Genomic DNA, 57,671 nt, shown 5'->3' with positions numbered 1-57,671 from the left:
AGTCAATGGTGACAAGATTGCCGAGCTGCTACTACCATTAGCGGGTGCGGATATCTATGCACAGACGCCAGCACACCTACGTGCAGACAAGACCATTGCTACAATTTTAACCATGCGTGATCGAATCTATAGCTTGACCAAATTACCGCGCACATTAAGTGAAACAGGTAAGATTTCTGAAGCACAGCTGGATGAAGTTACTGAAAAAGCATTAAATGATGGTTCCATCATTTACAACCCGAAAGAAGCCAGTTTGGAAGATCTGAAATCTATCTTAAAAAAGGCTTGGTAATTACTGAAAAATAAGCCAATATAGCGAAAAATTTAAGCCTGATGTTTTTTTAGACATCGGGCTTTTATCTTGCAGGAAATCGCTGTTTTTTGCTTCGAATGGCACATTTCGTGCAGGCCTAAATTCAAAAAATAGCTAGTAAAAGCCGTAATTTTAAAGTAGATTGGCGCGCTTTTATAGAAAATTGTAGGGGGGATCGTTCGTCTCAAACGATCCTTATTAAATATGACTGATCCTTGATCAACGATTAAGAGGATAACGCCGTTGACAAATTTCTCTGGGACTCAATCGGCAGCTAAACTGCAAAAAACGCTAGGGCTCTGGCACATCATTATTATTGGTTTAGCTTACATTCAACCAATGACCTTATTTGATACTTTTGGTTTGGTATCTGAAGAAAGTCATTTGCATGTTCCTACTTCTTACATCATTGCCCTGATTGCAATTTTGTTTACATCGATCAGCTATGGTCACATGATTCGCCGTTACCCTTCTTCGGGTTCGGCTTATACCTATGCCCAAAAATCGATTCATCCGAATATTGGCTTTATGGTGGGCTGGTCTTCTTGGCTGGATTATCTGTTATCCCCAATGGTGAACATCATCCTGGCAGTGATCTATCTTGAAGCACTGTTTCCTGATGTGAACCATTGGGTCTGGGTAATCGTACTGACTGCCTTTATGACCGGGGTAAACCTGCGTGGTGCACGCTTCGTGGCGAACTTTAACAGTTTGATCGTACTGGTACAGTTATTGGTGATCGGTATCTTTACCTGGATGGTATTTACCAAACTGCAGGCCGGTTTCAATGCTGATGGTCCGATTACAGCTGAACAGCGTTACCAGCTTTGGAGTCTTGAACCGTTCTGGAATGAACTGACTTCAGTTGGCGCCTTGATTACTGGTGCGACCTTACTGTGCTTCTCATTCACTGGTTTTGACTCTTTAAGTTCTCTGGCAGAAGAAACCAAAGATACTGAAAACACCTTGCCTAAAGCGATTTTCTTGACTGCTTTAATCGCTGGTGTGATTTTCATTATCAGTACTTACTTCATGCAGTTGTACTTCCCTTCTACACCGGGTTCTTACTTCAAGAATATTGCTGAAACTCAGCCAGAAATCCTACTTCTTGTCGGTGGCTCACTGTTCCAGTCTTATGTGCTGACTTTTGCGATCATTACCGTAATGGCGTCTGGTATTTCTGCTCACGCAGGTGTATCACGTCTAATGTATGTCATGGGTCGTGATGGCGTGATCAACAAGAAAATCTTTGGTCATATCAGTCCGAAAAGCTATACGCCAAACTACAACATTCTGATTGTAGGTGCAGTGGCCTTAACTGCTGGCTTCATGGATCTGGATATCGTGATTTCAATGATTAGTTTCGGTGCCTTGACTGCGTTTACATTCGTAAACCTGTCAGTGATTTCACGTTATGCACTGCGTGATGGTCGTACTAAAACCGCAAAAGACATTTTTAGCTTTGTGGTCATCCCGATGCTTGGTTTTATCAGTATCTTTGCGATGTGGCTGGAAATTGAAGAAACTGCACTGAAATACGGTTTATGGTGGGCGATGTTCGGTATTTTGTACCTGGGTTATAAAACCAAGGGCTTTAAGCACCCTGCTCCACAACATAACGAGTTTGAATAATCGATATTGTTCATACTTAAAAAGGCGCTTTATGCGCCTTTTTTTATTTTCTTGGATAATGGACTGGGCTTATTGTAGGCGACAGTCAAAACCCATCTGGGTATTGACCCGGTTATTTTGAAAGCCCAATTTTTCAATAAACAGATCATGATTGGATAATAGTTTCTGATCTTCCGGACTGAGTCGAGCCTTGTTCTTTACCGCCATTTGATACATTTCATTCACCACGCCCTGAAAAATATCACAAACTTCCTGACGTTTGGCTGGTTTCATCTGACGTCCACGCCAAGTCCACTCGAAATCATCACGGCTAAGGATTTTGCCCCATTGCTCAATGCGGCTATTTAAGCGCCGTTGCATCGCTGCCAGCCCTTGGCGGATTTATTCCTGAGTAATGGGCTGAGCTGTATCTTGTGATGATACTGATTGCTGTGGCGCTTCTTGAGCCTGTGTCATCATGCTGGCCAGCAATAACGTACTACAGCTTGCTAAAAACCATCCTTTTTTCTACATTCTCAACAGCTTATCTACAAGATTACCTGAAAGACCAAAGTAAGCATCCGGCTAACACAGCCTTACCAAGCGATCCTATAAGCCTTAATTTAGTTCCCACCTAAAAACAAGTGGGGACTTAATCCATGAACATGGATATATATTCAGCAACACCTCCTGTTGCTAAAAAACGCCGAAAATACAGCAAAGAATTCAAACTCAGTATTGTCAATGCCTGCAAAAATCCTAATACCTCGATCGCTTCGGTCGCACTGCAACATAGTATTAATGCCAACCTTGTCAGTCGTTGGATCAGGATCTTCAGCCATCATGAGGGTGCCGTGCAGGATCCTACTCATGTGAATCCAGCATTTATTGCTTTGCCTTACACTGCTGCAATCAGCCAACCTATTGATGAGAGGATCACGTTGTGTATCACCGTGCCTCATACGAATAATGATATTCAGCTAAAATGGCAGACATCAGAAATACCTGCCTTGGCAGAATTACTCAAGGCACTTGCAACATGATCCGCATTGATGAAATCTGGTTGTCTACTCAGCCCATGGACATGCGTGCAGGTATGGATACGACCATGGCTCAGGTGGTGAGAGCCTTTGGCTACATCAAACCGCATTGTGCTTACCTGTTCTGTAATAAACGTGGCCATCGCATGAAAGTGCTGGTACATGATGGATTGGGCATCTGGCTGTGTGCCCGGCGGCTGGAACAGGGCAAATTTCACTGGGCTCAAGTTCACCAAGGTGAAACCGTGGCCCTCAGCCCGGAACAGTTACAGGCACTGATCCAAGGTTTGCCCTGGCAGCGCATTGGACGACAGCAGGTGGTGACGATGCTTTAAACCAGGCTCGACCATTCTGCTATTCTCCAAACGTTCTATTTCATTCTTCTCATGACCTCAGGCATACTGCGGTCATGAATACGCTGCCTGACTTAAGCCAACTGACCCATGAACAACTGCTGGAATTCACCAGGCAGTTGGCGCTGCAGCATCAGTCTCTAGCACAATCAAACCAACAATTGGATGCCAAAGTTCAACATCTTTCTATTCTCAATCAAAAATACGAGCATGAACTGGCGCTGTTTAAAAAGCACAAATTCGCCCAAAAGAATGAACACTTAACGGCAAAACAAATCCATCTCTGGGATGAAGCGGTTGAAGAAGATATTGCCGCGGTTGATCTAGAACTGGAACGGCTAAATGCAGATAAAACCAATGCAGCGACACAGAAAGCCAAAACCAATAAACCTAAACGTCGACCACTGCCAGATCATCTACACACCATCCGTATTGAGCATGAACCTGCATCAACCCAATGTGCTTGTGGCTGCCAACTCCGTCGTATCGGCGAAGATGTCAGTGAAAAACTGCATTTCAGACCGGCACAGTTCTATAAGGAACAGCATGTGCGTGGTAAATGGGTCTGTGATCAGTGTGACACTCTAACTCAGCAAGCGATGCCCGCCTATGTGATTGATAAAGGCATTGCTTCACCTGAATTGCTCAGCCATGTGCTGGTATCGAAGTATGCCGATCATTTGCCGCTGTACCGTCAGCGCCTGATCTATCAGCGGGCTGGCATTGATCTGTCCAGATCCACTTTATCTGATTGGATAGGTCGCTGCGGTGTAGAACTGGAACCTCTGGCCAATGCCTTAAAAGAGGTGGTGCTGCAACAGCGGGTGCTGCATGCAGATGAAACACCGGTCACCATCATGCGGATGGGTGAGAATAATAAAAAACCGAAGAAAGGTTATGTCTGGGCCTATGCCACCACACAGTATAATCCAGTTCAGGCGGTGATCTATGACTTTCAGGATAGTCGTTCAGGCCAGCATGCTGAAGAGTTCTTGAAAGGCTGGCAGGGCTATCTAGTCTGTGATGATTACAGTGGTTATAAAGCACGTTTTAAATCAGGCCAGGTGATTGAGGTGGGGTGCATGGCCCATGCACGTCGTAAATTCCATGAACTGCATGTAACTGGGAAAAGTCAGGTTGCTGAACAGGCCTTAGTGCTGATTCAGAAACTGTATGCGATAGAAGCAGAACTCAGGAAAAAGACCGATGGTACAGCGGAAGACCGCCGCGAATACCGACAACAGCATAGTCAACCAGTGATGCAACAACTATATGAATGGCTCAACCAACATCATCTGACAGTGCCATCGAGTTCTCCCACCGCCAAGGCTATCAATTACACTCTGAAGCGTTGGCCAGCCTTAAGCCGCTATCTGGATGATGGCAATCTACCGATATGCAACAATTGGGTAGAGAATCAGATGCGTCCCTGGGCGTTGGGACGCAAGAACTGGCTGTTTGCAGGTTCGCTGCGCAGTGGTCAGCGAGCGGCAAACATCATGACTTTAATCCAGTCAGCAAAGCTGAATGGCTTGGATCCGTATGCCTATTTAAGTGATGTGCTGAAAAGGTTACCGACACACAAAGTGACCCAAATTGAAGAATTGCTGCCGCACTGCTGGAAACCTAAATCGAATTAAAAAATAGGTATGGGATTCAGCGGACGCTTACAGACCAAACATGTACCTGTATCTGTTACATAAAATAAAAAAGCTGCCTTTAGGCAGCTGTTTAAATCGGTACGATGAACTTAAAGCGGTTTAAAACCCTGTTGACGCCAAGCTTCATAGACAATCACAGCTGTTGCATTGGACAGATTCAAGCTGCGTGAATTCTCGGCCATTGGCAGACGAATCCAGTGCTCTTTTGGGAACATCATACGTACATGCTCTGGCAAGCCACGAGTTTCTGATCCCATCAACAAGGCTACAGAACGATTTAGATCTGAGGTATGCGGGGTTTCAAAACCTTTGGTGGTCAGCGGATAAACCGCATCCACACCTACGCCCTTAGTAGCCAGATCGGCCAGACACTCTTCAATATTTTCCCAAATCTGCATATTGGCATATTCATGATAATCGAGACCGGCACGTCTTAGTTTTTTATCATCCAGTTCAAAGCCAAGGGGCTTGACCAAATGTAACTGTGCTCCCGTATTTGCGCATAGGCGAATAATATTACCTGTATTGGCAGGAATTTCAGGTTCATATAAAACAACATGGATCACAGCTTTTCTCTACTTTTGGGAGTTTAGTGGCCATTTAGGACCACTTCAATTTTTCACGTAAACGCACCACTTCACCAATAATGGTCAAGGTTGGTGCCTGAATATGGTGCTCATTCACTTTCGATGCAATATCTTGGAGCGTTCCCACCACCACTTTTTGCTCTGGTGTGGTGCCTTTTGAGACCAAGGCCACTGGCATATCTGGACGCTGACCATGCTCAATCAATTGTGCACAGATTTTTTCCAGTCCCACCAGTCCCATATAAAGTACCAGTGTCTGGTTTTCATAAACCAGTTCATTCCAAGGCAGTTCAGGAGAACCTTCTTTTAAATGACCTGTCAGGAAACGCACGCTTTGTGCATAATCACGATGAGTGAGCGGAATACCAGCATAAGCTGAACAGCCTGAAGCTGCGGTAATGCCAGGCACGACCTGAAAGGCCACGCCAGCAGCAAACAGCTCTTCAATCTCTTCACCGCCACGACCAAAGATAAACGGATCACCGCCTTTTAGACGACAGACTCGCTTGCCTTCGCTGGCATATTTCACCAGTAAGGCATTAATCCCTTCTTGTGGCACCGCATGATTGGACCTCGCCTTACCGACATAGATCTTTTCTGCATCACGGCGACAGAGATCCATAATCGGTGCAGAGACCAAACGGTCATAGATCACCACATCGGCCTGCTGCATCAAGCGTAAGGCTTTTAGCGTCAATAACTCCGGATCACCCGGTCCGGCACCGACCAGATAAACCTCACCTTTTGGCTTTTGCCATTCATTTAAGGCTTGTTCAATCAAACGGTCGGCTTCAGCCAGATTTTCATTAAATACCTGTTCTTTCAAAGGACTGGCATATAAATCTTCCCAGAAGATACGGCGTTCATCGGGATTAGTGATCTTGGCTTTAACTGCACTACGCCACTTACCAGAGAACTCAGCCAGTTTACCCATACCATGCGGAATGGTAGCTTCAAGCTGAGTGCGGATCTGACGAGACAATACTGGTGAAGTACCGTTACTCGCGACTGAAATAACCAGTGGTGAGCGGTCGATAATTGCTGGCACCATGAAACGGCAATGTGGTGGATCATCAACACTGTTGACCAGCACATTTTCAGCTTCACAGTCTTCAAACACCTGACGGTTGACTCCAGCATCATTGGTCGCTGCAATCACCAGACGGTAGGAACGTAGAGGAATTTCAGAATTGAAAGGTGCCTGAACATATTGACCGGCGGTCGCTTGAACAATCTCAAGCAGACTCGCTTCGATCTCAGGTGCAACCACCGAAATGACTGCCCCTGCTTTCTGTAGCAATACCGCTTTACGGTATGCAATATGTCCACCACCGACAATCAGACAAGGTTGCTGTTGCAACTTTAACGAGATTGGAAAGATATCCACAAAATACCTCAAAAAGTTTTAAATCTGACTGTCTAAGCAATTTTCATGCACATTTTGGTGCATACACCGACATTTAGTCGATGTAAGTTGCACCACCCATATACGGACGCAGTACTTCAGGGATCTCAATTGAACCATCAGCACGTTGATAGTTTTCCATGACCGCCAGTAAAGTACGACCTACAGCCAGACCTGAACCATTCAGCGTATGTACGAATTCAGTTTTTTTCTGGTCAGCACGGTAACGCGCTTTCATACGGCGTGCCTGGAAATCCCACATATTTGAGCAAGATGAAATCTCACGATACGTATTTTGACTTGGCACCCAGACTTCAAGGTCATAAGTTTTGCATGCACCAAAGCCCATATCACCGCCACACAGAATGATTTTACGGTATGGCAGACCTAATGCTTGCAAAATACCTTCTGCATGACCAGTTAACTCTTCCAGTGCCTGCATAGAGTCTTCAGGTTTTACAATCTGAACCATCTCAACTTTGTCGAACTGGTGTTGACGGATCAGACCACGGGTATCACGGCCATATGAACCGGCTTCACTACGGAAACATGGGGTATGTGCTGCATATTTCAGTGGCAGACGGTCGGCATCGATGATTTCATCACGCACGAAGTTGGTTACAGGTACTTCAGCCGTAGGGATCAGGTAGAATTCTTTCTCACCTTGCAGCTTGAACAGGTCTTCTTCAAATTTCGGTAACTGACCTGTACCACGTAAAGAATCTGCATTCACCAAATAAGGTACATAGGCTTCGGTATAGCCATTTTTAGTGGTATGCGTATCCAGCATGAACTGAGTGATGGCACGTTGCAGACGCGCTAAAGGACCTTTCAGAACGCTAAACCGTGAACCAGTCAATTTGGTCGCAGTTTCAAATTCCAGACCACCCATCATTTCGCCCAGGTCAGTATGGTCTTTGATTTCAAAGTCAAATTCGCGTGGTGTACCCCATTTCAGGACTTCCACATTGTCATTTTCATCTTTACCTTCAGGTACAGATTCATCTGGCAGGTTTGGAATAGACAGTGATTTTTCTTCTAGTTCAGCTTGCAGCTCAGCCAGTGCAGCTTCAGCAGCCTTGATTTCATCACCAATTGAAGACATGCGTGCCATGATTTCAGAGGCATCGCCACCTGCTTTTTTGATCTGACCCACTTGCTTGGCACCGGCATTACGCTCAGCTTGCAAGGATTCAGTTTTGGATTGAATCTCTTTACGTCGAGCTTCTAATGATGCCCACTCCTCAACATTCAGTTGAACACCACGTTTTGCCAAGGCTAAATTTACAGCCTCAATATTATTTCTAAGTAATTTCGGGTCGATCATAGCCAATCTTTGGATAAGAAAAAAACTGGCTATAGTGTAAGCTCTTAACGTCAAAAAATACAGTGACTGACCTACCGGCTGGAGTTTATTAGCGCAATATTTAAAGGCTTGTTTGAGGCAAAAGCGATAAATATTCAGGCCGGATGATCTCTCTTAATGCTGTATAAGGTACTTTTAATTCTGCCATATCACTGATTGTCTTGTTCAACTCGCCTGCCGGATAAACCAGTACCAAGCCCTGACTGTCAAAATAATAATTATCACTCAGTGCTAGTTTCTGCTGGGTGATTTGATAACGATCCAGCCAGTCTTTATTTGCTTGATATAGAGTCTGTTTCAGTTTTTCATCTGTATTACCGCACATAACCTGATGAAGAGCTAGACGTTTCTTTTGTTTTAGATCCAGATTGACATATTCAGTATGAGATTGGGGCTGTGCTGCACGTTCAGGCTGATGGGCAGTTTTAAATATAAAAGTGGCCAGATGCGCATGCTGATTCAGGTAATTCACCTGAATGGAACGTTGATCAATAAATTTTGGCTGATCCTTTGCTTTAATTTTATTACTGGTCACTTTGCTAAAAGCGACCGGCTCAGTACGCTGAATACGCTCCATGAAGTATTGATCAATCCAACTCATATTGGTATCTACAGTCTGCAAATCAAAGCGCACACAACCTTCGATTTCACACACGACCTGATTGGCATCTTTAACTGGAACTATTTTGGATTGGATTTCTCCTGTGTCTTCTGATTGCGCGGATGTAGTGACTGAAGAGGTTTGAGGCTGACAGGCAAATAGCCCGAGATTCAGACACAAGATACAACCGATCCAGCCTATTTTACATGAAGTCATTTTCATCCTGAGCTCCTAAAATTTTGCAATTTCATTGACTCAACTTTTGTTTATTCTAAAACACCCGAACTTCTAGATATACGCCAACCTTGTAATGACTCCAGATCCATCTCGATCAGGAACAAAAAAAAGCAACCCGAAGATCACTGCTGTCCCATAGTTTGCTTTAAATAAAAAAACCTGAGTCCTAACAGTTAAAATATGAGTGCAAACAAACACTTTAACGACCAGGATTCAGGTTTTGTCACATCAGAATACCGTATTTCATGAGCTAATTAAACCTGTTGTGCGACAGGATTTTGAACAACTTGCTAAAGTACACCATGTTGGACAGAAATTTAGAGCGGCTTCCCGGTGGGATCAGTTTATTGCCATATTGATGTCTCAATTCTCTTGTAGGCAAAGTCTGAGAGATATTCAATCCAATTTGGAGTGCCAACAGGAAAAGCTAAGTCATCTCGGAGCAAAGTCTATTCCCCGAAGCACGCTGGCACGAATCAATGAGCAGCAGCCTGCTGCCTTGTATCAACAGCTATTTTACAAGTTGCTTAAATACTATGAACACTCAAAAGTAGCTCATAAATTTCGCTTTAAGAATCCCTTGTATTCCTTGGATGCCAGTCATATTGACCTGTCGCTTTCCTTATGTGAATGGGCCAAAGTTCACGACTCAAAAGCCAGCATGAAACTCAGTATAGGATTGAATCACAGCAATGATATTCCTGAGTTTGTTGCAGTTGAAAATGGCAAAGAAAATGACATGGTACAAGGCCGCAAATTCCAGTTTCCTGCTGGCAGCATTGTAGTTTTTGATAAAGGCTATGTCGATTACCAATGGTATGCAAATCTGACTGCTCAAAACATTGGATTTGTCACACGTTTTAGGCCTAAATCTGTGTATCAGGTGATCCAGCAACATCCAGTGCTTGAATCCAAAGGTATTCTAAAAGATGAAACCATTCAGCTGAATAGCGCACATGCCCTAAAAAGAAAAGCCCCAGTGTTAAGAAGAATTGAATATAGAGATCAGCAAAGTGGCAAGCACTTTAGCTTTCTCAGCAATAACTTTCATTTAGCCGCCTCTACCATTGCGGCGATTTATAAAGATCGTTGGAAAGTTGAGCTGTTCTTTAAGGCGATTAAGCAGAATCTCAAATTAAAAGCGTTTCTAGGCCGCAGCAGGAACGCAATTCAGACACAAATCTGGATTGCGATGATCGCCTATTTATTGGTGAGTTTCGCTCAACATTTAGGAAAAACAGGTTGGACAGTTCAACGTTTACTCAGAATAATTCAAGTGAATTTGTTTGAAAGAAGAACTTTAAAAGCTTTATTTTCACCCGATAAAATACCCATAAAACAAGAGGAAGCTCAAATGAGCTTCCTCTTGTGAAAAATTGTGGGACAGCAATGACCCGAAGATTGCTTTTTTGTTGAGTTGATCTTGATGTTTATTGATCAATAATGTCTGTGCCTTTTGGCGGGGTAAAGTTAAATGTAGATGCCGGAATCGTGGTATTCAGTTTGACATTACTGAATTTAATATTGGTAGTCTGGCCTAATGAATCTTGCAAAATCATCAAGCTAGGCGCTTTGTTCGCACCAAAACTGATAGTCAGGCTTTCAAAAACCCCATCGGTATTTTTCGGATAAAGCGTGTAATAGGTTTTAGCTTTATTCGGCTGAGTTACGCGATAAGATTGCATAATCTGGCTAGTATTGCCGGACAATAATAATGCCGGTGTATTTGCCACTTGATCGTCTAGACTCTGACGCACTGCTTGCTGCAAGTCTGGATCATAGATCCATACGGTTTTACCAGTAGTAGCAATAGTCTGTTTCGACGGGCTTGAAGTTTCCCAGTAGAATTTACCCGGACGCGCCACTTTCATCACACCTTTAAAGGTCTGGTTCATGTGCTGCGCAGTCAAGCCTTTTTTCTGGGTCGCTTTCGGATTCGTGACTTTAGTCGTTTGTTCAAAATTTGCAGTTAAGCTACGGATATTGCTGAGCTGTTTCACCAGATTCGCAGTAGCTTGCTGCTCCGTCGCTGCAGTTGCGGCAAATACAGTCGTGCTCATGACAGGTGCCAGTGTCGCCGTACCGATTGTTATGGCACATACAGTTTTACGAAGCATACTCATAATCTCACCTTTTTGTATTTGCATATCGCTATTTATCTAATGACTCATCTTAAACCAATTTCTCAAACTAAGATGATAGAAAATAAGAAGTTTTGTATTGTTATTAATGCAGAATTCCTGTTTTTATTCATCATGATGAAGATTCAATAGTGATATTTACATTCGCTGTCACAGCTTTATAAGCCGATAAATCTTCATGCATAAAAAAACCCACAGAAACTGTGGGTCTTTTTTCTATTTCAGCAAATTATGCTTCAACAGATACGTAGCGACGGCCAAATTGACCTTTCACTTCGAATTTTACTACGCCATCAGCAGTAGCAAATAATGTATGGTCACGGCCCATACCTACGTTTTGACCAGCGTGGAATTCAGTACCACGTTGACGAACGATGATGTTACCTGCAGTTACAGTTTGGCCACCGTAAACTTTAACACCTAACATCTTAGGATTCGAATCACGACCGTTCTTAGTCGAACCACCGGCTTTTTTAGTTGCCATGTCTATTTACTCCTAGTAATTAGCCTGAGATACCAGTAATTTTCAACTCAGTGAACCATTGACGGTGACCTTGTTGTTTACGGTAGTGCTTACGACGACGCATTTTGATGATGCGGATTTTGTCGTGACGACCATGGCTAACTACTTCTGCAGTTACTTTAGCGCCAGCTACAACTGGAGCACCGATTTGAATGCTATCACCGTTTACAAGCATAAGTACGTCATCAAACGTAATTGTTGAACCAGTTTCAGCTTTCAATAATTCAACTTTAAGGGTTTCACCCTCAACTACACGGTGCTGTTTACCACCGCTTTGGATTACTGCGTACATAATGTACTCCAAACATGCCCGTGTCGACGTGCCGATAAAGGAATATATCGATCTTAAAACGCGCGCCACTGGGGGTTATACAAGGGCAAAGATTTTAAGGGATATTATAAGAAACAACAAGCCATTTTAAGGAAATAATCATGAACTCCATTACAAAGCCTATAAATCATTAAATTATTCATTCAAAATCAAATATTAATACCGGATATACTGACTAAAAAACGCTGCTCAATTCCGAGTTTTCCGACTACCTGAGAAGGTTTAGAAAAAAACTTTAGCGGAAAGATATTGTTCATTTTTTAAATGTCAAAATTTAGGCTAAACTCGAATAAGTGCTATAAAAAGCTGATTTTTAGTGGAGTTTGTGCTTTTCTTAGCTTTCACTCATGTTATAAATTGTTAAACTACCCGCTGCGATTTACCAAACTAGAGGTTTTCTTTCACATGGCCATCGACTTTAAGCAAGATATTCTCGCTCCTGTTGCTAACGACTTTGCTGCGATGGACACATTCATTAACGAAGGAATTACCTCAAAAGTGGCACTGGTGATGGCGGTCAGCAAGCATGTCGTTGAAGCTGGCGGCAAGCGTATGCGCCCCATCATGTGCCTGTTGGCAGCGAAAGCCTGTGGTGCCGTGGAACTGGAACAGCATCGCAAACTGGCCGCCATTATCGAAATGTTGCATACGGCAACTTTAGTTCATGATGATGTCGTCGATGAATCAGGTTTGCGTCGTGGTCGCCCGACTGCAAATGCTACCTGGAATAACCAAACTGCGGTTTTAGTGGGTGATTTCCTGATTTCGCGTGCCTTTGATTTGCTGGTCGATCTTAACAATATGACCCTGCTCAAAGACTTCTCTACGGGTACCTGCGAAATTGCCGAAGGCGAAGTTCTGCAACTACAATCGCAACATCAGCCAGAAACCTCAGAAGAAACCTATTTAAGTATTATTCATGGCAAGACTTCTCGCCTGTTTGAACTGGCGACCGAAGGCGCAGCTATTCTTTCCGACAAGACTGAGTTCCGTGAACCGTTACGTAAATTCGCTGGTCACTTCGGTAATGCTTTCCAGATTATTGATGACATTCTGGACTATACATCTGATGCTGAAACCTTAGGAAAAAACATCGGTGATGACCTGATGGAAGGTAAACCGACCCTGCCATTGATTGCTGCCATGAAAAATACTACAGGTGAATCACATGAAATTATTCGTCGCAGTATTGCAACGGGCGGAACAGATCATTTGGCAGAAGTGATCAAGATCGTAAATGATTCTGGCGCCTTGGATTATTGCCGCCAGCGTGCAACTGAAGAAACAGAAATTGCAATTCAAGCCTTGAATGCATTACCCGATTCAGAGTATCGTCAGGCCCTCGTTAATCTGGCCAAACTGGCTCTTCACCGGATTCAATAGCCGCTTATCTCGCCTATGCATATTAATTTTCTTGATATTTTTCAAAGCATGCAGCATCAGCTTGAACAACCACAAGCGGTGCTGGATGAGAATCTGCTCATCCAACTTGTAGAACGTATACGCCCAGAAGACAGCAGAAATACCGAAGAGATCGAAGCGAAATTCAATGCATTTATCCGGGCTTTATTACTCACCCCGAATGCGGTTGCCACGCTTCAAACCTTTACCCTGCGGATCATTAACCGCTATAAACAAACCGGTCTGTTTTCCGATACCGGTATTTTGTCTCTGGATGGGTTCTGGAACCAGCTGAATCAGCGCCTTGGCGCGCATGTCTTACCGCTGATTCCCGACCATCAGCAACTCCAGGAATTATTCCGCAAGGTTTTTTATCAACGTACTGATAAATACTGGCTAGACTATTTTGATGAAGATGACTGGCAACGTTTATTTGCAGTCCTGAATCAGGGACATTCCAATCAGCCTGAAAAAACCCGAATCAAAGATCAACTGATCAAGGCACTGACCATTTTGTCTTACCGGATCAGTGGTATTGGTCTGCACCCTGAATTTATTAATGCCCAGCCTGAACTGATGGAATATGAATCTCCCTTTCTGGTACAGAATCGTGAGATTAACGAGTTTATTCAGGAATATAAAAAACGTTACAACACAGTCACCCTAGTCGATTCGATTACCCCACCGGATGCCTCACAAGCACTGGTGATGCTGGAACAATGTCATGATGTCGTGGCCAAGATTCGCCGTTCTACCAAGCGGACTGGTGTCAGTGTCAGCCTGACCTATATGCTGGCACTGCTGGAACAGTGTCTGGAACGGATTGAAATCCTGCTGAATATGGTCATGGATGACGATGATCTGCGTTATCAATCCATTGGCCTGTTTATGGCGGACATTACTGAAGCAATTTATAGTGAACGCAGTGTGCGGGCCCTGCTGGCCACCAATAGTGAACTTTTGGCTTTACAAGTGACTGAAAATGCCAGCAAGACCGGTGAACATTATGTAAGTACCGACAAGCAAGGCTTTCTGGCCATGTACAAATCGGCTGCAGGTGCTGGTGCCATCATCGCGACAATGGCCACCTTAAAAGTTCTGATGACACGCCTCACCATGGCCCCTTTGATGCAGGCCTTTAGCTATAGCATGAACTATTCGCTGGGCTTTATGCTGATTCATGTGCTGCATTTTACCGTGGCAACCAAACAGCCGGCGATGACTGCCGCTGCACTGGCGGCTACCGTACAGCAGCGTAAAGGCTCGAAAATGGCTCAGATTGCCGAGCTGGCTGCGCTGATTGTAAATATCATCCGCACCCAGTTTGTCGCCATTTTGGGCAATATTTCTATTGCAATTCCCGTAGCAGCATTGATTACCCTGCTGTGGGATTTTGCGCTGCATGAACCTTTAATGAATCATGCCAAGGCGGCCAAAACCCTGCATGACCTGAATCCGTTTACTTCATTGGCGATTCCACATGCAGCGATTGCCGGAGTATGTTTATTCCTGTCCGGATTATTGGCCGGTTATTTTGACAATATGGCCGTTTATCGCAAAGTCGGCCCGCGACTGAAAGCCCATGTGCATTTATCGCAGCTGATGGGGCAAGAGCGTCTTTACCGTTTTGCTGACTATATCGAACGTAATCTGGGTGCACTGGCGGGTAATTTTATTTTCGGGATCATGCTCGGCAGTATGGGCACCATTGGTTTTATTCTCGGTCTGCCACTGGATATTCGCCATATCGCCTTTGCCTCTGCCAACTTTATTCAGGGTCTAATTACGATCAATGGTCCCGATATCGGCTTGATCGTAGTGTCTTTTCTGGGTGTGTTACTCATTGGCCTGACCAACTTGTTTGTCAGTTTCACTCTGACGATTATTGTAGCCTTACGCGCACGCCGGGTGCGTTTTGAACAGTGGAAACCTTTGGCAAAACTGGTCATGACGCACTTCCTGACCCGACCTAGTGATTTCTTCTGGCCACCCAAGCAAAGCATTGAAATTGACGAAAATCATACATCGACAAAAACCCAAAACTGAGATAATTACAGTATATTTAGCAACAAATTCCTTACGAAAAAAATGTAATTCGCATAAAATACGCACACTTGAAAAAAAGTGTACTGACAAGTACACTTTGCTTTAGACAATTGGCCGATCTGCGAACGGTTAAAAGGACAAGGATTTTTGGCATGCATTACTTGTTACTTTTTGTCGGTATTTTATTTTTAATTTTCAGTGTGTTCATCCTGAATATTCCCGCTTTAAACGAGCTCGACTTGCAAGCTGTGGAATGGATGAGTCTGTATCGCACCGAGTTTTGGAATCAAATTACTCAGTCCTTATCCTTAATAGGTGGCATGCCATTTGTATTATTTTTATCCACGCTATTGTGTATTGCATCGCTGTGGTATAAAAAGTATACAAACGCAATTTTTATATGTATCGGAATTATCGGAGGAATTCTCCTAGCTTGGCTGTTGAAATTTGCAATTGCCCGACCCCGACCACCAGAATCCTTGCATCTGGTTGAAAGCTTTGGAAGTTCCTTTCCAAGTGCCCATAGTCTATATGCGGCTTGTCTGGCTTGTTTGGCAATTTACATCCATCGGCAACATTCCCGTTATACCCTCATCGTGATCGGTGCAGTGGTATGGATGCTGATGATGGGGATCTCAAGAGTTTATCTGGGCGTACATTTTCCTTCAGATGTCATATCCGGCTGGAGTATCAGTTTTATTTGGATTTCGTTGTGGTATATGGTCTGGATCAGATATTGCGCGGCTCACAAATAAGAAAATTTAGATATAAATCTAATTAGAGGTGGAACAATGATTTCTGCAAAGCTTTGGGCACCTGCCCTGACTGCTTGCGCATTGGCAACAAGTCTTGCACTTGTTGGTTGTAGCAAAGATCCTAAAGAGGGCCAGCAAGCTGGTGCTCAACAACAAATGCCACCGACTGAAGTCGGTGTTCTTGTTGCACAACCGCAAAGTGTAGAGCAGTCTGTAGAGCTCTCAGGTCGTACAACAGCATTTGAAATTTCAGACGTACGTCCACAAGCCAGTGGCGTGGTGCTTAAACGCTTGTTCACGGAAGGCAGCTATGTGCGTGAAGGTCAGGCCTTGTATGAAATCGATTCAAGTACCAACCGCACTACAGTAGACAATGCCCGTGCAGCGATTGCCCGTGCTGAAGCCAATCTGGGCGTATTGCGTGTGAAGGAAGGCCGTTACCGTCAACTGGTCGGTACCAATGCCATTTCCAAACAGGAATATGATGACATCGCGGCACAGGTCAAACTGGCTGAAGCTGATTTGAATGCCAATCGCGCAACTTTGCGTAATGCAGAAATCAACCTAGGCTATTCGACTGTACGTGCTCCGATTTCGGGCCAGACCAACCGTTCGTCTGTGACAGCGGGTGCCTTGGTGACAGCGAATCAGCCAGAGCCATTGGTAACGATTCAGCGTCTAGATCCAATCTATGTAGATATCAACCAGTCAAGTGCCGAGCTTTTACGTTTACGTCAACAGCTTAATCAAGGCAGCTTGAACAGCTCTAACAATACCAAAGTCAAGTTGAAGCTTGAAGATGGCAGTATCTACCCGGTTGAAGGCCGTCTTGCATTCTCTGATGCTAGCGTGAACCCGGAAACAGGTACCGTGACTTTACGTGCGGTATTCCCGAACAAAAATCACCTGCTTCTTCCAGGTATGTTTGCCACTGCGCAAATCGTACAGGGTGAAGTACCGAATGCTTTCCTGATTCCGCAAGCAGCTTTGACCCGTACCCCAACAGGTCAGGCGATGGCGATGCTGGTCGGTGCTGACAATAAAGTGACGCCACGTCCAGTGACCACCGTTGGTTCCCAAGGCAGCAACTGGATTGTGACCGAAGGTCTGAATCCAGGCGATAAAGTAATTGTAGATGGTATTGCGAAAGTAAAACCTGAACAGCAAGTTGTACCAAAACCTTATCAACCTCAAGCTGCTGCGCCACAAGGTGCTGCACAACCTGCTGCCCAACAACCTGGTGCAGCGCAAAAAGCGGATGATGCAAAAGAACAATCTGAACAAAAACCTGCTGCCAAAGCATAAGGAGTAAGGTTTATGGCTCAATTTTTTATTCATCGTCCTATCTTTGCCTGGGTGATTGCACTGGTCATCATGCTGGCAGGTATTTTGACCCTGACCAAAATGCCGATTGCCCAGTATCCGACCATTGCTCCGCCTACAGTCACGATTTCTGCGACTTATCCAGGGGCATCTGCTGAAACGGTCGAAAATACAGTAACGCAGATCATCGAGCAGCAAATGAATGGTCTGGATGGTCTGCGTTATATCTCATCTAACAGTGCGGGTAACGGTTCTTCATCTATTTCCTTGAACTTTGAACAGGGTGTCGATCCTGATATCGCACAGGTTCAGGTTCAAAACAAATTACAGTCTGCGACTGCACTTCTTCCTGAAGATGTACAGCGTCAGGGTGTGCGTGTTACCAAATCAGGTGCCAGCTTCCTGCAGGTATTGGCTTTCTATTCACCTGATGGCAGCATGACCGCCGATGACATCAAAGACTATGTGAATTCGAACATTTCTGAACCTTTAAGCCGTGTGGCTGGGGTGGGTGAAGTTCAGGTCTTTGGTGGTTCTTATGCTATGCGAATCTGGCTTGATCCAGCCAAAATGGCGAGCCTGCAAGTCACGCCAAGTGATATTGCGACTGCCATTCGTACCCAAAATGCTCAGGTCGCTGTGGGTCAGCTCGGTGGTGCACCAGCTGTTGAAGGACAAGTCCTGAATGCGACTGTCACCGCACAAAGCCTGCTGCAAACTCCAGAACAGTTCAGCAATATCTTCCTGAAAAATGCCACTTCGGGCGCGCAAGTCCGTCTGGGTGATGTTGCACGGGTTGAACTCGGTGCAGATAACTATCAGTTTGATTCGAAGTTTAACGGTAAACCGGCTGGTGGTGTGGCAATTAAACTTGCCACTGGTGCTAACGCACTTGATACAGCCCAAGCAGTAGAAGAACGCTTAGAGCAGTTACGTCCGAACTATCCGCAAGGCATGGTCGACCAACTGGCTTTTGACACCACGCCATTTATTGAACTGTCGATCAAGAGTGTAGTTAAAACCCTGATCGAAGCAATTATTCTAGTGTTCCTGGTCATGTTCCTGTTCCTGCAGAACTGGCGTGCTACCATTATTCCAACCATGGCAGTTCCAGTCGTGGTATTGGGTACCTTTGCCGTGATTAATGTCTTCGGCTTCTCGATTAATACCCTAACCATGTTTGCCATGGTACTGGCGATTGGTCTTCTGGTCGATGACGCGATTGTTGTGGTCGAGAACGTCGAACGGGTCATGGTGGAAGAGCATCTGGATCCGGTTTCTGCAACTGAAAAGTCGATGAAACAGATTTCTGGTGCACTGATTGGTATTACCTCGGTGCTATCGGCAGTATTCGTTCCAATGGCTTTCTTCGGTGGAACCACCGGGGTTATTTATCGTCAGTTCTCGATTACGCTGGTCACAGCAATGGTCTTGTCGCTGATAGTGGCATTAACCTTTACCCCTGCCCTATGTGCGACCCTGCTGAAACAGCATGATCCGAACAAGCCGCAAAGTAATGGTATATTTGCGCGTTTCTTCCGCTGGTTTAATAGCAGTTTTGACAAGGTTTCTGTGAAATATCAGGGCGGCGTCAACCGTATGACTCACAGCAAGATTTTCTCAGGCGTGGTGTATGCCGTGGTACTGGGTATTATTGTGCTGTTATTCCAGAAACTGCCTTCTTCGTTCTTACCGGATGAAGACCAAGGTGTCGTTATGACGCTGGTTCAGTTACCACCAAATGCAACACTGGAACGTACTGACAACGTGGTTAACACCATGACGAATTATTTCTTGGAAAACGAGAAAGAGCATGTCGAGTCCGTGTTTAGTGTGGCAGGTTTCTCCTTTACCGGTGTGGGTCAAAACGCAGGCCTAGCGTTTATTAAACTGAAAGACTGGTCAGAGCGTAACAGTCCGGAAGCTCAAGTCGGTGCCATTATTCAACGTGGTATGGCGTTGAACATGATTGTCAGAGATGCATCTTATATCATGCCATTGCAGCTTCCTGCGATGCCTGAACTTGGTGTATCGGCTGGCTTTAACTTACAGCTCAAAGCTGCAAGTGGTCAAAGTCATGAGCAACTTCTGGCAGCACGTAATACGATCCTCGGTCTAGCAGCACAAGACTCGCGTCTCGCTGGTGTGCGTCCGAATGGTCAGGAAGATACTCCACAGTACCGTGTCATTGTCGATCATGCACAAGCCGGTGCATTGGGCGTGAGTGTTGCTGAAATTAACAGCACCATGGGTATTGCTTGGGGCGGTTCGTATATCAATGACTTCATTGATCGCGGTCGTGTCAAGAAAGTCTATGTTCAGGGTGAAGCTGGCTCGCGGATGATGCCGGAAGATCTGGACCAATGGTATGTGCGTAATAACCGCGGTGAAATGGTGCCATTCTCGGCGTTTGCCACAGGCGAATGGACCTACGGTTCACCACGTCTTGAGCGTTATAACGGCGTATCGTCCATGAACATTCAGGGTACACCTGCTCCGGGTATCAGCTCGGGCGATGCAATGGTGGCCATGGAAGAAATCGTGGCGAAATTACCAGAAATGGGCTTGCAAGGTTTCGACTATGAATGGACTGGTCTGTCTCTGGAAGAACGTGAGTCTGGCGCACAAGCACCATTCTTGTACGCGCTTTCACTGTTGATCGTGTTCCTGTGTCTGGCAGCCCTGTATGAAAGCTGGTCGATTCCGTTCTCGGTTCTACTGGTGGTGCCATTGGGTATTGTGGGTGCATTATTACTCACCTTTGGTGGAATGGTGCTGCTGCAAAACCCGAACCTGTCGAATAACATCTACTTCCAGGTAGCGATTATCGCCGTAATTGGTCTTTCTGCGAAAAACGCAATCTTGATTGTGGAATTCGCCAAAGAGCTGCAGGAACAAGGCGAAGAGTTGTTTGATGCAACCTTGCATGCGGCAAAAATGCGTTTACGTCCAATTATCATGACCACCCTTGCCTTCGGTTTTGGTGTACTTCCACTAGCACTTGCTTCAGGTGCCGGTGCAGGTAGCCAGCACTCTGTCGGTTACGGTGTCCTCGGGGGTGTAATCAGTTCGACGCTTTTAGGTATCTTCTTTATTCCTGTATTCTACGTGTGGATTCGAAGTATCTTTAAATACAAACCAAAACAACAAAATCAGGAGTACTAGTCGTAATGCAAAATATATGGTCTATTACAGGTCGTAGCATTGCGGTATCTGCCCTCGCGCTTGCTTTGACTGCATGTCAAAGCATGCGTGGCCCAGAGCCCGTTGCAGAGGCAAATATCCCAAGCAGTTATACCAATGCTTCAGGTACTTCTGTAGCAGAACAGGGTTATAAAGAATTCTTTGCTGACCAGCGCCTGTTACAGGTACTAGACTTGGCATTGACCAATAACCGTGATTTGCGTACTGCCGCATTAAACATTCAGCGTGCCCAACAGGCTTATCAGATTTCTGAAAATGACCGCCTGCCAACCATTGGTGCGAGCGGCAGCGTGTTACGTCAGGATACTGGCAGTAACAACCCGCAAAGCCGTGGCGCTGTAACGACTTATAATGTCGGTCTAGGCGTAACTGCATTTGAGCTGGATTTCTGGGGTCGTGTGCGCAGCTTGCGTGACAATGCACTGGATACTTATCTGGCGACTCAAAGTGCGCGTGATGCGACTCAGATTTCTCTGATCGGTCAGGTGGCCCAAGCATGGCTGAGTTACTCATTTGCCAATGCCAATCTGGCGCTGGCTGAGCAAACGCTGAAAGCCCAGCTTGAATCTTACAACCTGAACAAGAAACGTTTTGATGTGGGGATCGATAGCGAACTTCCAGTACGTCAGGCACAGATTTCTGTTGAAACTGCACGTAATGATGTTGCCAACTATCGCACCCAGGTGGCTCAGGCACAAAACCTGCTAAATCTACTTGTAGGTCAACCCGTACCGGCCAACCTGTTACCGGCACAACGTGTTACCCGCATTACCTCTAATGCAGCGCTAGGTGCAGGTTTACCAAGTGACCTGCTGATTAACCGTCCGGATGTACGTGCAGCTGAATACCGTCTGTCTGCGGCAGGTGCCAATATTGGGGCTGCCCGTGCACGTCTGTACCCAACCATCAGTCTGACGGGTTCTGCAGGTTTTGCATCTGCGGATCTGGGTGATCTGTTCAAATCTGGCAGTTTTGCGTGGTCTGTAGGCCCAAGTCTGGATATTCCAATTTTCGATTGGGGTACACGTCAGGCCAATATTCGTATTTCTGAAACAGATCAGCAAATTGCGCTGTCAGATTATGAAAAATCAATTCAGACTGCATTCCGTGAAGTGAATGATGCCCTAGCGGTACGTCAGAACATTGGTGACCGTATTGCTGCTCAACGCCGTCTGGTCGATGCAACTAATACCACTTACCGTCTGTCTCTAGCACGTTTCCGTGCCGGTATTGACAGTTATCTGACTGTACTGGATGCACAACGTGCTTCATATGCAGCAGAACAAGGTTTGTTATTACTTGAACAGGCGAATCTGAACAGCCAGGTTGAACTGTACAAGAGTCTTGGTGGTGGTTTGAAAGTTAACACCTCAGACACCATACCGTATCGCCCGTCTGTGACCGAACAGCGTCGTGCAGAACAGGCAAAATAAACTCAACCTCTTTTTTCAGAAAAGCTCACTTCGGTGGGCTTTTTTATTGCTTTTTCAAAGGAGATTTTCTATCTTCATGATTATACGATTGATTAAGAAGATATCTGCATGTTATTGAGCAATCTGGAATCTGTACCGGGACATACCATTCGCCAGCAAATCGATGTAGTCTATGGCAGTACCGTGCGCAGTAAGCATGTTGGACGTGATTTGCTGGCCGGCCTGAAAAATATTGTCGGCGGCGAGTTGACCGCTTATACCGAATTACTGGAAGAATCCCGTCAGGAAGCCATGAACCGGATGATTGAAAAAGCTCGCAGTATGGGTGCCAATGCGATTGTGGGTATTCGTTTTTCTACCTCAAATATTGCCCAAGGTGCTTCTGAACTGTTTGTTTATGGCACAGCAGTCATCGCTGATCCAGTCATGCCTAAACTGCCTGATCCATTTCCACAGGCGAACTAATGCATGGACGGATTGATTATACAGATTGTCATTTTTGCCATTCTGTTCAGCGTGGGTTTCGGTTTTGGTCGCTATAACGAGCGCAAGCATCTGCAATATCTGGATGAGCAGGAACAGCGTTTAGCTTATATCCGGGTCAATAATAGCCGTTTTAACGAATCTACATTCCCCGGTCATATGATCAGCAGCAATGTGGTCATTTCACATGATTACTTTAAATATGCGATTGCTAATGTGCAAAACATGTTAGGTGGTCGTTTGACCAGTTATGAGAGTGTCGTTGAACGGGCACGACGTGAAGCTATAGTACGATTAAAACTGGAAGCAGAAAAAATGGGTGCTGACCAGATTATGGGAATCCGTCTCAGTACGACTGAACTTGGCATGCAAGGTGGTATGGTTGAAGTCTTCGCTTATGGCACCGCAATTCAAGCCAAGTAATTATGCTTCTGCAAGCTTCTCTACAAATAGACTTCCATTCAAGTGATCAATTTCGTGCTGTACAATTCGTGCCGGAAAGCCTTTGAACGACTGAACTATTTCCCTTCCCTCTAAGGTAAAATAACGTACCTGAATCTCTTCTGCTCAAGCTACTCTCCCTCTTTGTTCAGGCACACTTAAACAGCCTTCCTCACCCAATACTTGCGTAGCTGAAGCACTGATAATCTCCGGATTGATCATGGTCACGGCTTCCATATACGGCGCATCCGGATAACGTAAATTGGGCCGTGATGCGACAATAATAATGCGTTTAGAGACATAAACCTGCGGTGCTGCAATGCCCACGCCCTGACGGTGCTGCATGGTTTCCATCAAGGTGCTGTTAAATTGCCGCAACCAGTCACTGTCAAATTCAGCCTGTGTGACCGGACTGGCAATTAGGGTTAAAACGGCCTCACCTTGCTGTGCCACTGCTAAGGTATTTGTCATCACGCTATCCTGTAATTTTTTCATCTAACTCTATCTTAGAAGGAAAATTACAGAATGAACATCATACTAAAATGAATAAATACGTCTAAAAAAGATAAGCTGTATTTTCAGTAATGTTTCGGACTCCAGCTTATTTTGCCTTAAAAATTTCACCTGAAAGGAAGATAATTAATCAAAACATTCCAAATAATTTTATTCATTTAAATTTTAATAAATTTTAGTTTAGATTAAACAAAGAAAGATTGATTATTCAAGAAAATAACCCTTCTTTAAAATCAGCAATCAAGTCATGGATATTAAATAATGGAACGAGCACATGAATGCACAACCCTATCTGAGCCCTGCTGATAAACGCACCCTCGGACTATCGTCCCTAGGTGGCGCACTGGAATTCTATGATTTTGTCATTTATGTGTTCTACGCCAAATTGATCTCTGAACTGTTCTTTCCAAGTACCCTAAGTCCGTTCTGGGCCATGCTGAATACCTATGGCATCTTTGCTGCAGGCTATTTCTTTCGCCCACTCGGCGGTGTGGTGATGGCGCATTTTGGGGATCTGATCGGTCGTAAAAGACTATTCAGTTTATCCATCTTGCTGATGGCGCTACCGACCCTCATGATTGGGATCATGCCAACCTTTGAAAGTATTGGTTATGCTGCACCATTACTGCTGCTATTGATGCGTGTTGTTCAAGGTATTGCGATTGGTGGTGAAATTCCGGCTGCCTGGACCTTTGTGTCTGAGCATGTGCCTGAAGGCCGAATTGGGATTGCCAATGGTTTGCTGACCGCTGGCCTATAACTCGGAATTCTACTCGGTGCCCTAATGTCACTGTTTATTTCCTTACAGTTCACTGAAGCGGAAATCAAAGACTGGGCTTGGCGCGTTCCCTTCATTCTGGGTGGAATTTTCGGTTTTATCGCTCTTTACCTGCGCAGTTATTTGAAAGAAACTCCAGTTTTTAAAGCCATGCAGGCGAAAAAAGAACTGGCGAAAGAATTACCGGTCAAGCAAGTGCTGTTAAGCCACAAAACTGCTGTAGGCATCGGGATGTTATTTACCTGGTTCCTGACCGGCTGTGTGGTGGTCTTGATTCTGGCGATGCCAAATTTACTGGTGGCCAGTTTTGGCTTCGAACGTGCTGATGCATTCAAGATGCAAAGTGCTGCAATCCTAATGCAAATGCTCGGCTGCATTATCGCTGGTGTACTGGCTGACCGTTTCGGTGCAGGCAAGGTCATTTTACTTGGCTCTATTTTTGTCGCGGCAATGGCTGGGATTTTTTATCACAGTCTGGGTCATGTTGAAGCGTCAACGGTGTTCATGCTTTACATGTTGCTCGGTCTAAGCTCAGGAACCGTGGGCATGGTGTCTTATAGCATGGTGAAAATGTTCCCGGCACAAATCCGTTTCAGCGGAATTTCATTTTCCTATAATCTGGCCTATGCGATTGCAGGTGGAATCACCTTGCCACTGGTGCAATGGTTGAGCCTATATAGCAATATTGGTGCCCTGTACTATATCTGGACTGTGTGTCTAGTGACCCTATTCACTGCCCTGCTTTACCGCAGCAAATTTGAAAAAAACAGCCTAAAATAAAAAAGAGCCTGACTCACAGGCTCTTTTTCTAAGCGTGAAAATACGAGCTTAAGCTTTCAGATTCTTGCGTAGCTCATCTTCTACAATGCTGATCTCGATCTCACTGAATTTACGGATTTCACCTTCGGCATGTTTTTCCAGCATGCCACCGACCAAAGGCACTTTCACATTCACCGTCCAGTTCAACTGGAACTGGATCTGCTGTTCATCACCTGTAACGGCACGCTGACATTTAGCTTCAATCGGCAGATTGGCACCTAGTTCCACGACTGAAGTCATTTCTTCTAGATTGCTAACATCGGTACGCTGCAAGCGAAACGCATCTTTCAGCAGTTTTCTTGCAATATCCGGGATTTTGACATCCAGATTGTAGGCACGTTTCAGGGTATACAGATGTCCTTGCTTTTCTGAAACCAGAATTTCCATATTTTGAGCAGGGATTCGATGACAAACCGCTTCATGCAAACTGATGTCATTTGCCAGACGTTTAAACTCATCAATCGAAACACCGCGAATAATTGCATTTACGGTAAACTGGTGGGCCATATCTATTTTCCTTATTTTTATTAGGGGTTATGGACTCAAATTAAGTCAAATGAATCATCTGACAGAGAAGATAAGCTATTTAAGTCAATTTTACATCGGCTGTCATTATTTTTTTATTGAGAAAAATTGGCATTGAGGTCAATGTTTCCAGGCAATTTTTGCAGATATACAGGGTCCACAGCTGAGTAAAAGCTGAACTTCACGATACTCAATGACCGCATGAAATTCTTCTGCACCATCATCCAGACCTGAAGCATACCAGACCGTGCCCGCAGGAAATTTCTTTAACCAGCTGGCCTTATAAAAATCAGAAACAGAATCAAACTGTAAATAGTGTTCCGGTTCGGCTTCAACCTGAGTCGCTAAAGCCATAAATTTCTGTAATTGTGCCTGATGAAAATCAATCAGCATGAGGCAGCCCTTCCTTTTGTATGAGGAGATTACATGCCATATAGGTAAGCATAGATGTCATTTACGACTCATGAGTTTTGACATCATGGCTTAGATCAGATTAAAAATAATATAGATTCACCTCCCCTGATTCAATCCACGTATAAGGATATCCAGTATGCAACAAGGAAAAGTTCAGGTCGAAACCGTGCAGTTTCTGGCAGAAGATGGCTATACCTTAACCGGCAAGCTTTACCGCAGTGAATATGCCAAAGCCAATATTGTCATCGCCTGTGCGACAGGTGTTCCCCAAGCTTTTTACCGGCGTTTTGCCGATTATGCAGCACGAGCAGGTTTTCAGGTACTGACTTTTGATTATCGTGGGGTGGCTGATTCTGCACCCAAACGTTTAAAGAATTTTAAAATGTCCTATTTAGACTGGGGAAAATATGATCTCAGCGCTGCGATTGATTATCTCAGCCGAACCGGTCTGGATATTTATATGATTGGCCACTCCTATGGCGGGCAGGCTTTGGGATTAAGTAAATATCATGATCGCATTGAAGCAATGTACTGCTTTGGCACTGGTGCTGGCTGGCATGGTTATATGCCTTTAACTGAAAGAATCAAGGTTCAGGTAATCTGGAATATTGTTTTTCCACCGATGGTAGCGGTGACAGGCTATTTGCCATGGAGTCGTTTAAATATGGGCACCGACTTACCGCGTGATGTCTATCGTCAGTGGCGCAAATGGTGCAAAAATCCAACCTATTTCTTTGCCGATCCTGAACTGAAAGACCTACATGCCCATTATGCCGCGGTAAAAACACCTATTTATGCCGTAGCCGCACTCGATGATGCCTGGGCCTTACCTAAATCCAGACAAGCCTTTATACAACATTACCGTCAGGCCTCGTTGCATTATATTGATATTCAGGCGACCGATTATGGACTCAAACACATTGGACATATGGGTTATTTCCGTCAGGGCGCAGAAAAGCTCTGGGATGAAGTGCTCGCCAAGTTCAGTGAATTACATCAACTCAAAAATGCAGCTTGATTTTTAGTCTCTAGAGTATTTAAGCATTTACCTGCTTAAGCATAATGTGCCTGTTGAATATCGGTTCTGATTTCCTGACGGTGTTCCTCGCCGAAACGGTCGACATGGGCATAAAATACCCCATAACGGCCGACATAATATTCCAGTGACTGGTCATAAAAATTCCAGAAAATTGACCATTCGCCTAAATCCATCTGACGGATTTGTGTACCGGTATGCATCGGCATCTTACGGAGCAGTTCCTGCTGTAACTGCTCTGCTTCATTGCGATCCTGAATCTGAACCTGATGTTGGAAAAATAATTGCGCCACATCATCAAACAGTTCCAGCTCATAGGCATCGACCACATGCAATGTTTCCTGAGACTCAGGTTGACTCTCTTCAGTACTGCTGGAAATCGGATCCTCTTTTTCGACACGTTTAGTCTTTACATAGCGCTGGGTTTTATAGATTTTCATGCCGATAAACCAGGTCGCATACAGTATCAGGGCTAGACATGAAAAAATCAGGAATTTAAGAATCATTGATCATCTCGTGTAGTTAATTTTATTTTTATCACGGTCTGCCAATTCTTGATTTGGCGATCTTCTTCCAAATTAACACAAGTCTATTTTTTGTACAGCAAACTTGAGGATTTTTTTAGATCTTCTTGGATTTTTTTCTTCGGTTGATCCTTATTTCCCAGTATTCAATTTGAAATAAGGATCTAAAATCTTGTTAAAAATTAGAATGAATCCAGAAAGCCAATATTGATCAGGATAAATAAATCAGACAAATCACTACAGAATCGATCATCAACTCTGGATTCTTTAGCAAATGCACTCAAAAAGCTACACGATTGGTATTTGTTTTTTTGAGCATTTTCCTTCAAATAAAAGGTCCCTCTTTATGGTCGAGTAAATGAATAAAATTATGATTCGTGAAGGGAAGATTCAAGATATACCTCAAATAATTCAGGTCATCCACAACAGTATTCAATCCTGTATTTTGGATCATCAACGTGAAGACAGCGTGATCCAACGCTGGCTGGAGCAGTTTAATCACGCCCAGCTGATTGTGGAAATGCTTTATAACGACTGCTGGGTGTATATTTTAAATGATCAGATTGTCGGCTTTTTGCTGGTCAGTGACACTGGAGAAATCCTGATGCACTATGTGGCTGCACGTTTCCAGCGACTCGGGTTTGGCACCCAGCTTTTTGATCAGATGCACAAATCCTTAGTGCGTAAAAATATCCATAAAATTAAAGTCCAATCGACTCAAACAGCTTTAAGTTATTATCAAAAAAATGGATTTTTCTCACCGAATCATCAATCGGAAAATGAAGAAAATTATCATTTATATAAATACGCTTTTTAAAATTAAAAATTTTTCATGCCATTTTAAGTTGATCTCGCCCTGCCTGCTTAGCCGCGTATAACTGCACATCTGCCGCTTTCATCAGTGCATGAATATCTGGATAGGGATGTGTTTGATCCATCCAGGAAATACCCATGCTGACCGTGACATAAGATTTATCATCTGTTCGATTTAAGTGTTCAAATTGCTGTTCGCGAATCTTGTGCAAGACTTTTTCCAGAAACTCTAAGGCTGCCTGAACAGGTACATCAGTAAGTAGAATCGCAAATTCTTCTCCACCATAACGGGCTAAATACGCGGATTCAGGGAGTACCGTCTGAATGACCTTGACCAGATTCTGTAAAATTTCATCTCCTTTTAAGTGCCCATAATAGTCATTGTAATTTTTAAAATAGTCGACATCGAGCATGGCAAAAATCAGTGTACTGTGTGGATGTTGCTGACAGTATAAAAACTGCTGCTGGATTTGGTCATTTAAAGCACGACGGTTAAAGGCACCCGTCAAAGCATCAATATTCACCTGATGTTTGAGTTTGGCATTCAGTTCACGTAATTGCTCGGTACGTGCTTTGACTTTCTGATCCAGTGAACTATTCAAGATCATTAATTTATTATTCAGTCGCTCGGTATGGTAGGTTTGATGGGCATAATTACGAGATTGTTGAAACATAATGATCAAGACATACAGGCTGGTCGAAATAAATGACAGATGCACGCTCTCAATTACATTCAGTAATACCAGATAATCATTAAGAAAGGTCACACACAGAAAGATGATGGCAAACAGGTTAGTGAACGAATATTCATCTCCTTGAGAAAGTGTCACATAAAACCCGTAAATAAAATTACCCAGTATCACCAGACCATAGATAACGCTATACAAAGCTAGACGCTCAAAAACTTCTGGTGTGTTAAACAAGGTTACTGCGATATTAAAAATCAGTAATCCCGCACCTACGTAATAAATTGAACGTCGGATATAACGTGGCTTAAACAGGTACATGTAGCTCAGGAAGAATAAGATTGCCAGAAAAGTGAACAGATATTCTAGACGAGCGCCCCATAACCAACTGATTTTACTTACAATGGCGTATGGATGTGGCGCAGAAAACAGATTATGCAGTGCCAAAAAAATAATAAATAAGCCAAAAATAAATACACTGCGGCTATTTCGCTCCACAGATCCGCGAAACAGGGAAAATAAAATGGTAAATAGTCCTACACCCAGCACTGTGCCACAGACCAAAGCAATACTCAGCATTTGCAACATAAACTGTCGGTTAATGGTCGCAGAGGGGCCAATTTTCAGAGGCTTTTCTAGTCCGCCATGTAAATTAGTATAGTTGGAAACCTGAATACTTAAGGTAAAATATTCATTCTGTGGCACAAAAGATGCGATCTTAGGTGCCTTTTCAGTCACCTGTCCTGTCGGGGTTTTACTGATTTTACCAAGACGCAGCAAGATATCCCCATTTAAATAAATGCTATAAGCACCATACTGACTCGGAATCTGAATCGCTAAACGTTGTCCGATAAATTTTTTGGGAATTTTAAAATGGCTAATAAAAGTGCCATAAGTGGCATTGGTTCCGGTGAGACTCTTGAATGAAGCTGGGAGTTCAACTACTTGTGATTCGAGTTCAGGATCTGGTTGCTCAATGAACTGACGTGGATAGAACTGCCATTTGCCTTGCAACAAGGTGGTACTATCTTCATCAAATTTTAGTTCGGTGACCTCATTCTGATGAGCTAGGAAATAAGATTCTGGAGCAGCATCATATTGAGCCCACACGATCCGTGTAGTCCCCATCAAAAATATCAGCATCAACCACGATGCCAATATCAGCATAATCCCCCTAAACCTGAGCAAAAAGGCCATCCTGTAGCTACTGTTATTAATTCTAATGTACGTGGAATGTTGGATATTGCCAATGATTTTTCATATAAAAAAGCAGGATAACCGACGAGCTATCCTGCTGCTGAATTCCTGACATATTGTACTGTTCAGAAAGTCACATAATATCAGTCACGTGTTTTAACGTCGTACAGTTCGATTTCAAAAATCAGGTTGGAATTTGCCGGGATAATGTTCCCCATTTTACGTTCACCATAAGCCAGATGAGCAGGTACGATCAGCTTACGTTTGCCCCCCACTTTCATGCCGATGATACCTTGATCCCAGCCTTTAATCACACGACCAGTGCCGATGACCGTCTCAAAATAATTACCACGATCCAGCGATGAATCAAACTTGGTTCCATCTTCCAGCCAGCCAGTGTAATGCGTGGTAATCAGTGCACCTTTTACCGCTTCTTTACCTTCACCCACCACCAGGTCAATAATTTCTAGTTCTTTGGTCATCGTCAATATCCTTCATTTTGCAAATAGCCCTAGTATAAACACGATTGAGCCAAATTCCTCAGACTTTAGCTCCAATGGATCAAAAGCTGAGTTCCTGAATCTTCTTATCCTGTAATAAATACTGGGTTAATTTCTGGTGATTTTTAGCCGAACCCATCAGGATCCAGCGGCCTGTGATGCGCCGGTCGATTTTTTGCTGGCTGGAATGGATGACTTTTAATTTGTATTGTTTAAACAGTTTTTCATAATGATCTGGTTCATGCTGTTCAAAAGGACAGACAATTTCGTAGTTACGTTCCTGATTCAGAGATTCAATGCCGCGCTGTACATACATCAGCAAAACCAGCACCGTCATGACAATAAAGGTCGCCCAAATACTTAACAGCTCATAGCCTGCACCGACTGCCATGCCCAGTGCCGCTGTCATCCAGATCGTGGTTGCAGTGGTAATCCCAGAAATCCGGTTATCATCTTTTAAAATCACTCCGGCTCCCAGAAAACCCAGGCCAGTTAAGACATTGGCTGCCAGACGGTCGGGGTTGGCGACGCCGATTTTTAAGGAAATAATAGTAAATAGACAGGAACTCAGACTGACCATGATCATGGTGCGCAGTCCGGCAGATTTACTATGATATTCCCGTTCCGCTCCAATAACCGCACCAATCACGACTGCTAACAGCAAATCATAAAGTTCATGATACATGCTTCGTCCCTGGAACTTATTATTCTCTCCAGATATACGAAATATTGGGGCGAGGACACAAGTCGAAACTTGCATCCTTGTGAGTTGTTATTGTAACTGTTCCCATTCAATTACAGCTTGGGCCTGATCACCGATCAGGGTCCATTCACCATCCATGATATTTAGTTGCAGCTGCATGGTACGTTCACATAACTGTTTTACCGCTTCAGTGCTGGCGGTTGAAATTTTCCAGACCTCAACATTTGACAGCGTTTTTAACTTGGAATTACGTTTATACCATTCATCAACTGAAGAACCATAAGCGACTACTGCGACCTGTTTGCAACGTGCGCTGGCTTTCTTGACTTTATCTTCGTCAGGACAACCCACTTCGATCCATTTCAATAATTGGCCAGTCAGGTCTTTTTCCCACAACGCTGGCTCATCAGTCTCAAACAGGTCTTTGGTAAATTCAAGCGCCTCGCCAGCAAAACGTGCATAAGCCAAAACACGCACCATTAGACGTTCAATAGTTTCCGAAGGATGCAATGCCATCGTTAACTGATAGTCTTCATAACGATGGTTATCCATATCGGCAATATTCAGGTCAGCCTTGTAAATCGTTGCTTTAAGCGCCATAACACAATCCTCAAATTTGGCGCCTAGCATATAAGATTTATTGATTTTTTGCTGGACAGATTTCGTCTTATCTAGCTATTTTCTATACACAGATTCGAAGCTATTTTTCCTGCTCAATCCGGCATTGCATTAAAGCAGTTTCAAATTCCAGCCAGTCACGTGAGGTCTGGTAAATCACTTCTACCCGGTTATCAATACCTTCTTCGGCAGACTGATAATTAAACTGTTCAGGATTGAAATTAAAGCTTTTCCAGCCCTGATTGGTATTGAAAATCCCTTTGATTCTGAGCCAGTCCTGCTGCTCACAAAGCAAATCCAGCAGATTATAAAAATCAAACTGCCAGCGTTTCGGCAATTTCCAACCTGCCACCTGATAGCCTTGTGCACTTTCAACATAATGATAAGGCAACTGATGTACGACAGCCAGCACCTCTCCAGATATTTGGCACTGTTGCTTGAGCAGTGGCTGGATCTGCCGTGGAATACCCTGATAATCCTGTTTGATTTGCTCAATATCCAGCTTTCCGTTTTCTATCATCAGCCAGTGCTGGGCATATGGCTGATACTCAGACTTGAGTTCAGTTAAAGCAGCATGATCAGTTTCAGTCATCAAATCAGCATGGGAAATGACCACAATATTGGCAACTTTCAGCTGATCCGCATACAGGTTCTGATGCGTCCAGTCCCGATCATGTAAACGTGAGCCATCCACCACGGTAACCAAAGATTGCATCTTTAAATGACTCTGCCAATGTGGTTCAGTGAGCTGTTCCAGCAGTTGTCCGGGATGTCCGAGTCCTGTAGGTTCAATAAATAGCCGGTCCGGTTTGGTTTCTGACAATAGCCGGGATAAAGCAATCTGCATCGGCAACTGACTGCTACAACATAAACAGCCACCCAGCAATTCTTTCACTGCATAGCCCTGATCCTGAGGTAGTAATTGCTGGTCGACGCCAATCTGACCAAATTCATTCATCAGCACAGCCCAGACTTCCTGCTCCGGTTTCTGGCTCAGTAAATATTTTAATAAAGTGGTTTTACCGGCACCTAAAAATCCGGAAATGATGTGTACAGGAATAGGCTGCTGAGCGGCAAGAACTTTCAAAATTGATTCTCAAAGATAGAATTAGAAGTAGTAAACCTGACTATTATAGAGCACTGGACTCTTGCAAAAGTGTTCATTTTTTGGATGAGTAAATACTATTTATCTCAGTGCAAATAAAAATAACAGTTTGTAGTAAGTACTTTTTAGCCCTTAACTGGTGCACTTAAACGCTATATTTGAAATATTTACACACATTTCCAGCTAAAAATTTCCTATACATTTAACAGAAGAAAACAAATTTCCAATGATTGTATTTGCTTGGTTAACAGCTTCGTGCGGCTTTTGTTAATTACTTTGCTCCGTAAAATTTTCATGCTTAGGATGAATTCCTGCCGGATTGATGTGATGGTCATTCGGCAGTTTATAAATGTAATAAAAAGGATGCTCAACATGAAATATGCACAAATCTTACTTGCAACAACGCTTACTGCAGCCGCAACTACAAGTTTTGCAGCAAACAATACCACTGACACGAAGACCACTGAGGAACAGAAAGTCACTGTAACAACTCAGGAACTTCCTGCAACGAATAACCCAAATCCGAATGTAACCACGGCTGGACCTGCTGACCAGCCTGCTGCGTCTGAAGCTGCTACAGAAGACAAAGATGGTAAAAAAACGACTAAGTCGACATCGACTCGTTAATCAGGTTTAAAGCAACATCTCGTGCAGTAAATCTCCAGTAGGTTCGATCTATGCTGCCGGATGTAGACTGAGGCTGAATCATGCAACTGCGTGATTCAGCTTTTTTATATGTTATAGGCTGTTCACTATAGCCAAAAATGATCATAGGATTCATTCATCTTATGAATAGATTTAAATATTATCATTTATTATCAATAATTTATTAAAATTAAAATCTTTTCAACCAAATCTTTTTGATAGACATGACCTACTATGGACTAGCTTGTTTAGCGCTATTGATTGTTCCTTAATAGTCTCAATCCTGAATGGATTGAATGGACATTCGCTATGAGCAATACAAATTACACCACTGAAGTGGCGATTTTGGGTGCTGGCCCGGTAGGCTTAACGATTGCAAACTACCTGAGCAAACAGGGCGTACAGGTCACTGTAGTTGAACAGCTAGATAGTCTGATCGATTATCCGCATGCCATCGGCATTGATGATGAATCCTTGCGTACTATTCAATCTTTGGGACTGGTTGATCAGGTCTTGCCGCATACCACACCTAATCATGCCATGCGCTTCCTGACACCCAAAGGCCGTTGCTTCGTAGACATTCAGCCACTGACTCGTGAATTTGGTTTCTCCCGCCGTAATGCTTTCATTCAGCCACAAGTAGATAATGTTCTGCTGCAAGGCCTCAAACAATATAAAAAAACTGAAGTACTTTTCTCGCGTCATTTGACTCATTTCAGCCAGGATGCTGAGGGTGCAACTTTAAAGGTTCTAACTAAAGACGGTGGCGAAGAAGTTATACATGCTCAGTACCTGATTGCTTGTGATGGTGGAAACTCTTATGTACGTCGTACCCTCAATATTCCATTTGAAGGTGAAACTGCACCGAACCAGTGGATCGTGATTGATATCGATAATGACCCATTGGCAACCCCACATATTTATCTATGCTGTGACCCGGTACGTCCGTATGTATCGGCTATCCTGCCGCATGGCATTCGCCGCTTCGAGTTCATGGTCATGCCAGGCGAAACTCAGGAAGACCTCAGCAAACCGGAAAATATTGCCAAACTACTATCTAAAGTTTTACCAAATACCGATGGAATCGAAGTGATTCGTCAACGTGTCTATACCCACAATGCACGTATTGCAGATAAGTTCCGTGCTGACCGTATTCTGCTTGCTGGTGATGCTGCACACATCATGCCGGTATGGCAAAGCCAAGGCTATAACAGCGGTATGCGTGATGCCTTTAACCTGGCCTGGAAAGTTGCATTGGTGATCCAGAGTAAAGCAAGTCATGAATTACTGGACTTTTACCAAGTAGAACGTAAGGATCATGCCAAAGCGATGATCGATCTTTCAGTGATGGCAGGCCACGTTCTTGCGCCACCAAAAAAATGGCAAGGCTTTGTTCGTGACGGTATTGCTTACGCATTGAACTATATCAAGCCAATCAAACAGTACCTGCTGGAAATGCGCTTTAAGCCAATGCCGAAGTATCATGATGGTGCCCTGCTGGCCAATACTCAGAAAGACTCTCCAGTCGGCAAGATGTTTATTCAGCCGCAGGTGAAACTGGAGTCTGGTGAAAATATATTACTCGATGAAGTGATTGGCAATGACTTCGCCATCATTGCCTAGGGTGTAAATCCGAAATGGGGTTTAAGCAAGCAAACGATACAACAGTGGAAAAAACTTGGCGTAAGATTTATCCAAGTCATTTCTGCAGTTCAATTGTCTAATCAACATCGTAAGCAATATGAAGATGTGATCACCATTGGTGATATCGGTACGGACATTCGTACCTGGTTCGGTAAGACCAAAGACTCTATCGTCATCCTGCGTCCAGACCGCTTCGTGGCTGCCCTAGCAATTCCTCAATCTATGGAAAGCACAAGTCAGGCGCTATTTAACAAGCTCCATGTCAAATAATTGACCTCAGTCAAAAAACCACGTTACGGCGTGGTTTCCTATTTATAGATGAACATAGAAGCTAAGTTCGGTATTGCTCAAACCATGAAATATCTTTGAGAGAATCACGACGCGCCATCTGCTGTAGGAAAGGTTTAAATTCTTCCAACGGCGGCAAAATTTTTGTACTAATTGCGAAGATCAGACAATAGGCCACATATAAATCTGCAGCAGAAACTTTTTTACCTAAAAGATAAGGCTTGGCCTGCGACAAGCCTCGTTGAAGAAAATCAAATACCGCGGCTTCGTTACCAAAACTTAAACTGGTTCGGACCTTTTCAATCTGTTCTTGGGGTACTAGTAAATTTTTTACATCGATATATTCAGTGAGTGGCCCATGACAGAAAAAGATCCATTTTAAGTAAGCACCACGTTTGGGATCATCTAAAGCGGGTGCCAATCCTTTGTCCTGATACTTATCTGCCAGATAGATGATAATAGCCGCCATTTCTGAAATTACGACGCCTTGATCAACCAGACACGGAACTTTACCCATCGGATTGATCTGAAGATATTCAGGTTGATGCATATCTTTAAAAGGAACTTCCACCTGCTCAAGCTGATCTTCAATCTGCAGTTCTTTAAGTATGGGCAGCAAGGTCATGCCGCGTGACTGAGGGTTGTTATAGAGCTTCATCATTCTGCTTCAACCGATTTCTTATTTTTTGAATTTCAGTATAAAGCGACTTTCTTTTGCAATTAAAAAGCATGTGCTACAGATCATTTCTGTAGCACATTTCATTTATGGAAGATCAATAATTTACTTAAAGAGATCTACACAAAACTTTTCTTTGAGCACTTTCAGAATCAGCTCAATCGCAGGATGCTGGTTATTTTTACGGTAACTGACATAGAGAGCAATCATCGGTAAAGGTTCCAGCGTTTTCTTCACCACAATATTATCGCCGAGTAAAGGAATCACATAAGCGGGTACCAGACTCCAGCCAACCCCCATGCCCACCAGATTGACATTCAGCAGAATATTGGTGGAATACTGCACCACATTCACGTTCAGTTTCGCCTGCCTAAAGAAATCATCAATAATCTTATGCAGCTGTGGTGAGGCCTGTTCATCACTAATCACAAAGTCCTGATTTTCAAACTTCTTGATGCTGACATAAGGCATCTCTGCGACCGGAGAATTTTTCGGCACAATCAGCGTCAGTGGCTCATCAAAAATCTGAACGGATTCAAACTCACCCGACTGATCCCTATAACAGGTAAAGGCAATATCAATACTACCCTGTCTCAGCGCGTTAAACTGTTCTGCATCAGTCAGGCTATGAAACAGTGCTTTCAGTTCAGGAAAATGTGCACGGATATTCGGCATGATATAAGGAAAAATTTTCATTTCCGCGACCGGCACAAAGCCAATATTCAGCTGACCCTTATGTACATGTGCGATCTGACGGGCTGCCTGCACGGCACGTTCTGCATGTTCTAAGCTCAACAGAGCTTCCTTTAAAAAAGCCTTTCCAGCCTCGGTCAGCTCAACCTTGCGGTTATTCCGCTCCAGCAATTGCGCATCCACTTCCCGCTCCAAATCCTTAATCTGCTGACTGAGTGAAGGCTGAACAGTATTCAGTTTTTCAGCTGCCCGGGTGAAATTCAGCTCTTCAGCCACTGTAACAAAATAGCGTAAATGTCTTAATTCCATTTTATTCTTCCAGTAAAGATGCTGAAATCGAAGGTCGCTTCCTGGCCACATATTGACGGTAGATTAATAAAGTGAAAATCACCATCACTGCACAGAACATATAGGTTTTTTCAAAACCGTATTGTGCAATGATCATACCCATCACTACTGAACCCACTGCCAGTCCAATATCAAACAGGCTAAAAAAGGTAGAAATTACATGGCCCATACGCTGTTTTTCGACAGATTGAAATCGCTAGCGTTTGTAAACATGGAAATAATGAACCCTAACCAATTCCAATAAATACTGCAGACAGCCACATAGTCCACTGACCGGACATGACACTGACGATCATCATGCCAATTGCAAAGAAAATAAAAGAAGGATAGATAACTGCACTTGGCCCTTTACGGTCGTAAATTTTGCCCACCCAAGGCCGTACTAACAACATTGAGGCAGCAAAAACAATAAAGAAGATGCCGGTATAAGCTAGTAGTTGCTTGGTTTCACTAAAGGGCGTGATAAAACTCATAATGCTGGAGTAAGCAAAAGCAGTGAGTAGAGCCACAAAACTGACCGCCAGCACTTTGACTTCAATAATGTCATGCAGGCTGAATTTTGATTTTTCAGCTATTTTGATCTGAGGTTTTGCTAATTCGGTAATTTTCAGCATGAAGGAAAAGATCAAGCCGATAGAGATAATCACAGCAAGCAAGCCAAACAGCACTTTAAAGCTGGTGAACTGAACCACGGTTAAGGCCAGTAATGGACCAAATACCACGCCCAGATTGGTGGACATGACAAAATAGCCCATGCCCTCACCTTTACGAGATTCCGGAATAAACTCATTCGCGACAGGAACGGTGACCATCGTTAGAATACTGAACCAAATTCCATGTAAGAAACGTACTGCCAATAATGACCACATGCTATCGACCAGCAGATAACTAAAGGCAAACAAGGCAAAAATAACTCCGGCTCCACGCATTGCCAATTTCTTGCCGAGTTTCTCGATAATCATGCCAGAAAAAGTCGAACAGCGATGGAGGAAACTAAGAACAGGGTCAAAGCCAAACCTGCTTCTTTGACTGATCCGCCCAGATCTTTCATGATATAAACCGGCAGAATGGTCAGTAAGGCAAAGTAATAGATAAACAGGAACAGATTGTTCAATAAACACAGAACAAAGGAGCGATTCCATAAGCGCTCAGGACTAGCAGACATAACACGCAACTTTTAAAGCAAATTTAAGAATTGACTAAACTCAGGGAGAAATCAAAGCTGGGCTTAAGGCCATATCTACCAGATTCTGGATATATTGATCATCCGGCATGCGGTTGAAGAAAATGATCTGGTAATGAATCGGCCCATATAAAGTGTCCAGCATCAGATCAAAAGGATAATCCGCACGTAATTCTCCACGTTGAATGGCCTGTTGAATCAATTGATGGGTTTGTTTTCGACGTGGTAATAGATATTGCTGAAAAAAGTCTGCAGCCAGCTCCCGATGATTGGCCATAACGACCAGCAAAGCACGGCCTACCGGATGATTAAGCGCCTGAACTAGCAAAGTTAGCTGTTGAACCAGATTACTACGCAGGCTCTGTGAAGCATCCAGTTCAAATACCCCTGCTGTACGCTGCTTGAAAGCATCTAGTACCAATTCAGATTTATGTTTCCACCAGCGGTAAATCGTAGATTTGCCAACCCCTGCCCGTGCAGCCACATCTTCTATAGTTAGCTGATGATATTCACCTTCTGCCAGTGCATCCGAAACTGCCTGCAGAATACTGTGCTGACGCCGTGAACATTTTTCTTCTTCACTCATGCTTAAAACCAAAAAACGAAACGATACGTATCGTTTCATATTAGATTAAAAAAAGAAGCTTAAACCAGAGTTGAATGATTTTCTAGGCAAAAAAAAGGCCTCACATTGAAGGCCTCTTTAATAAGCGAATTAAGTTTAGTACTTAACTATGCGCTGATTTTTTATAGATGCTGCATGAAGGATGATGGTTTTCCTGCAGACGGGCAACTTTACGTTGTTCAGCCGCTTCAAAACGGCAACGTTTCCAGTCATTGTCCAGATTCAGCGGTGGAATCTGTTTAGGCTTACCATTTTCATCAACAGCGACCATGGTAAAGTAGCAACTATTGGTATGGCGTACAGTACGTTTCTGAATATTTTGTGCTTCTACACGAATGCCAATTTCCATGGAAGTACGACCTACATGGTTCACACTTGCCAGGAAAGTCACCAGCTCACCGACATGAATCGGTTCTTTGAAATTTACTTTGTCTACAGACAGGGTTACGACATAACTACCCGAATAGCGACTCGCACAAGCATAAGCAACCTGGTCCAATAATTTCAGAATTGTTCCACCATGTACATTTCCTGAAAAGTTCGCCATATCTGGCGTCATAAGAACCGACATCGTTAACTCTGACTGGTCATCCGATGCTGTTGCAATTTGATCTAAAGGGGCCATCGTTTTCTCTGAACTCTTTGAATGACAATGATATAGACCATTATTATAGCTTTTTTGGTCTAAATAAAATGTTCAATTCGGCAAATAAAACATCATAATTCTTGATATGAAATTTTTCTCCATACAAAAAAAAAGATATTCCTCTGAAGATCCATAAAAATCATCAGAAAGTTATTTTCAGTAACTATAAAATAAACAGGAATTTATCTAGTAAATTATTTTCTTGAATCAATGCACTGCAATTAAGAGATTATTTATTAAGCATGCAGAACTCGGTTTAAGAGAACTGCATGCATTAACAAAAAATAACCTCGAATTAAGCAGGCACTTGTCTCAACATTTCTCGCGCCACATTTTCATAACTTAAAGTCTGCTGGCCATGCAATATAGTTTCAACGGTAAAAGAACCATCGGGATGACCTTTAGTTACAGTAAAAATTGTATTTTCAAACTGAGCTAATGTGACTTGCTGGCCAATTTCGATGTGATTCATATGGCTTTTACATTTATTAATCTATCAATTTTTATTCTGTCATGATCTTCTAAGCTTTTGAAAAGTTGTTTAACTTAAGTCTGTGAATAATTTTGTTAAAATCAAAAAATAGCCTTAAAATATATTTATAAAATCACTATATTTTTATAATTCAAATATTTATTTCCAATTGAAACTCGGGCTTTAAGTGACTTTCAATAGGTAGAAAACATCAGCTCATCTCTAAAAACGATGAGCAAAAATGAGCCGCTTTTCATCTACATGAGAAAAGAGGTAAATATTTTTATACATCTTTATGAAAAATAAATATTTTATTAAAAATCTTAGAGCAAATTATTGTTGCTGGGCCAAGAGCAATGGAATCTGATGACCCTGACTGTAATTATGCTTCTGATAGGCCTGAGCAATTTCTGGTAGCTTGAGTTTAGCCGCCTCGATGCCAGCGTCCATGGTCAATTCCCTGCCACGCACATCAAAAATATGACCTTTTTCGCGTAAGTCTGGCTGAATTACCACATCGGCGTATTGTAGCTCCTCAGAAGCTAAACGTTGCTGCATGATATTAATATTCTGGTTGAATAGGCCCCAGACATTGGTGGTTTCAGTATGGATTGGCTGCGCCAAAATATCGACAGCAATCACAATATCAGCGCCCAACTCACGAGCTACTTTAACTGGCACCGGACTGACCAGCCCTCCATCCACATATTCTTTTTTCTGGATGACAGTCGGAATAAACATGCTTGGAATAGAAACGGATGCACGTACTGCCTGACCGGTATTACCATAATTGAAGACTACCCGCTTGCCCTCTTTCAAGGCTGTGGCTACCACAAACATCGGGATTTTCATGGCTTGCAAAGGCGTTTGATCCACTTGCAAATTCACATAATTTTCGACTTTTTTGCCATCAAAAAAACCTTTAGGGTCCAGCTTGATGTCGCGGACGTCAGTCGCTTTCATGCTTAACGCAATATTACGCAGTTCAATCGCCGGTTTACCACTGGCATAAATGGAGCCGACAATACTGCCGGCACTGGTTCCCACAATAAAGTCTGGTTGTATGCCTGCCTGTTCCAATACTTCAATTGCACCGATATGCGCATAGCCACGCGCACCGCCACTGCCAAGAACCAGTGCAATCACCGGACGGTTTTCTGTTTGCTTGATCTTGCGGAAATTGATCTGGTTTGGACGTGCTTGGGCTTCTGCTACTGAACTGGCAGATTTAATATGATTAGAGTTAGATGGATTAAAACCGGATGTCGTTTGGCAGCCGCTCAGACCTACCATTGTCATCGCCAATATACTCAGTACATATTTCTGCATGCAGAGCACGTCCTCATTTTGTTAAAGCAGCATAGTGTATAAACACATGCTTAAATAATCTGTAGAATTTCGTAAAACTGTCATACAGTTGCATTAATATCTTTCAATTTTCAGCCACTGTATGAATACATCATCACTGTACCGGATCTTTCTCACTTTCCTGCAACTGGGCTGTATGGCATTCGGTGGACCGGCGGCGCATCTGGTGTTTTTTCACCGTAAATTTGTCGACCAGTTACAGTGGTTAAATGCGACACAATATGGCCAGCTGGTTGCATTAGCGCAGCTTTTGCCCGGCCCCAGCAGCAGTCAGGTGGGCCTCTCAATCGGCTATCTGCAAAGAGGTTATGCTGGGGCATTCGTGGCTTGGCTTGGGTTTACTCTGCCTTCAACGCTTCTGATGAGCTTGATCGCAGTACTCGGTCAGCACTATTTCCATATTCTAAACTCAAACAGCTTTCATAGCATTCAATTGATCGTTTTTTCTGTAATCGTCTGGGCATTCTGGCAAATGCTTAACAGTTTCTGCAAGAGCATCTGGCAGTATGTACTGGTCTTGATTTCAGTCCTGATCCTGAGCTTCATTAGTATCAGTTTGAATCAGCTATTAGTCATTATTTTAGGGGCAGTTTTTGGCCTTGTAATGGCAAAATTTTCTAATTCTCCTCAGGAAAATAAGCCTGCTTCAAATTCATCTATCATTCACTCAAGCTATATTCAGCCACGTCATTCACCTTACTGGTTCATCGCATTTATACTGCCCTTTTTCCTGATTCCTATACTAGTCAAATCTGGTTCTTGGCCTGAACTCGCGTTTTTTGCTGATTTTTATCAAACTGGCTCATTGGTCTTTGGTGGCGGACATGTCATTCTGCCTTTGCTGCATCAGGACTTTGTTGCGACCAATTTGCTTTCGTCACAATCTTTCGATCTAGGTTATGCATTTGCTCAATTGATGCCGGGTCCATTATTTAGTTTTGCCAGCTATGTCGGTGCCCTGTTGCCTTGGACAGGTTCAGCCTGGATTAATGCACTTTTAGCAACCTGCGCCATTTTCCTGCCTTCATTTTTTCTGATTTTTGCTACTTTGCCTTATTGGTCATGGTTAATGCAGCAACGTATTATTTTTCAGGCAGTGAGCGGGATTAATGCGGCAGTCGTCGGACTGCTTTTATATTTGCTGATTGATCTCTCTCAGGCATATTTTCGTTCCTGGTCTGATCTGGTTTTTGTCATCGTAATGATTTTACTGTTACGCTCGAAATTACCAGTCTGGTTCAGCCTGATTGCTGGCTTTATCCTATATTAAAGCTATCTGAATTTTATGTCATTCTAACTATTGTCTTGTCCTGAAATAGATTGACAGTATTCCACTTCAAACCGAGTTAAGCAATTAGCTCGGTTTTAGTTTGCTCATACGTCTGATTCGGGGTGTTCATATTTAAACTTAAATGTGGTCTATAGCAATTATAAATCATAATAGATTCCGCAATTAAGTGATCTAACTCCTTCATGGTTTGACATCGTGTAATTAAAAACTCCTGCTTTAATATTCCATTAATCCGCTCTGCTAATGCATTCTGGTAACAGTCTCCTCCATCTGTCATAGAAGGACATACCCCATAATGGCGTAATGCCGATTGATATAGTTCAGAGCAATACTGAGAGCCTCTGTCTGAATGGTGAATCATCCTGGCTGCCCGATCTGTCACATGCTGCATCGCCATATGTAGTGCCTGCACAACATTCTCTGCACGCATATCATTCGATAACTTATAACCTTTAATCTGGCGGGTATAAGCATCTGTCACTAAGGATAAATAATGTACGCCTTCAGCACTCTCAACATAGGTAATATCACTGACAAAGACTTCATTGGCTTGCACCGCTGAATAATCCTTTAATAAATTTGGATGCTTCTTCATCCAATGCTTGCTATCCGTAGTTTTTGTATAACGACGCTTGGGGCGAATCAATAAATTATTTTCTTTCAATATTTTAAATAACTGATCCCGTCCACACTTTAAACCACGCTGCAACAATTTGCCTTTAATAAGCCAATACAGCTTACGTGTTCCGATACTTGGCATGAGACAGCGATACTCCATAACCAACTCGAGTATTTGTTCTGTTACTTGTGCAGTCATTTGAGCACGTTTTTCTGCTTGATAATAAGCTTGTCGAGTGATTCCTAACCACTGACAATAACGTGAAACGCTTAGTCTTCTTTGGCTTTGCCAATCTTTGAAACGTGCTCGGTATACTTTTTTCCAAGATCAGTCCCACACTCTTTATCAATGTGATAAATCACATCCTGTATAAATTCAGTTTTGAGCTTTTCTGCGGCTAACTGTTTTTCTAATTGGCGGATTCGTTGTTGGGGTGTCAATTGGCGTTTAGAAGAAGTCGGCATATTCGAAGTCCAATCCTGTTGTCCGTGCTTGCGTAACCATACCAGCACAGTTGATCTTCCTTGAATACCATATTTTGCCTGAGCTTGTTTATAAGTAATTTGCCCTTTTTCTACTTCATGTACCACCATCATTTTAAAGGCGAAGCTATAATCACGTTGTGTGCGCTTAACTCGTTGTTCTCGTGCATGTTCCATAAAATAAGTCTCTTAAGGTGTAAACTTATTTCAGGACGGGACATATTAAACCCATAAAAAAGCCCCGAACCAGTCGGGGCTTTTTCTCAAGTCTTACCAGATATCTGATTTAACTTTATCTTTAAATTTCGGATGATCATCGAGTTTAAACTCTGGTTGCTCGATGCCACGTTTCAGCTGACCGGTATAGTCCTTGAGCAGCATCAAAATAAATGGCATCAGCAGCACAATCGCAATCAGGTTGATACTAGCCATGACACCCATGAACAGATCCGCCATATTCCAAATCAATGGCACACTGGCAATCGAGCCGAAATACACCATAAACAATACCAGCAATCGGAAAGTAAACATGACCTTACTGTTATTATTGATGAACTGAATATTTCCTTCTGCATAGGCATAGTTACCAATAATAGAAGAATAGGCGAACAGGAATAAGATCAAGGCCAGGAAGTCATCACCCCAAGCACCAATCTGGCTTTCAAGCGCCATCTGGGTCAAGGTTACACCTTCAAAACCGGCATTTTCATATAGGCCAGAGACTAAAATAATGATAGCGGTACATGAACATACGACGAAGGTATCTACAAATACGCCAAGCATTTGAACCAGACCCTGATTCACCGGATGTTTCACGTCAGAGGCAGCTGCCGCATTCGGTGCTGAACCCATCCCCGCTTCGTTCGAGAATAAACCGCGCTTAATCCCCATCATCATGGCCATCGAGATCATGGCACCGAAGAAACCGCCAGCCGCTGCTTCAAACTCAAATGCTTTGCTAAAGATCAGCTGGAAAATAGACGGCAACATATCGTAATTGATGACGGCGATATATAAAGCAACAGCTAGGTAAAGAACTGCCATGAAAGGCACTACCCCTTCAGCAACTTTGGCAATCCGCTTGATCCCGCCAAAAATAATCATGGCCGTAATCAAGACCAAGACCAGACCAATCCAGGAAATTTCCAGATCGAAGCCGCCTAATGGCAACATCAGATTGGCTTCATTCCAGCCCCAGGCATGTGAGGTTGCAGCAGTAATCGCATTGGCCTGTACGGCATTAAACACAAAACCGTAGGTCGTAATCAGCGCAATCGCAAATACAATTCCCAGCCATTTTTGCTTAAGACCCTGAGTAATGTAATACGCTGGTCCACCGCGGAATTGCTGGTTCTTGTTATCCCGAACTTTAAATAACTGGGCTAATGACGATTCTACAAAAGCAGAACTCATTCCCAGAAATGCAGTAAACCACATCCAGAACACAGCACCTGGACCACCGACAGCAATCGCAATGGCGACACCAGCGACATTACCCACACCAACCCGGCTAGCCAGACCTGTAACAAAAGCCTGAAACGGCGTAATACCATGATCGTCTTCGACCTTGCCACGACTACGTTTCATGACTTTCATACTGTGCAAGAACAAACGGATTTGTACGGCACCGGTCATGATCGTATACAAAATACCGACTGCGACCAGGAATACCACTAAAAAGTCCCAGAGTGGACCATTTAAGGCATTGACCCAGCCCAGTAAGGTTTCATTTAGCTGATCATTCATGTCATATCCTTATGAGCTTATGACTCATTATCAAGCCTAAAATTAGACGAAAAATTTCAAGATCATCTGGATGATCGTGGCATTAATCAAGTCAACGAAGAAAGCACCACATAATGGAACGATCAGGAAGGCTTTATGCGAAGCGCCATACATATTGGTAATCGCCTGCATATTGGCGACAGCCGTTGGGGTTGCACCCATCCCGAAACCACAGTGACCTGCGGCAAGTACTGCGGCATCGTAGTTTTTGCCCATCACCCGGAAAGTCACAAATGCTGCATATAAAGCCATGGTCAAGGTCTGTGCACCGAGAATCACCATCAATGGTCCTGCCAGATCCGCCAGTTGCCATAGTTTTAATGACAGCAGCGCCATGGCCAGATAAAGTGACAATGAAGCATTACCAAACACATCAATCGCACGGTCGAAAATCTGGATTTTCAGGATGCCTTCCAGCACGTTACGCAGAATCACGCCGCCTGCCAGTGCCCATACAAATGTTGGCAGTTCAAATACTGTATCTTTACTGAAGCCAGTCATCAGCTCCGCAAATGCCAGACAGCCTGCAAACAAACCAAGCGTGGTAATGGCATTATCGGCGGTGATCAGACGAACACGATGTGGATATTCAAATTGCACATATTCATCTGTCGTGCTGTCCATTGGCGTGTTGTCACGTTTTTCGATTTGCTGATCGGTACGGGCCACAGCAAGATTATGACGGTTAATCAACAGTTTCGCCAAAGGCCCACCGATAATTCCACCAATAATCAGACCAAAGGTCGCACTTGCCATACCGAGTGCCAAAGCCCCCTGAATACCGTGCTCAACTTCAAGAATTTCACCCCAGGCGCCAGCAGTACCATGTCCACCAGTCAGCGTAATCGAGCCGGCAATCAGACCAATCAGAGGATCAATACCTAACAAGCTTGCTAGTCCCATACCAACCGCATTTTGTAGTGCAATAAATGTCGAGATGGCAACCAGGAAGATCACCAGTCCGATCCCACCTTCACGCAATTTGGCGAAGTTCGCACTCAGACCGATCGAGGCAAAGAAAATCAGCATAAAACTGGTTTGCAGTTCCGCGCTCGTGGTAATGCTATAGCCCCAGAACGAATGAACCAGCAGAGAGATAACCGCTGCAACCAGACCACCTGCAACAGGTTCAGGAATGTTGTAACGTTTTAGAAAATCGATTTTATCCACCAAAAACCGACCCAGTAATAGAACAATTACTGCAGCGATCAGGGTATAAAATGCGTTAAAAGTAAAATCCATAATTTTTTTGTCCAAGATGGTCCTGAATTTTCGTCATTCTAAAAGTCGTGTTGCGATTCATTTTTACAGAAAAAAACCTTACATAACCCCATGTAATTGTCATCTTTTTCATTCATCTATCGCCTTTAGAATCAACAAAGCATTCCGCATCTGTTTCAAACTTATGAATATCATCGTGATGATCATATTCAGTGAGAGATTTATAAAAGCGAAAAACGGCCTTTTGCTGATTGCATAAGCTACGCCAGATGCGTAAATTCATCTCAGCGTGCAACTTATAGCGATAACATCCAACCTATATTTTTTACTTCTCAACCAGCATGAATTGCTACATGAGTGCTTTTAACCTAACTGAGTTCATCAAGTCATTTGCAATAAGATATTTCAAATAGAGCTTGACCATGCAATCTTCATTATTTCCTCAAAATGCATGTATTCAACTGAAAAGTCGCACATTATGCTGTTTCTTTGTATAAAGTTTTATTGTTTTTTATTAACTATAGTTAGCAAATATATAAAAAATAAGTATAACTTATTATTTTTTATAGTTTACTACCCCTAAATTCTAATCGAAATAAAATATTAATTGAATCTAAAAACGGATATTTAATTTTATTTTTAAGATTGAATTTTAATCATTCTATTTTGCTCTTAACTTTCTGTATAGTTACAGCCATCGATGTTAATTGCTCAAGATATCAGCATCTAAAGTATTGGTTTCATTTTTATAGGCAGTTTTGTTTAAGCATTCAATAAATTTCTTAGGCTATTTATATAGCTCCTATATCTCCTAAATACATTCTCATTCATGTGATTTCTATTAATCATCCCAATTCACTGTGAAACTAAAATTACCCCCTGCCCGACAAGGTTTGTTTGGTTTATAGTCATTTCACCATCATTAAGGATATGAGATTGGAAATTAAAATGGATCAAAACCTCGTTCATGTTGTAGATCAAACCATTACTTCCCGTCATTCAGTTCGTGCTTTTCTAGATACGCCGGTCAGTACCGACATGCTCAAAGACATTTTGACTGTGGCTAGCCGCGCCCCTTCAGGAACCAATACCCAGCCATGGAAAGTATATGTGCTAACCGGAAAAAAGCGCGATGAGCTGGTGCAGCGTGTCTGTCAGGCGCAAATGGAGCTTTATCAAAATCCGGTACTAGCCGCACAATATAAAGAAACCTTTGCCTATTATCCCGAGCAATGGTTCTCTCCTTATATCGACCGACGCCGTGAAAATGGCTGGGGCTTATATGGTTTGCTGAATATCCAGAAAGGCGAAAAAGAGAAAATGGCACGCCAGAACCTGCGTAATTTTGAATTATTTGATGCACCAGTGGGGCTATTCTTTACCTTACATAAAGATTTAGGCGTAGGTTCAAAAATGGATATTTCCATGATGATTCAAAACGTGATGCTGGCTGCCAAGGCGCGTGGTCTGGATACCTGTCCGCAGGCTGCCTGGAATCATTTTCATAGCATCGTGCTGGATGTACTGGACACAGGTGATGATGAAGAGCTGGTCTGTGGCATGTCACTAGGCTATGCAGATCCAGACCATATCGTAAATACCTTTATCACCCCACGTGTCCCGGTAGAGGAATTTGCCGTTTTTGTAGAAGAATAAAATTAGATAAGCCATGATTCAAGCATCAACTTTGAGCTGCTTGGATCATCTGACAGAGATATAGAGTTCTTGCAGCTCCTTATCTCTGCTTAACTCTAGGCAGTTCTAATTTCAATACAGATCTAAAGGCTATAACCACAAAGATCGCCATTACCAAGGCCATATTGAATAAAGCATCCCACAGCATAAAGTTCAGTAAAACTCCGCCCAACAAACCGCAGGCAAATTGCATACTGCCCATAATCGCACTGGCTGTTCCGGCACGAGCACCCTGCTCTGCCATAGCCAGCGCCATCGCATTCGGTCCCACAAAACCAATTGAGGCTACAACGACAAATAAGGCCGCCATAACCAGGATAACAGATTCAATATTCAGATAGCCTAAAACCAGTAAAGCCAAGACACCGATTCCCTGTAAAGAAGCGCCTAGTTTTAAACGACTTAAGACTGAAAGATATTGAGCCAGATGCTTATTCAGAGTCGAAAACAGCATGATTCCCACAGCATTCCCCCCGAAAGCATAAGCAAACTGCTGTTCAGTGAGATGATAATGATCCATCAGAATAGCTGAAGAAGCGCTGATATAGCAGAACATCACCGCCCCAGAAAAACAACCCACTAGCATTGGTCGTCTGAAACTCTCATCCTGAAAAATGGTTCGGTATAAACTCAATACCTGCTGCAAATTCAGTTTAAGGCGGCGTTCCGGAGGTAAGGTTTCCTGAAAGAAAAAATGCACACAGACTAGGCTAAACAAGCCACAGCCCATCAGCACCAAGAAAATAATATTCCACTCAAAAAACATCAGTACCCATGCGCCGAGACTTGGCGCAATAATCGGTGCAATGGTCGTTACAATCATCATGCTGGCAAAGGCCTGTGCAGCCGCCTGCATATCCAGCCGATCACGAATGGTTGCTCGGGCAATCACGACACCTACACATCCCCCTAAGGCTTGTAATACCCGTGCTGCAATCAGGCTCCATTCATTCTGTGCAAACATACACAACAGACTTGCTAGAATATACAGACTCAATCCAAAATAAAGCGGTGGCTTACGTCCAATCCGGTCACTGATCGGGCCATATAGCAACTGCCCAACCGCCAATCCAAGGAAATAAGCTGGCAGACTATTGGAAACCATCTGGGTGCTGACACCAAAATCCGCTGCCATTTCGGGTAAGGCAGAGAGATACATATCAATAGATAAAGGACCAAGTGCAGTCAGTGAAGCCAGCAAAATAATCCAAGACATGGCATAAGGCCGTGGTGCTGTCGTATTGGAGTTCATGTAATTAAAGATTTTAATGCGTAGTAGGCAGACAAATTAACATAGCGCATAGTATGATTTACATGGAAATTAAAAGTTATAAATATACTTTTTCTCATATGTATATTCAGCTTTGCAGCAAAGACTGCAAGAGAAAGGATCACCGTTGAAATCTTGGCTCAATCGTCTTAAACACGCGACTTATAATACGACCCTGATGTATAACCTGCGTATGCTGATCGCTTTTGCAGGCACTGCCTTTGTTCCCTATTTCATAGGACAGCAGTTAATGACTATTCCACTCACCCTTGGGGTGGTGGCCGCAGGTTTAAGTGATATTGATGACCGCTTTTCCGTGCGTATCCTGAATCTGTTCTATACCTATTTAGGCTTCTTCATTACCGCAGTCGCAGTCTATCTGTTATTTCCTTATCCGCTGCTGTTTGCTTCTGCCCTCATTGTTTCTTGTATTGTCCTGATTCTGCTCGGCTCGCTTGGTCGACGTTATGCCACGATTTCCTATGGCTGTCTGGTGATTTCTGTCTATTCCATGCTGGGGGTTGAACTATTTGATGGATGGTATCAGCAGGCAAGCTTGCTGCTGATTGGTGCGGTCTGGTATGGCTTTTTGTCGACATTGAGCTTCCTGCTATTTCCAGCGCGACGTGCACAGGACAATCTAGCTAAGTGTTATGCCTCTTTGGGTGATTTCCTCTATGCCAAATCGAATCTGTTCGATGTCGATATGACGGCAAAAAGTTATCAGCAAAGTATGATCGAGCTGTCACTGGAAAATGGCAAACTGATTTCAATTTTTAATGAAATGAAGACTGTCCTTTTGACCCGTCTGAAAGGTGACCGTGGTCAGAAAGATACCCGTCGTAGCCTGCAATACTATTTTGTGGCACAAGATATTCACGAGCGTGCCGATTCTGCGCATATTGATTATCAGAAACTGGCCAAAATTTTTGAACACAGCGACATTTTGTTCCGTTTTCAGCGCATCCTGTCGATTCAGGGCAAAGCCTGTAAAGACCTGAGTGAAAGCATTCAGCAACGCAAAACCTATAAACATAATAAACGCTTCAAACATGCCTTTGAAAACCTGAGATTGTCCCTAGAAAAATTGCGTACAGAACAGCAGTATGATCAGGTCTGGATCAATGCCCTATTTGCCTTATTCCAGAACCTGAAATCCATTGATGCGCAGTTACGCAATCTGGAAACTGAACGTAATATCAAATTTGATCGTACTAAACATATTGAAAACCAGCTCAAAGATGACGACCTGAAAGGCTGGGAAGATATCAAGATTCGGGTCAAACAGCATCTGACACCTGAATCGGTGTTGTTCCGTCATGCCATTCGCCTATCGATTGTGCTGCTAATCAGCTATATCTTTGTCCAGCTGACCGATATTCAGTATGGTTACTGGATTCTGCTTACAGCACTATTCGTCAGCCAGCCTAATTTTAATGCTACCAAGCGTCGCTTACGTTTACGTATCGTTGGAACATTGGCAGGTATTCTTTTAGGTTATGCCATTCTGTACTTCATTCCTTCCGTTGAAGGGCAATTATTACTGCTAATTTTGAGTGGGATTCTGTTCTTTGAATTACGCAGTAAACAGTATGCACAGGCCACTGCCTTTATTACCATTCTGGCCCTGATCAACTTTAATCTGGACGGCATGGGTTTTACTGCAGCTATCCCCCGTATGATTGATACTCTGATTGGCTGTGCGATTGCCTGGTTTGGCGTGAGCTTTATCTTCCCGGATTGGAAATTTCGTCGCTTGCCACGAAGCATTAGCCGTAGCCTGCAGGCAGAATGTGACTACTTGAGTGAAGTGATTGAACAGTATAAGTCTGGACGAAATAATGGTCTGACCTACCGCGTGGTACGCCGTGCAGCCCATAATACCGATGCTGAAGTTGCTTCCCTGATCTCGACTTTGGCCACCGAACCTGATTTCGACCCTGTGCAAAAATCACAGGCTTTTGAGTTCCTATGCCTGAATCATACTTTTATCAGTTATATTGCCGCGCTGGGTGCGCATCGTGAAAAAATTCAGGATCAGGATGTACTGGACTTACTGGACCAAGCCCTAGAAAATATTCGTGGTGCCCTGCTCTATGATGAGGTCCCTGACCTAAGCACCCAGAATATGATCCAGAATATCCGTCAGCGTCTGTCACAACAGCAGGAAGAAGACCAGAAACCACTGATCATTTTGCAACAACTGTCTTTAATGTTTAGTATCTTGAAGCAATTGAGTCAGTTAAAGCAGAGTTTGAGTCATGAACGTGACGAACAGGCTACTGAATTGGCTTCATTATAATTTGGCTGATTTTGGAACAATATACTCACTGAATTAGCATAATTAATGCTAAACTTTTTACAGCTTTAAATCTGTTAATTTCATTATGACCGCGAAAAATTTATACGCTTATACCCTACAGCCTGTGAACTATGAAATTTCAGAAGCTGAGCAGCGTCATGCTCAGCTAATGATCTGGCGTAGTACCAATAAAATTGGTATGAAAGCTTGGCTGATCATGGGTGCTATTGTTACCTTGTCTATTCTGGGAATTATCCTGATCAAGAACTACTCAACAGTTATCTGCTGGGTGGCGATTGTCTGTGTAGTACTGTATTACCTGATCCGTACTTTTGGTCTGGAATGGTATGTTAAACGCAAGATGAATGAATTTCCGGTACAGGAAATTAAAGGTATCCGTCTTGGCGTACAGCCACATGGTATCGTGATGCGCCAGAAAATGGGCATGCAGGAAGGTGTGGGTGCTATTGGCTGGAAAGACATCTATGAATGGTATAACACGCCGGAATTCATGCTGATCAATTTTAAAGTCAAAGGTCAGCAAGGTGCTTATATCCTGCCTAAACGTTTAGACAGTAAAAACTTCTCTTTCGCGACCATTCGCAAGCATCTGCAAGAAGAAGTGGGCGCGCCAAAAGAAATCTAAGACACATCCCGGTTTTGAAAGACCTCCTGTTTCGACATGGAGGTTTTTTTATGTCTATCTTTTATCCGACTCATCGACACAAATGATAATGAGAATAAATATTATCATCATAATCTATAATTTGTTCTAATTCTTCAGTTATAATTTGCCTACTTTTACACATACCACCATAAATCTGACCATCATGTTTAAAAAGACATTTTTCCAACTCCACTGGTTTCTGGGGATTACTGCAGGTTTGATTCTCTCGATTATGGGAGTCACGGGTGCTATTTATTCTTATGAGCCGCAAATCCTAAAATGGATGAATAGCGACAGTTATACTGTACAGGTTCAAGAGCGAGACAAGCTTAGCCCTGCCCAACTGTATCAACATTTCCAGACCCAAAACCCTGAAATGAAAATCAACAGTATTACCGTGGCACAGGATCCAAGTGCATCCAGTACGGTCAATATTGTAAAAGAGGGAGCACGTCGTGGTTATAACATGATGGTCAACCCCTACACGGCTGAAGTATTGCCTGAAATTAAAGGTCGTGAATTCTTCCAGTTTGTACAGCAACTACATCGTAATTTGACTGTAGGACCCGTCGGTAAACAGATTACCGGTGCCTGTGCCCTGATGCTGATTTTCTTTGTCTTGTCGGGTCTTTACCTACGCTGGCCAAAACGCCATTCAGTGAAGCAGTGGCTAGCTGTGAAGCCGCAACTGAAAGGTCGTAACTTTATCTGGGATCTGCACGCGGTTGTTGGAACCTGGGTCGTGATTTTTTACCTGATCCTGGCGTGTACCGGACTGTACTGGTCTTATGACTGGTGGCGCAATGGTATGTTCAAGGTGCTGGGTGTAGAACGTCCACAACCTGAAATGCAGCAAGGTCAAGGCGGCCGTGGTGGTGAAGAACAAGGTCGTAGTGCTGGCGAATCACGTGGTGAAGGTCAACGTGGTTCTCGTGGTGAAGGTGCAGGCGAACGCGGTCCACAAAGCGAAGGTCAGCGCGAAAATCGCGGTGAAGGTCGTGAGAAAGGTGTTGATGATACCGTTTTACTTACTGCATTGAACAAGAGCTGGGCAGGTTTCCAGAATGAATTCAATGACAAATATTCAACAGTTACTTTTAATATTCCTAAAAAAGCCGATGGTGAATTAAAACTCAGCTTTACCGATGTTGAAGTTCAGCATGAGCGTGCCCGTAATAATGCTACTTATAACTATCAGGATGCAGCTTTTACATCGGTAGAAATTTATGAAGACAAAAAGCTGAATGAAAAGATCATGAGCAGTATGCTACCGGTGCACCGTGGCAGCTTCTTTGGTCCGATTTATCAGTTCTTTGCCATGGTCGCGTCACTGCTCATGCCACTTTTCTTTATAACCGGCTGGATGCTCTATCTGAAACGTCGCAAGCAGAAAAAACTTACTCTGGCTGCACGCCAAGGCACAACTGCCCTGCCTTTGGATCCAAATGCTAAGCCTTGGCTGATTACGTATGCCTCACAAACAGGTGTCTCTGAACAACTGGCATGGCGCACGGCCACTGCCTTACAGGAAGCACGTCAACCTGTCAGCGTTAAAGCAGTACAACAGTTAAGCCTTGCAGATCTGCAACAGGCAGAACAGGTTTTATTTGTAGCCAGTACTTATGGCACAGGTGAAGCGCCTGACCTGGCTTCATCTTTCGAAAAGAAAATTCTGTCTGCCAAAGCAGATCTCAGCCATCTCAATTATGCAGTTTTGGCTCTAGGCTCCCAGGAATATCCTGATACCTATTGCAGCTTTGGTCATCGGATCGACCAGTGGTTACAGCAGAATGGTGCCAAGCAGCTCTTCAAGACCATTGAAGTGGATAATGCCAATAATGAGCATATCCAGCAATGGACCAATGCCCTTGCACATGTGACCCAGTTTGAGTTGCAGGATATGGGTATCGATAAAACCTTCGATCAATGGACTTTGAGCAAACGTGAATTGCTGAATCCAGATAGTCTGGGTGCGCCTGCGTTCAATATTGAACTGGTTCCACAGCATGAAGCTGTCTGGCAGGCAGGTGATATTGCCGAAATCCAACCAGGAAACAGCCCTGAACGTATCCGTGCATTTATGGAGAAATACCGTATTGCCGCGGGTACACAGGTACCTTCTCTGAAGCAAAGTATCGAACAGGCACTTTGGAATCGTGATTTGACTCAGGTTGATCCTTTTGATTCAGTAGATGAGCTGTTACAGCAATTACCAACTCTGACTACACGTGAATATTCAATCGCCAGTATTCCAAGTCAGCAAGTGCTACGTCTGGTCGTGCGTCAGCAATCCGATGCGCAAGGTCAGTTAGGTTTAGGCTCAGGCTGGTTAACACAGCATACTGCCCTAAATTCACCGATTGCCCTGCGTATTCGCAAGAATGAATCTTTCCATCTGATTGCTGATAACCGCCCGATTATCTGTATTGGTAATGGTACGGGGATCGCAGGTTTGATGAGCTTGCTGAGTGCGCGTAACCGTCAGGACTATACTCAGAACTGGCTCATTTTTGGTGAACGTCAGCGTGCCCATGATTTCTTCTTTGAAGAAACCATTCAGGCCTGGCTGCAAATGGGTACATTAAAACGACTGGATCTTACTTTCTCTCGTGACCAGCAGGAAAAAGTTTATGTGCATCATAAATTGCGTGAGCAAGCTGAAGAATTGAAACTCTGGGTCGCTCAAGGTGCCGTGATTTATGTATGTGGTAGCATTAATGGCATGGCCAGCGATGTCGATCAGGCTCTGATTGAAATTCTCGGTGAAAGCACAGTAGATCAATTACGTCTGGATGGTCGTTATCGTCGTGATGTATATTAAGATCAGCTGATCTACAAAAGACCGGGCTTCATGCCCGGTTTTTTATTAATAAGATAGAAGAAGAGATAAGAAGATAAATAAAAATATGAGTATCCGAATATCCAGCCCACTTAAACGAAATCTCAGCCTGATCTTTGGTTTGATCCTTGGCATAAACAGCCTCTGGTTAATGAGTCACGGACAAAGACATTTCGGTGTTCTTTTGCCAATTTTCATTAGCATAGCATTGGTTCTGTATGTTTTACTCTTTTCAAACATTCAACGCTGGAAACAGCATTCCAGATTTAGAACCTGGTTCTGGAACAGCCTCTGGGCCGGATTTTTGCTCTGGATGATCAGTGTCGTGGTTTTCTTCGCTTATATCCAGATGTCTATTCATACAAACGAATCTACACAGCCTCCTGCCGCTATTCTGGTTTTAGGCAGCGGGATTTCGAATGGACAGCCGTCACTCATCTTAAAAAGCCGTCTGGATACTGCAGCAAAATATGCAGCACACTATCCAGATGCTTTAATGATCATGACAGGTGGGCGTAATTATCGAGAAAGGCAAAGTGAAGCTGAGGTCATGCAGCACTATATCAATACTAATTATCCGGAACTCATCAACCCCATTCAACTTGAAGATCGAAGCAGAAGTACTGCTCAAAACATGATGTATTCTCAAGTGATATTGGAACAATACAATATAAGTCAAAATGATCCGATTGCGATTGCAACCAGTGATTTTCATAGCCCCCGTGCTCGTGCCATTGCCAGACACCAAGGTTATCAGCAAGTGATTAGTTTGAGTGCCAACACTCCTCTTTATCTGCGCTATAACTCCTGGTTAAGAGAATATTTTGCCTTTTTGAGTGGTTGGCTGCTCAATGAATATTCACTATTTAAATAAGTGACTTAAACACTAAGTTAATTTAAACGGATATGCCTTGGTGAAGGGATCGCTGGATTTTTGAATAGTTCAGGTTTCTGTACATAGACCTGATATAGGTAATTTTTAAGATCCAGCAAAAGTTTTTCAGGCGCAACCAGAATATTCTGCCCTTCTGGTGTTAGATCCAGTGACACGATAGTACTTTCCTGACGTAAGAAAGGAATGACCTTTTCAACAAAATCTTTGAGGGTAATTTCCTGAATCTGGTAATTGGCCCAGTTATCTTTAATGAGTAGTCTGGCCAGACCTTTGCTTTGCCAGGTCGCGAAAGCACGCTGTCCTGTCGGCGTGGCACACAAAGCCCAACCCTCTTGGTAAAGTGCAAAAATGCCACCTTGGGTAACAATAGCTTCAATAAAATTTTTATAAACTTGTAGCGGATCGTAGGCGGTATTTTGCGATTTGATCGCTGCCTTGCGCTGATATGGATTTCTCATAGTCTGAAATCTTCAAATTATTATAGACTTCGAATTCTATGAAATATTCAGGATTTAGGCAAGAAAGATATGG

At 43.5% G+C, this 57,671-nt stretch carries 49 protein-coding genes, 1 tRNA gene and 5 pseudogenes (2 of these 55 cut by a window edge); 25 read left to right on the top strand and 30 right to left on the bottom strand.

Translation table 11 applies throughout. The annotated features are described in order from the left end of the window. Both C3F22_RS02875 and C3F22_RS02865 read left to right on the top strand, forming a co-directional pair. Nucleotides 1-292 carry the 3' end of an iron-containing alcohol dehydrogenase gene (locus C3F22_RS02875; protein WP_004784880.1) on the top strand. It extends 893 nt beyond the left edge of the window, so 292 of the gene's 1,185 nt are visible here — the last part of the coding sequence; the start codon falls outside the window, past its left edge; its stop codon occupies nucleotides 290-292. A gap of 264 nt (nucleotides 293-556) precedes the next feature. Next, the gene (locus tag C3F22_RS02865; protein WP_004784881.1) at nucleotides 557-1,945 is read left to right on the top strand and encodes an APC family permease; all 1,389 of its coding nucleotides are present in this window, start codon (nucleotides 557-559) and stop codon (nucleotides 1,943-1,945) included. A gap of 69 nt (nucleotides 1,946-2,014) precedes the next feature. Here the strand turns inward: C3F22_RS02865 and C3F22_RS02860 are convergent. Beyond that, nucleotides 2,015-2,404, bottom strand: a pseudogene (locus C3F22_RS02860) (hypothetical protein). A gap of 179 nt (nucleotides 2,405-2,583) precedes the next feature. Between C3F22_RS02860 and C3F22_RS02855 the strand changes: the two are divergent. From C3F22_RS02855 to C3F22_RS02845, 3 genes are all read left to right on the top strand, one after another. Beyond that, the gene (locus C3F22_RS02855) at nucleotides 2,584-2,967 is read left to right on the top strand and encodes a transposase (protein ID WP_001055585.1); all 384 of its coding nucleotides are present in this window, start codon (nucleotides 2,584-2,586) and stop codon (nucleotides 2,965-2,967) included. After that, nucleotides 2,964-3,299, top strand: coding sequence for an IS66 family insertion sequence element accessory protein TnpB (tnpB, locus tag C3F22_RS02850; RefSeq protein WP_000618091.1), 336 nt, complete (start codon nucleotides 2,964-2,966; stop codon nucleotides 3,297-3,299). The genes C3F22_RS02855 and tnpB overlap by 4 nt, the downstream gene beginning before the upstream one ends. A 74-nt stretch (nucleotides 3,300-3,373) precedes the next feature. Beyond that, complete coding sequence (locus C3F22_RS02845) at nucleotides 3,374-4,957, top strand: IS66-like element ISAba25 family transposase (protein WP_005080957.1); 1,584 nt, start codon at nucleotides 3,374-3,376, stop codon at nucleotides 4,955-4,957. 110 nt (nucleotides 4,958-5,067) lie between these two features. Here C3F22_RS02845 and C3F22_RS02840 read toward each other — a convergent pair whose 3' ends face one another. The 4 genes from C3F22_RS02840 to C3F22_RS02825 form a co-directional block, all read right to left on the bottom strand. Next, nucleotides 5,068-5,544, bottom strand: coding sequence for a tRNA (cytidine(34)-2'-O)-methyltransferase (locus tag C3F22_RS02840; RefSeq protein WP_004784885.1), 477 nt, complete (start codon nucleotides 5,542-5,544; stop codon nucleotides 5,068-5,070). 34 nt (nucleotides 5,545-5,578) lie between these two features. Next, entirely contained in the window at nucleotides 5,579-6,952 is a 1,374-nt protein-coding gene (gene cysG / locus C3F22_RS02835; protein ID WP_004784888.1) for a siroheme synthase CysG, read from the bottom strand. Nucleotides 6,953-7,025: 73 nt separating this feature from the next. Beyond that, nucleotides 7,026-8,297 carry a serine--tRNA ligase gene (gene serS / locus C3F22_RS02830; protein WP_004784891.1) on the bottom strand — a complete coding sequence of 424 codons (1,272 nt, stop codon included), beginning with the start codon at nucleotides 8,295-8,297 and terminating at the stop codon, nucleotides 7,026-7,028. A gap of 100 nt (nucleotides 8,298-8,397) precedes the next feature. Then, complete coding sequence (locus C3F22_RS02825) at nucleotides 8,398-9,159, bottom strand: hypothetical protein (protein ID WP_004784893.1); 762 nt, start codon at nucleotides 9,157-9,159, stop codon at nucleotides 8,398-8,400. 235 nt (nucleotides 9,160-9,394) lie between these two features. Here C3F22_RS02825 and C3F22_RS02820 point away from each other — a divergent pair, with 235 nt between their 5' ends. Beyond that, the gene (locus tag C3F22_RS02820) at nucleotides 9,395-10,546 is read left to right on the top strand and encodes an IS4-like element ISAbe18 family transposase (protein WP_004646736.1); all 1,152 of its coding nucleotides are present in this window, start codon (nucleotides 9,395-9,397) and stop codon (nucleotides 10,544-10,546) included. 58 nt (nucleotides 10,547-10,604) lie between these two features. On the opposite strand, the gene lolA is transcribed toward C3F22_RS02820, so the two are convergent. From lolA to rplU, 3 genes are all read right to left on the bottom strand, one after another. Then, on the bottom strand, nucleotides 10,605-11,297 hold the full coding sequence (gene lolA / locus C3F22_RS02815) for an outer membrane lipoprotein chaperone LolA (RefSeq protein WP_004784895.1): 693 nt from the start codon (nucleotides 11,295-11,297) through the stop codon (nucleotides 10,605-10,607). Between the two features lie 247 nt (nucleotides 11,298-11,544). Further along, nucleotides 11,545-11,799, bottom strand: coding sequence for a 50S ribosomal protein L27 (gene rpmA, locus C3F22_RS02810; protein ID WP_004784896.1), 255 nt, complete (start codon nucleotides 11,797-11,799; stop codon nucleotides 11,545-11,547). Between the two features lie 19 nt (nucleotides 11,800-11,818). Then, on the bottom strand, nucleotides 11,819-12,130 hold the full coding sequence (gene rplU, locus C3F22_RS02805) for a 50S ribosomal protein L21 (RefSeq protein ID WP_004784898.1): 312 nt from the start codon (nucleotides 12,128-12,130) through the stop codon (nucleotides 11,819-11,821). A gap of 444 nt (nucleotides 12,131-12,574) precedes the next feature. Here rplU and sdsA point away from each other — a divergent pair, with 444 nt between their 5' ends. The 8 genes from sdsA (at nucleotide 12,575) to C3F22_RS02765 (ending at nucleotide 23,237) form a co-directional block, all read left to right on the top strand. After that, nucleotides 12,575-13,552 carry an All-trans-nonaprenyl-diphosphate synthase gene (gene sdsA, locus C3F22_RS02800; RefSeq protein ID WP_004784900.1) on the top strand — a complete coding sequence of 326 codons (978 nt, stop codon included), beginning with the start codon at nucleotides 12,575-12,577 and terminating at the stop codon, nucleotides 13,550-13,552. Between the two features lie 15 nt (nucleotides 13,553-13,567). Beyond that, nucleotides 13,568-15,616 (top strand): site-specific recombinase, encoded by a 2,049-nt coding sequence (locus C3F22_RS02795; RefSeq protein WP_004784901.1) that lies wholly within the window; start codon nucleotides 13,568-13,570, stop codon nucleotides 15,614-15,616. Nucleotides 15,617-15,768: 152 nt separating this feature from the next. Beyond that, nucleotides 15,769-16,371 carry a phosphatase PAP2 family protein gene (locus C3F22_RS02790; protein WP_004784903.1) on the top strand — a complete coding sequence of 201 codons (603 nt, stop codon included), beginning with the start codon at nucleotides 15,769-15,771 and terminating at the stop codon, nucleotides 16,369-16,371. 36 nt (nucleotides 16,372-16,407) lie between these two features. Next, a complete protein-coding gene (locus C3F22_RS02785) occupies nucleotides 16,408-17,676 on the top strand; it encodes an efflux RND transporter periplasmic adaptor subunit (RefSeq protein ID WP_104425868.1) in 1,269 nt (422 codons plus the stop codon). A gap of 12 nt (nucleotides 17,677-17,688) precedes the next feature. Further along, nucleotides 17,689-20,859 (top strand): efflux RND transporter permease subunit, encoded by a 3,171-nt coding sequence (locus tag C3F22_RS02780; protein WP_104425867.1) that lies wholly within the window; start codon nucleotides 17,689-17,691, stop codon nucleotides 20,857-20,859. Between the two features lie 5 nt (nucleotides 20,860-20,864). Beyond that, the gene (gene adeK, locus C3F22_RS02775) at nucleotides 20,865-22,331 is read left to right on the top strand and encodes a multidrug efflux RND transporter AdeIJK outer membrane channel subunit AdeK (RefSeq protein ID WP_004784909.1); all 1,467 of its coding nucleotides are present in this window, start codon (nucleotides 20,865-20,867) and stop codon (nucleotides 22,329-22,331) included. Nucleotides 22,332-22,439: 108 nt separating this feature from the next. Further along, on the top strand, nucleotides 22,440-22,796 hold the full coding sequence (locus tag C3F22_RS02770) for a YbjQ family protein (RefSeq protein ID WP_004784911.1): 357 nt from the start codon (nucleotides 22,440-22,442) through the stop codon (nucleotides 22,794-22,796). 3 nt (nucleotides 22,797-22,799) lie between these two features. Further along, a complete protein-coding gene (locus C3F22_RS02765; protein WP_004784913.1) occupies nucleotides 22,800-23,237 on the top strand; it encodes a YbjQ family protein in 438 nt (145 codons plus the stop codon). Here C3F22_RS02765 and def read toward each other — a convergent pair. After that, nucleotides 23,238-23,726, bottom strand: a pseudogene (gene def / locus C3F22_RS02760) (peptide deformylase). Between the two features lie 316 nt (nucleotides 23,727-24,042). Between def and C3F22_RS02755 the strand changes: the two are divergent. Beyond that, nucleotides 24,043-25,326: pseudogene (locus tag C3F22_RS02755) on the top strand (MFS transporter). A 48-nt stretch (nucleotides 25,327-25,374) separates the two neighbouring features. Here the strand turns inward: C3F22_RS02755 and C3F22_RS02750 are convergent. Both C3F22_RS02750 and C3F22_RS02745 read right to left on the bottom strand, forming a co-directional pair. After that, complete coding sequence (locus C3F22_RS02750; protein WP_104425866.1) at nucleotides 25,375-25,872, bottom strand: DUF2505 family protein; 498 nt, start codon at nucleotides 25,870-25,872, stop codon at nucleotides 25,375-25,377. A gap of 138 nt (nucleotides 25,873-26,010) precedes the next feature. Beyond that, nucleotides 26,011-26,283, bottom strand: a complete 273-nt coding sequence (locus C3F22_RS02745) for a hypothetical protein (RefSeq protein ID WP_004784921.1) — start codon at nucleotides 26,281-26,283, stop codon at nucleotides 26,011-26,013. Nucleotides 26,284-26,440: 157 nt separating this feature from the next. On the opposite strand from C3F22_RS02745, the gene C3F22_RS02740 reads away from it, so the two are divergent. Then, complete coding sequence (locus tag C3F22_RS02740; protein ID WP_104425865.1) at nucleotides 26,441-27,322, top strand: alpha/beta fold hydrolase; 882 nt, start codon at nucleotides 26,441-26,443, stop codon at nucleotides 27,320-27,322. 35 nt (nucleotides 27,323-27,357) lie between these two features. Here C3F22_RS02740 and C3F22_RS02735 read toward each other — a convergent pair whose 3' ends face one another. Beyond that, nucleotides 27,358-27,843, bottom strand: coding sequence for a hypothetical protein (locus tag C3F22_RS02735; protein ID WP_104426979.1), 486 nt, complete (start codon nucleotides 27,841-27,843; stop codon nucleotides 27,358-27,360). Between the two features lie 391 nt (nucleotides 27,844-28,234). Between C3F22_RS02735 and C3F22_RS02730 the strand changes: the two genes are divergently transcribed. Next, a complete protein-coding gene (locus C3F22_RS02730) occupies nucleotides 28,235-28,681 on the top strand; it encodes a GNAT family N-acetyltransferase (RefSeq protein WP_104425864.1) in 447 nt (148 codons plus the stop codon). Between the two features lie 13 nt (nucleotides 28,682-28,694). Here the strand turns inward: C3F22_RS02730 and C3F22_RS02725 are convergent, their stop codons facing one another. The 5 genes from C3F22_RS02725 to C3F22_RS02705 form a co-directional block, all read right to left on the bottom strand. Beyond that, nucleotides 28,695-30,530 carry a diguanylate cyclase gene (locus tag C3F22_RS02725; protein ID WP_104425863.1) on the bottom strand — a complete coding sequence of 612 codons (1,836 nt, stop codon included), beginning with the start codon at nucleotides 30,528-30,530 and terminating at the stop codon, nucleotides 28,695-28,697. A gap of 173 nt (nucleotides 30,531-30,703) precedes the next feature. Continuing rightward, nucleotides 30,704-31,042 (bottom strand): FKBP-type peptidyl-prolyl cis-trans isomerase, encoded by a 339-nt coding sequence (locus C3F22_RS02720; protein ID WP_004814829.1) that lies wholly within the window; start codon nucleotides 31,040-31,042, stop codon nucleotides 30,704-30,706. Between the two features lie 79 nt (nucleotides 31,043-31,121). Next, nucleotides 31,122-31,745: an MgtC/SapB family protein gene (locus C3F22_RS02715; protein ID WP_034170134.1), complete on the bottom strand. Its 624-nt coding sequence runs from the start codon at nucleotides 31,743-31,745 to the stop codon at nucleotides 31,122-31,124. An 87-nt stretch (nucleotides 31,746-31,832) separates the two neighbouring features. Then, nucleotides 31,833-32,363, bottom strand: coding sequence for a YaeQ family protein (locus tag C3F22_RS02710; protein ID WP_104425862.1), 531 nt, complete (start codon nucleotides 32,361-32,363; stop codon nucleotides 31,833-31,835). A gap of 100 nt (nucleotides 32,364-32,463) precedes the next feature. After that, entirely contained in the window at nucleotides 32,464-33,468 is a 1,005-nt protein-coding gene (locus C3F22_RS02705) for a CobW family GTP-binding protein (RefSeq protein WP_104425861.1), read from the bottom strand. 390 nt (nucleotides 33,469-33,858) lie between these two features. Between C3F22_RS02705 and C3F22_RS02700 the strand changes: the two genes are divergently transcribed. Both C3F22_RS02700 and C3F22_RS02695 read left to right on the top strand, forming a co-directional pair. Continuing rightward, nucleotides 33,859-34,113, top strand: coding sequence for a hypothetical protein (locus C3F22_RS02700; protein WP_104425860.1), 255 nt, complete (start codon nucleotides 33,859-33,861; stop codon nucleotides 34,111-34,113). A gap of 327 nt (nucleotides 34,114-34,440) precedes the next feature. Continuing rightward, a pseudogene (locus C3F22_RS02695) lies at nucleotides 34,441-36,045 on the top strand (bifunctional 3-(3-hydroxy-phenyl)propionate/3-hydroxycinnamic acid hydroxylase). Between the two features lie 61 nt (nucleotides 36,046-36,106). Here C3F22_RS02695 and C3F22_RS02690 read toward each other — a convergent pair. The 7 genes and pseudogenes from C3F22_RS02690 to C3F22_RS02665 form a co-directional block, all read right to left on the bottom strand. After that, nucleotides 36,107-36,721, bottom strand: a complete 615-nt coding sequence (locus tag C3F22_RS02690) for a glutathione S-transferase family protein (protein WP_034701754.1) — start codon at nucleotides 36,719-36,721, stop codon at nucleotides 36,107-36,109. 123 nt (nucleotides 36,722-36,844) lie between these two features. Beyond that, entirely contained in the window at nucleotides 36,845-37,741 is an 897-nt protein-coding gene (locus C3F22_RS02685) for a LysR substrate-binding domain-containing protein (protein WP_104425859.1), read from the bottom strand. A 1-nt stretch (nucleotide 37,742) separates the two neighbouring features. Further along, a pseudogene (locus C3F22_RS02680) lies at nucleotides 37,743-38,945 on the bottom strand (MFS transporter). Nucleotides 38,946-38,985: 40 nt separating this feature from the next. Beyond that, on the bottom strand, nucleotides 38,986-39,549 hold the full coding sequence (locus C3F22_RS02675; RefSeq protein WP_034581092.1) for a TetR/AcrR family transcriptional regulator: 564 nt from the start codon (nucleotides 39,547-39,549) through the stop codon (nucleotides 38,986-38,988). 142 nt (nucleotides 39,550-39,691) lie between these two features. Beyond that, entirely contained in the window at nucleotides 39,692-40,213 is a 522-nt protein-coding gene (locus tag C3F22_RS02670) for an acyl-CoA thioesterase (protein WP_004784949.1), read from the bottom strand. Between the two features lie 316 nt (nucleotides 40,214-40,529). Then, the gene (locus C3F22_RS18325) at nucleotides 40,530-40,706 is read right to left on the bottom strand and encodes a hypothetical protein (protein WP_171069899.1); all 177 of its coding nucleotides are present in this window, start codon (nucleotides 40,704-40,706) and stop codon (nucleotides 40,530-40,532) included. Nucleotides 40,707-41,039: 333 nt separating this feature from the next. Next, nucleotides 41,040-42,035: a patatin-like phospholipase family protein gene (locus tag C3F22_RS02665; RefSeq protein ID WP_034701728.1), complete on the bottom strand. Its 996-nt coding sequence runs from the start codon at nucleotides 42,033-42,035 to the stop codon at nucleotides 41,040-41,042. 121 nt (nucleotides 42,036-42,156) lie between these two features. Between C3F22_RS02665 and chrA the strand changes: the two genes are divergently transcribed. Then, the gene (gene chrA, locus C3F22_RS02660) at nucleotides 42,157-43,344 is read left to right on the top strand and encodes a chromate efflux transporter (RefSeq protein ID WP_104425858.1); all 1,188 of its coding nucleotides are present in this window, start codon (nucleotides 42,157-42,159) and stop codon (nucleotides 43,342-43,344) included. Nucleotides 43,345-43,420: 76 nt separating this feature from the next. On the opposite strand, the gene C3F22_RS02655 is transcribed toward chrA, so the two are convergent. From C3F22_RS02655 to gltS, 3 genes are all read right to left on the bottom strand, one after another. Continuing rightward, a protein-coding gene (locus C3F22_RS02655) for an IS3 family transposase (protein ID WP_104425857.1) occupies nucleotides 43,421-44,643 on the bottom strand; the annotation gives its coding sequence in 2 pieces (ribosomal slippage) (nucleotides 43,421-44,307 and nucleotides 44,307-44,643; 1,224 coding nt in all). Nucleotides 44,644-44,736: 93 nt separating this feature from the next. Beyond that, nucleotides 44,737-46,212: an alanine/glycine:cation symporter family protein gene (locus C3F22_RS02650; RefSeq protein ID WP_034701735.1), complete on the bottom strand. Its 1,476-nt coding sequence runs from the start codon at nucleotides 46,210-46,212 to the stop codon at nucleotides 44,737-44,739. A gap of 42 nt (nucleotides 46,213-46,254) precedes the next feature. Beyond that, complete coding sequence (gltS, locus tag C3F22_RS02645) at nucleotides 46,255-47,493, bottom strand: sodium/glutamate symporter (protein ID WP_034701739.1); 1,239 nt, start codon at nucleotides 47,491-47,493, stop codon at nucleotides 46,255-46,257. A 927-nt stretch (nucleotides 47,494-48,420) separates the two neighbouring features. Between gltS and C3F22_RS02640 the strand changes: the two genes are divergently transcribed. Then, nucleotides 48,421-49,128 carry a nitroreductase gene (locus C3F22_RS02640; RefSeq protein ID WP_104426978.1) on the top strand — a complete coding sequence of 236 codons (708 nt, stop codon included), beginning with the start codon at nucleotides 48,421-48,423 and terminating at the stop codon, nucleotides 49,126-49,128. Between the two features lie 79 nt (nucleotides 49,129-49,207). Here the strand turns inward: C3F22_RS02640 and C3F22_RS02635 are convergent, their stop codons facing one another. Next, nucleotides 49,208-50,419, bottom strand: coding sequence for a multidrug effflux MFS transporter (locus C3F22_RS02635; RefSeq protein WP_034705661.1), 1,212 nt, complete (start codon nucleotides 50,417-50,419; stop codon nucleotides 49,208-49,210). 145 nt (nucleotides 50,420-50,564) lie between these two features. On the opposite strand from C3F22_RS02635, the gene yccS reads away from it, so the two are divergent. The 4 genes from yccS to C3F22_RS02615 all read left to right on the top strand — a co-directional run bounded on the left by yccS (nucleotide 50,565) and on the right by C3F22_RS02615 (nucleotide 57,119). Then, nucleotides 50,565-52,739: a YccS family putative transporter gene (gene yccS / locus C3F22_RS02630; protein ID WP_034705659.1), complete on the top strand. Its 2,175-nt coding sequence runs from the start codon at nucleotides 50,565-50,567 to the stop codon at nucleotides 52,737-52,739. Nucleotides 52,740-52,824: 85 nt separating this feature from the next. Further along, complete coding sequence (locus C3F22_RS02625; RefSeq protein WP_034705657.1) at nucleotides 52,825-53,385, top strand: YcxB family protein; 561 nt, start codon at nucleotides 52,825-52,827, stop codon at nucleotides 53,383-53,385. A gap of 184 nt (nucleotides 53,386-53,569) precedes the next feature. Further along, nucleotides 53,570-56,227 carry a PepSY domain-containing protein gene (locus C3F22_RS02620; RefSeq protein ID WP_104425856.1) on the top strand — a complete coding sequence of 886 codons (2,658 nt, stop codon included), beginning with the start codon at nucleotides 53,570-53,572 and terminating at the stop codon, nucleotides 56,225-56,227. Nucleotides 56,228-56,324: 97 nt separating this feature from the next. Beyond that, a complete protein-coding gene (locus C3F22_RS02615; protein ID WP_104426977.1) occupies nucleotides 56,325-57,119 on the top strand; it encodes a YdcF family protein in 795 nt (264 codons plus the stop codon). A gap of 17 nt (nucleotides 57,120-57,136) precedes the next feature. Here C3F22_RS02615 and C3F22_RS02610 read toward each other — a convergent pair whose 3' ends face one another. After that, complete coding sequence (locus C3F22_RS02610; protein WP_005236987.1) at nucleotides 57,137-57,598, bottom strand: DUF2750 domain-containing protein; 462 nt, start codon at nucleotides 57,596-57,598, stop codon at nucleotides 57,137-57,139. A gap of 70 nt (nucleotides 57,599-57,668) precedes the next feature. After that, nucleotides 57,669-57,671: transfer RNA gene (locus C3F22_RS02605), tRNA-Val, on the bottom strand (it continues 73 nt past the right edge of the window).

Source organism: Acinetobacter sp. ACNIH1 (assembly GCF_002934695.1).
Lineage (GTDB): Bacteria > Pseudomonadota > Gammaproteobacteria > Pseudomonadales > Moraxellaceae > Acinetobacter > Acinetobacter variabilis.
The sequence above is the reverse complement of the archived record's forward strand: the minus strand, read 5'-3'. Positions and strand labels throughout refer to the sequence as shown.

What these genes read in the sequence shown, in the direction of transcription:
- C3F22_RS02700 (WP_104425860.1), top strand. Translation starts at nt 33,859, where the DNA reads ATGAAATATGCACAAATCTTACTTGCAACAACGCTTACTGCAGCCGCA.
- rpmA (WP_004784896.1), bottom strand. Translation starts at nt 11,799, where the DNA reads ATGGCAACTAAAAAAGCCGGTGGTTCGACTAAGAACGGTCGTGATTCG.
- C3F22_RS02780 (WP_104425867.1), top strand. Translation starts at nt 17,689, where the DNA reads ATGGCTCAATTTTTTATTCATCGTCCTATCTTTGCCTGGGTGATTGCA.
- C3F22_RS02710 (WP_104425862.1), bottom strand. Translation starts at nt 32,363, where the DNA reads ATGGCGCTTAAAGCAACGATTTACAAGGCTGACCTGAATATTGCCGAT.
- C3F22_RS02690 (WP_034701754.1), bottom strand. Translation starts at nt 36,721, where the DNA reads ATGAAGCTCTATAACAACCCTCAGTCACGCGGCATGACCTTGCTGCCC.
- adeK (WP_004784909.1), top strand. Translation starts at nt 20,865, where the DNA reads ATGCAAAATATATGGTCTATTACAGGTCGTAGCATTGCGGTATCTGCC.
- sdsA (WP_004784900.1), top strand. Translation starts at nt 12,575, where the DNA reads ATGGCCATCGACTTTAAGCAAGATATTCTCGCTCCTGTTGCTAACGAC.
- chrA (WP_104425858.1), top strand. Translation starts at nt 42,157, where the DNA reads ATGAATACATCATCACTGTACCGGATCTTTCTCACTTTCCTGCAACTG.
- C3F22_RS02845 (WP_005080957.1), top strand. Translation starts at nt 3,374, where the DNA reads ATGAATACGCTGCCTGACTTAAGCCAACTGACCCATGAACAACTGCTG.
- C3F22_RS02715 (WP_034170134.1), bottom strand. Translation starts at nt 31,745, where the DNA reads ATGTATCATGAACTTTATGATTTGCTGTTAGCAGTCGTGATTGGTGCG.
- lolA (WP_004784895.1), bottom strand. Translation starts at nt 11,297, where the DNA reads ATGAGTATGCTTCGTAAAACTGTATGTGCCATAACAATCGGTACGGCG.
- serS (WP_004784891.1), bottom strand. Translation starts at nt 8,297, where the DNA reads ATGATCGACCCGAAATTACTTAGAAATAATATTGAGGCTGTAAATTTA.
- C3F22_RS02790 (WP_004784903.1), top strand. Translation starts at nt 15,769, where the DNA reads ATGCATTACTTGTTACTTTTTGTCGGTATTTTATTTTTAATTTTCAGT.
- C3F22_RS02750 (WP_104425866.1), bottom strand. Translation starts at nt 25,872, where the DNA reads ATGGCCCACCAGTTTACCGTAAATGCAATTATTCGCGGTGTTTCGATT.
- C3F22_RS02855 (WP_001055585.1), top strand. Translation starts at nt 2,584, where the DNA reads ATGAACATGGATATATATTCAGCAACACCTCCTGTTGCTAAAAAACGC.
- C3F22_RS02795 (WP_004784901.1), top strand. Translation starts at nt 13,568, where the DNA reads ATGCATATTAATTTTCTTGATATTTTTCAAAGCATGCAGCATCAGCTT.
- C3F22_RS18325 (WP_171069899.1), bottom strand. Translation starts at nt 40,706, where the DNA reads ATGAATCACATCGAAATTGGCCAGCAAGTCACATTAGCTCAGTTTGAA.
- C3F22_RS02720 (WP_004814829.1), bottom strand. Translation starts at nt 31,042, where the DNA reads ATGACCAAAGAACTAGAAATTATTGACCTGGTGGTGGGTGAAGGTAAA.
- C3F22_RS02745 (WP_004784921.1), bottom strand. Translation starts at nt 26,283, where the DNA reads ATGCTGATTGATTTTCATCAGGCACAATTACAGAAATTTATGGCTTTA.
- C3F22_RS02625 (WP_034705657.1), top strand. Translation starts at nt 52,825, where the DNA reads ATGACCGCGAAAAATTTATACGCTTATACCCTACAGCCTGTGAACTAT.
- C3F22_RS02725 (WP_104425863.1), bottom strand. Translation starts at nt 30,530, where the DNA reads ATGCTGATATTGGCATCGTGGTTGATGCTGATATTTTTGATGGGGACT.
- rplU (WP_004784898.1), bottom strand. Translation starts at nt 12,130, where the DNA reads ATGTACGCAGTAATCCAAAGCGGTGGTAAACAGCACCGTGTAGTTGAG.
- C3F22_RS02825 (WP_004784893.1), bottom strand. Translation starts at nt 9,159, where the DNA reads ATGAAAATGACTTCATGTAAAATAGGCTGGATCGGTTGTATCTTGTGT.
- C3F22_RS02730 (WP_104425864.1), top strand. Translation starts at nt 28,235, where the DNA reads ATGATTCGTGAAGGGAAGATTCAAGATATACCTCAAATAATTCAGGTC.
- C3F22_RS02785 (WP_104425868.1), top strand. Translation starts at nt 16,408, where the DNA reads ATGATTTCTGCAAAGCTTTGGGCACCTGCCCTGACTGCTTGCGCATTG.
- C3F22_RS02765 (WP_004784913.1), top strand. Translation starts at nt 22,800, where the DNA reads ATGGACGGATTGATTATACAGATTGTCATTTTTGCCATTCTGTTCAGC.
- tnpB (WP_000618091.1), top strand. Translation starts at nt 2,964, where the DNA reads ATGATCCGCATTGATGAAATCTGGTTGTCTACTCAGCCCATGGACATG.
- C3F22_RS02635 (WP_034705661.1), bottom strand. Translation starts at nt 50,419, where the DNA reads ATGAACTCCAATACGACAGCACCACGGCCTTATGCCATGTCTTGGATT.
- C3F22_RS02685 (WP_104425859.1), bottom strand. Translation starts at nt 37,741, where the DNA reads ATGGAATTAAGACATTTACGCTATTTTGTTACAGTGGCTGAAGAGCTG.
- C3F22_RS02665 (WP_034701728.1), bottom strand. Translation starts at nt 42,035, where the DNA reads ATGCAGAAATATGTACTGAGTATATTGGCGATGACAATGGTAGGTCTG.
- gltS (WP_034701739.1), bottom strand. Translation starts at nt 47,493, where the DNA reads ATGGATTTTACTTTTAACGCATTTTATACCCTGATCGCTGCAGTAATT.
- C3F22_RS02675 (WP_034581092.1), bottom strand. Translation starts at nt 39,549, where the DNA reads ATGAGTGAAGAAGAAAAATGTTCACGGCGTCAGCACAGTATTCTGCAG.
- C3F22_RS02740 (WP_104425865.1), top strand. Translation starts at nt 26,441, where the DNA reads ATGCAACAAGGAAAAGTTCAGGTCGAAACCGTGCAGTTTCTGGCAGAA.
- C3F22_RS02640 (WP_104426978.1), top strand. Translation starts at nt 48,421, where the DNA reads ATGGATCAAAACCTCGTTCATGTTGTAGATCAAACCATTACTTCCCGT.
- C3F22_RS02650 (WP_034701735.1), bottom strand. Translation starts at nt 46,212, where the DNA reads ATGAATGATCAGCTAAATGAAACCTTACTGGGCTGGGTCAATGCCTTA.
- C3F22_RS02620 (WP_104425856.1), top strand. Translation starts at nt 53,570, where the DNA reads ATGTTTAAAAAGACATTTTTCCAACTCCACTGGTTTCTGGGGATTACT.
- C3F22_RS02610 (WP_005236987.1), bottom strand. Translation starts at nt 57,598, where the DNA reads ATGAGAAATCCATATCAGCGCAAGGCAGCGATCAAATCGCAAAATACC.
- C3F22_RS02670 (WP_004784949.1), bottom strand. Translation starts at nt 40,213, where the DNA reads ATGGCCCCTTTAGATCAAATTGCAACAGCATCGGATGACCAGTCAGAG.
- C3F22_RS02770 (WP_004784911.1), top strand. Translation starts at nt 22,440, where the DNA reads ATGTTATTGAGCAATCTGGAATCTGTACCGGGACATACCATTCGCCAG.